This is a genomic window from Enterococcus sp. ZQ21 (assembly GCF_030053755.1).
Lineage (GTDB): Bacteria > Bacillota > Bacilli > Lactobacillales > Enterococcaceae > Enterococcus_B > Enterococcus_B lactis.
In genome coordinates, this window is sequence record NZ_CP125658.1 from 1,780,001 (window position 1) to 1,837,671 (window position 57,671).

Annotated in this window: 48 protein-coding genes, 1 tRNA gene, 2 rRNA genes and 1 pseudogene (2 of these 52 running past the window's edge); 6 read left to right on the top strand and 46 right to left on the bottom strand. The window is 39.5% G+C overall.

Features of this window, described 5'->3' with window-relative positions; translation table 11 throughout:
* The 8 genes from QK255_RS08655 to QK255_RS08690 form a co-directional block, all read right to left on the bottom strand.
* A 23S ribosomal RNA gene (locus tag QK255_RS08655) occupies window positions 1-1,173 on the bottom strand (it extends 1,742 nt beyond the left edge of the window).
* A 177-nt stretch (window positions 1,174-1,350) separates the two neighbouring features.
* A tRNA-Ala gene (locus tag QK255_RS08660) sits at window positions 1,351-1,423 on the bottom strand.
* Between the two features lie 76 nt (window positions 1,424-1,499).
* Window positions 1,500-3,060 (bottom strand): 16S ribosomal RNA (locus QK255_RS08665).
* The 16S and 23S rRNA genes sit together here with 1 tRNA gene alongside, the layout of an rRNA operon.
* A gap of 688 nt (window positions 3,061-3,748) precedes the next feature.
* Window positions 3,749-5,254, bottom strand: a complete 1,506-nt coding sequence (locus tag QK255_RS08670) for a HAMP domain-containing sensor histidine kinase (protein ID WP_002329065.1) — start codon at window positions 5,252-5,254, stop codon at window positions 3,749-3,751.
* The gene (locus tag QK255_RS08675; RefSeq protein ID WP_002290973.1) at window positions 5,251-5,937 is read right to left on the bottom strand and encodes a response regulator transcription factor; all 687 of its coding nucleotides are present in this window, start codon (window positions 5,935-5,937) and stop codon (window positions 5,251-5,253) included. The genes QK255_RS08670 and QK255_RS08675 overlap by 4 nt, the downstream gene beginning before the upstream one ends.
* Window positions 5,938-6,128: 191 nt before the next feature.
* Window positions 6,129-7,550, bottom strand: coding sequence for an NADP-dependent phosphogluconate dehydrogenase (gene gnd / locus QK255_RS08680; protein WP_002290971.1), 1,422 nt, complete (start codon window positions 7,548-7,550; stop codon window positions 6,129-6,131).
* 169 nt (window positions 7,551-7,719) lie between these two features.
* Window positions 7,720-7,899 (bottom strand): 50S ribosomal protein L32, encoded by a 180-nt coding sequence (gene rpmF / locus QK255_RS08685; protein WP_002290970.1) that lies wholly within the window; start codon window positions 7,897-7,899, stop codon window positions 7,720-7,722.
* A 57-nt stretch (window positions 7,900-7,956) separates the two neighbouring features.
* Window positions 7,957-8,526 (bottom strand): YceD family protein, encoded by a 570-nt coding sequence (locus QK255_RS08690; RefSeq protein ID WP_002290967.1) that lies wholly within the window; start codon window positions 8,524-8,526, stop codon window positions 7,957-7,959.
* 185 nt (window positions 8,527-8,711) lie between these two features.
* On the opposite strand from QK255_RS08690, the gene QK255_RS08695 reads away from it, so the two are divergent.
* Window positions 8,712-9,617, top strand: coding sequence for a LysR substrate-binding domain-containing protein (locus QK255_RS08695; RefSeq protein WP_283341528.1), 906 nt, complete (start codon window positions 8,712-8,714; stop codon window positions 9,615-9,617).
* A 30-nt stretch (window positions 9,618-9,647) separates the two neighbouring features.
* Here QK255_RS08695 and pyk read toward each other — a convergent pair whose 3' ends face one another.
* From pyk to dnaE, 3 genes are all read right to left on the bottom strand, one after another.
* Complete coding sequence (gene pyk / locus QK255_RS08700) at window positions 9,648-11,432, bottom strand: pyruvate kinase (protein WP_002290965.1); 1,785 nt, start codon at window positions 11,430-11,432, stop codon at window positions 9,648-9,650.
* A gap of 73 nt (window positions 11,433-11,505) precedes the next feature.
* On the bottom strand, window positions 11,506-12,468 hold the full coding sequence (pfkA, locus tag QK255_RS08705; RefSeq protein ID WP_002310395.1) for a 6-phosphofructokinase: 963 nt from the start codon (window positions 12,466-12,468) through the stop codon (window positions 11,506-11,508).
* A gap of 167 nt (window positions 12,469-12,635) precedes the next feature.
* Window positions 12,636-15,947, bottom strand: a complete 3,312-nt coding sequence (dnaE, locus tag QK255_RS08710) for a DNA polymerase III subunit alpha (RefSeq protein ID WP_002290961.1) — start codon at window positions 15,945-15,947, stop codon at window positions 12,636-12,638.
* Window positions 15,948-16,176: 229 nt separating this feature from the next.
* Here dnaE and QK255_RS08715 point away from each other — a divergent pair, with 229 nt between their 5' ends.
* Window positions 16,177-16,362: a YjzD family protein gene (locus QK255_RS08715; protein WP_002290959.1), complete on the top strand. Its 186-nt coding sequence runs from the start codon at window positions 16,177-16,179 to the stop codon at window positions 16,360-16,362.
* 60 nt (window positions 16,363-16,422) lie between these two features.
* Here the strand turns inward: QK255_RS08715 and QK255_RS08720 are convergent, their stop codons facing one another.
* Entirely contained in the window at window positions 16,423-17,619 is a 1,197-nt protein-coding gene (locus tag QK255_RS08720; RefSeq protein WP_002290958.1) for a multidrug efflux MFS transporter, read from the bottom strand.
* Between the two features lie 169 nt (window positions 17,620-17,788).
* Entirely contained in the window at window positions 17,789-19,225 is a 1,437-nt protein-coding gene (locus QK255_RS08725; protein ID WP_002290956.1) for an NCS2 family permease, read from the bottom strand.
* 292 nt (window positions 19,226-19,517) lie between these two features.
* On the opposite strand from QK255_RS08725, the gene QK255_RS08730 reads away from it, so the two are divergent.
* Window positions 19,518-20,330 carry a Cof-type HAD-IIB family hydrolase gene (locus QK255_RS08730; RefSeq protein ID WP_002290955.1) on the top strand — a complete coding sequence of 271 codons (813 nt, stop codon included), beginning with the start codon at window positions 19,518-19,520 and terminating at the stop codon, window positions 20,328-20,330.
* A 190-nt stretch (window positions 20,331-20,520) separates the two neighbouring features.
* Here the strand turns inward: QK255_RS08730 and QK255_RS08735 are convergent.
* From QK255_RS08735 to QK255_RS08760, 6 genes and pseudogenes are all read right to left on the bottom strand, one after another.
* Window positions 20,521-21,731 (bottom strand): annotated as a pseudogene (locus tag QK255_RS08735) (IS110 family RNA-guided transposase).
* Window positions 21,732-22,239: 508 nt separating this feature from the next.
* Window positions 22,240-24,393, bottom strand: coding sequence for a peptidoglycan D,D-transpeptidase FtsI family protein (locus QK255_RS08740; RefSeq protein WP_283341529.1), 2,154 nt, complete (start codon window positions 24,391-24,393; stop codon window positions 22,240-22,242).
* Between the two features lie 305 nt (window positions 24,394-24,698).
* On the bottom strand, window positions 24,699-25,547 hold the full coding sequence (locus QK255_RS08745) for a MurR/RpiR family transcriptional regulator (protein ID WP_002290869.1): 849 nt from the start codon (window positions 25,545-25,547) through the stop codon (window positions 24,699-24,701).
* A 223-nt stretch (window positions 25,548-25,770) separates the two neighbouring features.
* Window positions 25,771-27,714, bottom strand: coding sequence for a threonine--tRNA ligase (gene thrS, locus QK255_RS08750; protein WP_002290867.1), 1,944 nt, complete (start codon window positions 27,712-27,714; stop codon window positions 25,771-25,773).
* A 335-nt stretch (window positions 27,715-28,049) separates the two neighbouring features.
* Window positions 28,050-28,229, bottom strand: a complete 180-nt coding sequence (gene thmT, locus QK255_RS08755; RefSeq protein WP_002287649.1) for a 2-hydroxymuconate tautomerase — start codon at window positions 28,227-28,229, stop codon at window positions 28,050-28,052.
* 46 nt (window positions 28,230-28,275) lie between these two features.
* Window positions 28,276-30,099, bottom strand: a complete 1,824-nt coding sequence (locus tag QK255_RS08760; RefSeq protein WP_002290865.1) for a heavy metal translocating P-type ATPase — start codon at window positions 30,097-30,099, stop codon at window positions 28,276-28,278.
* A 277-nt stretch (window positions 30,100-30,376) separates the two neighbouring features.
* On the opposite strand from QK255_RS08760, the gene helD reads away from it, so the two are divergent.
* Window positions 30,377-32,656 carry an RNA polymerase recycling motor HelD gene (gene helD, locus QK255_RS08765; RefSeq protein WP_002342240.1) on the top strand — a complete coding sequence of 760 codons (2,280 nt, stop codon included), beginning with the start codon at window positions 30,377-30,379 and terminating at the stop codon, window positions 32,654-32,656.
* A gap of 82 nt (window positions 32,657-32,738) precedes the next feature.
* Here helD and QK255_RS08770 read toward each other — a convergent pair whose 3' ends face one another.
* The 21 genes from QK255_RS08770 to fabT form a co-directional block, all read right to left on the bottom strand.
* Complete coding sequence (locus QK255_RS08770) at window positions 32,739-33,386, bottom strand: hypothetical protein (protein WP_002290861.1); 648 nt, start codon at window positions 33,384-33,386, stop codon at window positions 32,739-32,741.
* A 178-nt stretch (window positions 33,387-33,564) separates the two neighbouring features.
* Window positions 33,565-34,284, bottom strand: coding sequence for a YebC/PmpR family DNA-binding transcriptional regulator (locus QK255_RS08775; protein WP_002290860.1), 720 nt, complete (start codon window positions 34,282-34,284; stop codon window positions 33,565-33,567).
* A 130-nt stretch (window positions 34,285-34,414) separates the two neighbouring features.
* Window positions 34,415-35,566, bottom strand: coding sequence for a nucleotidyltransferase (locus QK255_RS08780; RefSeq protein WP_002290858.1), 1,152 nt, complete (start codon window positions 35,564-35,566; stop codon window positions 34,415-34,417).
* A gap of 216 nt (window positions 35,567-35,782) precedes the next feature.
* The gene (locus tag QK255_RS08785) at window positions 35,783-36,523 is read right to left on the bottom strand and encodes a class I SAM-dependent DNA methyltransferase (RefSeq protein ID WP_002287639.1); all 741 of its coding nucleotides are present in this window, start codon (window positions 36,521-36,523) and stop codon (window positions 35,783-35,785) included.
* A gap of 3 nt (window positions 36,524-36,526) precedes the next feature.
* Window positions 36,527-36,886 carry a ribosome silencing factor gene (gene rsfS / locus QK255_RS08790; RefSeq protein WP_370531476.1) on the bottom strand — a complete coding sequence of 120 codons (360 nt, stop codon included), beginning with the start codon at window positions 36,884-36,886 and terminating at the stop codon, window positions 36,527-36,529.
* 20 nt (window positions 36,887-36,906) lie between these two features.
* Window positions 36,907-37,500 (bottom strand): bis(5'-nucleosyl)-tetraphosphatase (symmetrical) YqeK, encoded by a 594-nt coding sequence (gene yqeK, locus QK255_RS08795; RefSeq protein ID WP_002287635.1) that lies wholly within the window; start codon window positions 37,498-37,500, stop codon window positions 36,907-36,909.
* Complete coding sequence (locus QK255_RS08800; RefSeq protein ID WP_002287632.1) at window positions 37,484-38,134, bottom strand: nicotinate-nucleotide adenylyltransferase; 651 nt, start codon at window positions 38,132-38,134, stop codon at window positions 37,484-37,486. The genes yqeK and QK255_RS08800 overlap by 17 nt, the downstream gene beginning before the upstream one ends.
* 9 nt (window positions 38,135-38,143) lie before the next feature.
* Window positions 38,144-38,455 carry a ribosome assembly RNA-binding protein YhbY gene (yhbY, locus tag QK255_RS08805; protein ID WP_002290852.1) on the bottom strand — a complete coding sequence of 104 codons (312 nt, stop codon included), beginning with the start codon at window positions 38,453-38,455 and terminating at the stop codon, window positions 38,144-38,146.
* A 15-nt stretch (window positions 38,456-38,470) separates the two neighbouring features.
* Complete coding sequence (gene yqeH / locus QK255_RS08810) at window positions 38,471-39,580, bottom strand: ribosome biogenesis GTPase YqeH (protein WP_002290850.1); 1,110 nt, start codon at window positions 39,578-39,580, stop codon at window positions 38,471-38,473.
* Window positions 39,577-40,104, bottom strand: a complete 528-nt coding sequence (locus QK255_RS08815; RefSeq protein WP_002290848.1) for a YqeG family HAD IIIA-type phosphatase — start codon at window positions 40,102-40,104, stop codon at window positions 39,577-39,579. Before QK255_RS08815 ends, yqeH begins: the two co-directional genes overlap by 4 nt.
* 227 nt (window positions 40,105-40,331) lie before the next feature.
* A complete protein-coding gene (locus QK255_RS08820) occupies window positions 40,332-41,117 on the bottom strand; it encodes an acetyl-CoA carboxylase carboxyl transferase subunit alpha (RefSeq protein ID WP_002290847.1) in 786 nt (261 codons plus the stop codon).
* A complete protein-coding gene (gene accD / locus QK255_RS08825; protein WP_002290846.1) occupies window positions 41,110-41,979 on the bottom strand; it encodes an acetyl-CoA carboxylase, carboxyltransferase subunit beta in 870 nt (289 codons plus the stop codon). Before accD ends, QK255_RS08820 begins: the two co-directional genes overlap by 8 nt.
* Window positions 41,980-43,359, bottom strand: a complete 1,380-nt coding sequence (locus QK255_RS08830) for an acetyl-CoA carboxylase biotin carboxylase subunit (protein ID WP_002290845.1) — start codon at window positions 43,357-43,359, stop codon at window positions 41,980-41,982. It abuts the gene before it with no gap.
* A 7-nt stretch (window positions 43,360-43,366) separates the two neighbouring features.
* Window positions 43,367-43,786 (bottom strand): 3-hydroxyacyl-ACP dehydratase FabZ, encoded by a 420-nt coding sequence (fabZ, locus tag QK255_RS08835; RefSeq protein ID WP_002287621.1) that lies wholly within the window; start codon window positions 43,784-43,786, stop codon window positions 43,367-43,369.
* Window positions 43,787-43,810: 24 nt separating this feature from the next.
* Window positions 43,811-44,287 carry an acetyl-CoA carboxylase biotin carboxyl carrier protein gene (gene accB / locus QK255_RS08840; RefSeq protein WP_002290844.1) on the bottom strand — a complete coding sequence of 159 codons (477 nt, stop codon included), beginning with the start codon at window positions 44,285-44,287 and terminating at the stop codon, window positions 43,811-43,813.
* A gap of 2 nt (window positions 44,288-44,289) precedes the next feature.
* On the bottom strand, window positions 44,290-45,525 hold the full coding sequence (gene fabF, locus QK255_RS08845; RefSeq protein ID WP_002290843.1) for a beta-ketoacyl-ACP synthase II: 1,236 nt from the start codon (window positions 45,523-45,525) through the stop codon (window positions 44,290-44,292).
* 18 nt (window positions 45,526-45,543) lie between these two features.
* Window positions 45,544-46,281, bottom strand: a complete 738-nt coding sequence (gene fabG / locus QK255_RS08850) for a 3-oxoacyl-[acyl-carrier-protein] reductase (protein ID WP_002290842.1) — start codon at window positions 46,279-46,281, stop codon at window positions 45,544-45,546.
* Window positions 46,282-46,292: 11 nt separating this feature from the next.
* Window positions 46,293-47,210 carry an ACP S-malonyltransferase gene (gene fabD, locus QK255_RS08855; RefSeq protein WP_002290841.1) on the bottom strand — a complete coding sequence of 306 codons (918 nt, stop codon included), beginning with the start codon at window positions 47,208-47,210 and terminating at the stop codon, window positions 46,293-46,295.
* A 106-nt stretch (window positions 47,211-47,316) separates the two neighbouring features.
* On the bottom strand, window positions 47,317-47,541 hold the full coding sequence (locus QK255_RS08860) for an acyl carrier protein (protein WP_002287614.1): 225 nt from the start codon (window positions 47,539-47,541) through the stop codon (window positions 47,317-47,319).
* Window positions 47,542-47,594: 53 nt separating this feature from the next.
* Complete coding sequence (locus tag QK255_RS08865) at window positions 47,595-48,557, bottom strand: beta-ketoacyl-ACP synthase III (protein ID WP_002290840.1); 963 nt, start codon at window positions 48,555-48,557, stop codon at window positions 47,595-47,597.
* Between the two features lie 9 nt (window positions 48,558-48,566).
* Window positions 48,567-49,007, bottom strand: a complete 441-nt coding sequence (gene fabT / locus QK255_RS08870; RefSeq protein WP_002310362.1) for a fatty acid biosynthesis transcriptional regulator FabT — start codon at window positions 49,005-49,007, stop codon at window positions 48,567-48,569.
* A gap of 305 nt (window positions 49,008-49,312) precedes the next feature.
* On the opposite strand from fabT, the gene QK255_RS08875 reads away from it, so the two are divergent.
* Entirely contained in the window at window positions 49,313-50,278 is a 966-nt protein-coding gene (locus tag QK255_RS08875) for a GIY-YIG nuclease family protein (RefSeq protein ID WP_002290834.1), read from the top strand.
* Window positions 50,279-50,334: 56 nt separating this feature from the next.
* Here QK255_RS08875 and QK255_RS08880 read toward each other — a convergent pair whose 3' ends face one another.
* The 6 genes from QK255_RS08880 to QK255_RS08905 form a co-directional block, all read right to left on the bottom strand.
* A complete protein-coding gene (locus QK255_RS08880; protein ID WP_002287607.1) occupies window positions 50,335-50,565 on the bottom strand; it encodes a YkuJ family protein in 231 nt (76 codons plus the stop codon).
* An 85-nt stretch (window positions 50,566-50,650) separates the two neighbouring features.
* The gene (locus QK255_RS08885; RefSeq protein ID WP_002290832.1) at window positions 50,651-51,538 is read right to left on the bottom strand and encodes an NAD(P)-dependent oxidoreductase; all 888 of its coding nucleotides are present in this window, start codon (window positions 51,536-51,538) and stop codon (window positions 50,651-50,653) included.
* 88 nt (window positions 51,539-51,626) lie between these two features.
* Window positions 51,627-52,850, bottom strand: coding sequence for a glycosyltransferase family 4 protein (locus QK255_RS08890; RefSeq protein ID WP_002290830.1), 1,224 nt, complete (start codon window positions 52,848-52,850; stop codon window positions 51,627-51,629).
* A gap of 16 nt (window positions 52,851-52,866) precedes the next feature.
* Window positions 52,867-53,913 carry an LTA glycolipid anchor biosynthesis glycosyltransferase, IagA/BgsA family gene (locus QK255_RS08895; protein WP_002290828.1) on the bottom strand — a complete coding sequence of 349 codons (1,047 nt, stop codon included), beginning with the start codon at window positions 53,911-53,913 and terminating at the stop codon, window positions 52,867-52,869.
* Window positions 53,914-54,076: 163 nt separating this feature from the next.
* Window positions 54,077-55,804 (bottom strand): phosphoenolpyruvate--protein phosphotransferase, encoded by a 1,728-nt coding sequence (gene ptsP, locus QK255_RS08900; protein WP_002290826.1) that lies wholly within the window; start codon window positions 55,802-55,804, stop codon window positions 54,077-54,079.
* On the bottom strand, window positions 55,804-56,070 hold the full coding sequence (locus QK255_RS08905) for a phosphocarrier protein HPr (protein ID WP_002287602.1): 267 nt from the start codon (window positions 56,068-56,070) through the stop codon (window positions 55,804-55,806). The genes ptsP and QK255_RS08905 overlap by 1 nt, the downstream gene beginning before the upstream one ends.
* A gap of 478 nt (window positions 56,071-56,548) precedes the next feature.
* Here QK255_RS08905 and QK255_RS08910 point away from each other — a divergent pair, with 478 nt between their 5' ends.
* On the top strand, window positions 56,549-57,671 hold the 5' portion of the coding sequence (locus tag QK255_RS08910) for an ATP-dependent Clp protease ATP-binding subunit (protein ID WP_002287598.1). The gene runs 1,112 nt beyond the window's last position; 1,123 of the gene's 2,235 nt are visible here — the first part of the coding sequence; the start codon lies at window positions 56,549-56,551; the stop codon falls past the right edge of the window.

The window sequence follows — 57,671 nt, forward strand, 5'->3', positions numbered from 1 at the left end:
GTACATTTTCGGCGCAGGGTCACTCGACTAGTGAGCTATTACGCACTCTTTAAATGGTGGCTGCTTCTAAGCCAACATCCTAGTTGTCTGTGCAACCCCACATCCTTTTCCACTTAACATATATTTTGGGACCTTAGCTGGTGGTCTGGGCTGTTTCCCTTTCGACTATGGATCTTATCACTCACAGTCTGACTCCCGGATATGAATGAATGGCATTCGGAGTTTATCTGAATTCGGTAACCCGAGATGGGCCCCTAGTCCAAACAGTGCTCTACCTCCATCATTCTCAATTCCGAGGCTAGCCCTAAAGCTATTTCGGAGAGAACCAGCTATCTCCAAGTTCGTTTGGAATTTCTCCGCTACCCACACCTCATCCCCGCACTTTTCAACGTACGTGGGTTCGGTCCTCCAGTGCGTTTTACCGCACCTTCAACCTGGACATGGGTAGATCACATGGTTTCGGGTCTACGACTACATACTCAAACGCCCTATTCAGACTCGCTTTCGCTGCGGCTCCGTCTCTTCAACTTAACCTCGCATGCAATCGTAACTCGCCGGTTCATTCTACAAAAGGCACGCCATCACCCATTAACGGGCTTTGACTTGTTGTAGGCACACGGTTTCAGGTTCTATTTCACTCCCCTTCCGGGGTGCTTTTCACCTTTCCCTCACGGTACTGGTTCACTATCGGTCACTAGGGAGTATTTAGCCTTGGGAGATGGTCCTCCCGGATTCCGACGGAATTTCTCGTGTTCCGCCGTACTCAGGATCCTCCTAGGTGTCTTCCACATTTCGTCTACGGGGTTTTTACCCTCTTTGACTGACTTTTCCAAGTCATTCGACTATCTGAAAGAACGACCATATTGGAGTCCTACAACCCCAACAAGCAAGCTTGTTGGTTTGGGCTTTTCCCGTTTCGCTCGCCGCTACTCAGGGAATCGAATTTTCTTTCTCTTCCTGCAGGTACTTAGATGTTTCAGTTCTCTGCGTCTACCTCGAATGTGCTATGTATTCACACAATCGTAACATCCTATTAAAGATGCTGGGTTCCCCCATTCGGAAATCTCTGGATCATAGCTTACGTACAGCTCCCCAAAGCATATCGGTGTTAGTCCCGTCCTTCATCGGCTCCTAGTGCCAAGGCATCCACCGTGCGCCCTTATTCACTTAACCTTATCAACCTTACGGTTGGGTTTTGATCCTTCTTCTAGCGATAGAAGTTAGATCAAGAAAATAAGCAATTGAACTTATTAAAAAACTCATTCAACGCGGTGTTCTCGGTTTGTATTACTTACATTTACTTCAAATATCCAGTTTTCAATGAACAAATTTAACAACTAATGTTGTTAATGGAGCCTAGCGGGATCGAACCGCTGACCTCCTGCGTGCAAAGCAGGCGCTCTCCCAGCTGAGCTAAGGCCCCGTTTTAAATTGAGAGTAAACCTCTCAAAACTGAACAAAGTAAAAACAAATTGTGTAGTCTCCGTAATATTCCTTAGAAAGGAGGTGATCCAGCCGCACCTTCCGATACGGCTACCTTGTTACGACTTCACCCCAATCATCTATCCCACCTTAGGCGGCTGGCTCCAAAAAGGTTACCTCACCGACTTCGGGTGTTACAAACTCTCGTGGTGTGACGGGCGGTGTGTACAAGGCCCGGGAACGTATTCACCGCGGCGTGCTGATCCGCGATTACTAGCGATTCCGGCTTCATGCAGGCGAGTTGCAGCCTGCAATCCGAACTGAGAGAAGCTTTAAGAGATTAGCTTAGCCTCGCGACTTCGCAACTCGTTGTACTTCCCATTGTAGCACGTGTGTAGCCCAGGTCATAAGGGGCATGATGATTTGACGTCATCCCCACCTTCCTCCGGTTTGTCACCGGCAGTCTTGCTAGAGTGCCCAACTGAATGATGGCAACTAACAATAAGGGTTGCGCTCGTTGCGGGACTTAACCCAACATCTCACGACACGAGCTGACGACAACCATGCACCACCTGTCACTTTGCCCCCGAAGGGGAAGTTCTATCTCTAGAGTGGTCAAAGGATGTCAAGACCTGGTAAGGTTCTTCGCGTTGCTTCGAATTAAACCACATGCTCCACCGCTTGTGCGGGCCCCCGTCAATTCCTTTGAGTTTCAACCTTGCGGTCGTACTCCCCAGGCGGAGTGCTTAATGCGTTAGCTGCAGCACTGAAGGGCGGAAACCCTCCAACACTTAGCACTCATCGTTTACGGCGTGGACTACCAGGGTATCTAATCCTGTTTGCTCCCCACGCTTTCGAGCCTCAGCGTCAGTTGCAGACCAGAGAGCCGCCTTCGCCACTGGTGTTCCTCCATATATCTACGCATTTCACCGCTACACATGGAATTCCACTCTCCTCTTCTGCACTCAAGTCTCCCAGTTTCCAATGACCCTCCCCGGTTGAGCCGGGGGCTTTCACATCAGACTTAAGAAACCGCCTGCGCTCGCTTTACGCCCAATAAATCCGGACAACGCTTGCCACCTACGTATTACCGCGGCTGCTGGCACGTAGTTAGCCGTGGCTTTCTGGTTAGATACCGTCAAGGGATGAACAGTTACTCTCATCCTTATTCTTCTCTAACAACAGAGTTTTACGATCCGAAAACCTTCTTCACTCACGCGGCGTTGCTCGGTCAGACTTTCGTCCATTGCCGAAGATTCCCTACTGCTGCCTCCCGTAGGAGTTTGGGCCGTGTCTCAGTCCCAATGTGGCCGATCACCCTCTCAGGTCGGCTATGCATCGTGGCCTTGGTGAGCCGTTACCTCACCAACTAGCTAATGCACCGCGGGTCCATCCATCAGTGACACCCGAAAGCGCCTTTCAAATCAAAACCATGCGGTTTCGATTGTTATACGGTATTAGCACCTGTTTCCAAGTGTTATCCCCTTCTGATGGGCAGGTTACCCACGTGTTACTCACCCGTTCGCCACTCCTCTTTTTCCGGTGGAGCAAGCTCCGGTGGAAAAAGAAGCGTACGACTTGCATGTATTAGGCACGCCGCCAGCGTTCGTCCTGAGCCAGGATCAAACTCTCATAAAAAGTTCGAACAATCTTGCGATTGTTAAGCTCAATTTGTTTGCTAGCATATTGCTTGCTTGTTAAAAAATGTTTGTTGTCTTGAATTGAATCAAGACGCCCTACACATTTGTTTTGTCTTACTTTGTTCAGTTTTCAAAGGTCTAATCTTTTTGTTTCAACAACTCTTTAATCTTATCAGATTCAGAAGAGAATGTCAACAACTTTTTTGCTTATTTTTTCTAAATGTCTTTATCGCTCATTAGCAGCGACTTGATTATCATATCATTTCGATTGTTATTTGTCAATAACTTTTTTAAAGTTTTTTTCGATAAAATCAAGCTTTATAAGCTTCCTCATCTAAGCGACTTCGTTATTATAACATGATATCAAAAATGCGTCAACACTATTTTTTATAATTTTTAGTGACACCTTAAAGGAATCATTTAGAACAAATAATAATATAGCAATCTCTTTATAAAATTGCAATAGAAAATTTCCTATTTTTCTTTATTATTTTTAAAGACGAATATTAAAGTATTTTTATTGTTTTTTGTTCACCTAAAAGCTATTTACAATTTACCAACGAACGTTATTCTATTTTATTGTTCGCTAAATTTCTTTATAATGACCATCCCAAATTTCTTATCTGCTTGTATTTGGCTTCTTCTTTCTTAATGGATAATATAAAAAAACAAGCAAAGCACATGCTTTACTTGTCTTCTGTTTTTGCGATAGGAATAAAAATTCTAAAGATAGTCCCTTGCCCAACTACGCTTTCTGCTAAGATACGACCTTTGTAGTTTTCAACCAATTGTTTTGCGATAGACAATCCCAGACCATTTCCGCCCTTCGTTCTAGCCCTCGCTTTATCCACACGATAAAAACGATTGAAGATCTTATTAAGGTCTTCTTTGGGTATTCCTTCACCAAAGTCCTGTATAGCAATCTCAAATTCATTTAGAGTAGAAGAAATAGAGATATGGACTTCTTTTCGTGTAGTTGAATATTTTACTGCGTTATCCAATATGATAATGATTAATTGCTCAAAGTGATTACGATAAATTTGCAGGGTCACTTCTTTTGTCAAATCATCATCTAAAGTAATCACATAGTCTGGGTATAATATCTTGAAATTATTATAAACTTGATAGGTGACTTCTTTTCCTTTAGTTGTTTCATTTGCATAATGGACATCTACTTGTTCTGCTCTAGATAAGTCTAGCATCTCTTGAACTAAGCTTTTCATGCGGCTGATTTCTTGCATGCTGGCGCTTAATGATTCTTCCAATATTTCAGGATCATCTTTCCCCCAACGATTTAGCAGACTAAGATGCCCTTCAATGATTGCTACAGGAGTTCTTAACTCATGAGAGACGTCTTCCACGAACTGCTCTTGTTGTTCGATATACAAACGCATGCGGTCAAGCATCTCATTGAATATTTCAGCTAAATCTGCCAATTCATCATTCGTGTCGATTTCAGGCATGTGGATATCTGATTGCGGATCTTTACGTATAGTATCCATTGTATCTCTGAGTACCTTGAGTGGTTTCAAGAAGTAAGAAGATAAAAAGAAACCTAAAATACTACTTAAAATCAAAGAAACGACTTCTAAAACAATAAGAGTCAATAATAGCTTATTTCGGATATCATAGAAAGAAGATAATTCATAGAAGCTTTGCGCATAACCAATCTTTTCTCTTGTTCCTTTAGAATATATAGGCTGTATAGATAAAAAGCCAGTTTTCCCTTCTAGTGTAACAATCGTTGGCACTTTACGTGTTGTTTGGATCAAGTTTCGACTGTTTTCGTGAGTTTTGAAAATCAAGTTCTCATCTAAATCATACACATAAAGACCCATCGAAGGCTGCCCTAGCTCAGCTATAAAGGAATCAATCTTCATTAAGTTTCCTTCGACCAGTGAAGTATGATCTATGACCTCATCTCCGTCATTTGTCGCTTTTGTCAGATTACGATACGTATTCACTAATGTCAGTTCTTCATCCGAGTTAGCCAAACGAGAGGCTACTTCTGAAATCGTACGTTCTACATTGTTTCTTTCTTTTGCAACAATCAGATTGATAGATGATTTATAGGTAATGACCGCAAAAATTGTAAACACGACGAATATGAAGAAAGAACTCGCAAAGGCCCACTTGATTGTCAAGGAGGGCCCTTTCAGTTCTCTTTTTTCCGATTTTTTCGGCTTTATCACGAGCGCATCACATAACCTGTTCCGCGGACAGTTTGGATATAGCTTTCCTCCCCTGGAACGTCAATTTTATTGCGAAGATAACGAATATATACATCCACTACGTTTGTTTCAACTTCCGTTTCGTATCCCCACACTTTATTTAGTAAAACATCACGTGCTAATACCACGTTCACGTTTTCCATTAAAGTAAGTAGCAATTCGTATTCTCTTTTTGTTAGTTCAATTACTTCGTTTCCGCGACGTACGACACGGTTTTCTTTTTCGATAGTCAAATCACGATAAGTAATAGTGGTTTGTTTTGCCACATTTTTGTCACCTTCAATATCGATTCGACGCAACAATGCTCGAAGACGCGCTAATAGTTCTTCGATAGCAAATGGTTTGACGATGTAGTCATCTGCTCCATGGTCAAGTCCCGATACACGATCAATTACAGAATCTCTTGCAGTCATCATAATGATTGGTGTATTTTTGACTTGGCGTACGCGTCTGCAGACTTCTAAACCGTTCAATTCTGGAAGCATCAGGTCCAACAATATGGCATCCCACTCATTATTTAATGCCGCATCTAAACCAGTACGACCGTTGTAATGGACTTCTGCGTTATACCCTTCATGCTTCAACTCTAGCTCGACAAATCGAGCTAAGTTCTTTTCATCTTCAATGATTAGAATATTACTCATTTATTATTTTATCCTTTCTATCTACTGGCTTTTTAAAAACTCTATCATTATACCGATAATCTGCTTAAAAATCTATAGTCATTTTATCATGAATAGCAGTTTTAAAAAAGAGCTGAAGTCTACTCATAACAATCGACTTCAGCTCTTTCGTCCTCTTTTTATTTTCTCATTTCCTAACAGCCGAAAGACTATTATTCTTCATGGTACCATGAGTAATGGAAGATTCCTTCTTTGTCGACACGTTCATATGTGTGTGCGCCAAAGTAATCGCGTTGGGCTTGGATTATATTTGCAGGCAGACGTTCTGCTCTGTATGAATCGAAGTAAGCGATGGCTGATGAGAAAGTTGGTACAGGTACGCCAGCTTGGACAGCCAAGGCAACGACGTCTCGGACTGATTGCTGATATTTTTTCGTGATTTCAACGAAATAATCATCTAGCAATAAATTTTCGATCTCAGGATTTTTGTCATAAGCATCCGTGATTTTTTGCAAGAATCGAGCTCGGATGATACATCCAGCACGCCAGATTTTTGCGATTTCGCCAAATGGCAAATCCCAATCAAATTCTTTTGAAGCGACACGTAATTGAGCAAATCCTTGGGCATAACTCATGATTTTACTGAAATACAACGCTTCTCGGATTTTTTCGACCAATTCTTTTTTGTCTCCTGTGAACTCAAAATCGTTCGTACGAGACAAAATTTTACTTGCTTGTACGCGTTCTTCTTTATAAGCAGAAATGTAACGGGCAAATACAGATTCAGTAATCAATGGAAGTGGCACGCCTAAGTCAAGCGCACTTTGGCTTGTCCATTTACCTGTTCCTTTATTTCCAGCTGCATCAAGGATCACATCTACGACTGGTTTACCTGTACCTTCATCGTCTTTTCGAGTCAGGATGTCAGCTGTGATTTCGATAAGGTAGCTGTCTAATTCGCCTTGATTCCATTCTTTAAAGATATCAGCCATTTCTTCTACTGAAAGGTCTAAAATATTCTTCATCAAGTCATAAGATTCAGCAATCAGTTGCATATCTCCATACTCAATCCCGTTGTGTACCATTTTCACATAGTGTCCGGCTCCATTTGGGCCAATATAGGTAACACATGGTGCTCCGTCTTCTGCTTTTGCAGAAATTTGCTCTAAGATTGGTGCAACTAGCTCATACGCTTCTTTTTGTCCACCAGGCATGATTGAAGGTCCTTTTAAAGCTCCTTCTTCACCGCCGGAAACGCCTGTACCGATAAAGTTAATACCAGAGTTGGCTAATTCTTCATTACGACGCATCGTATCTTTAAAGAATGTATTTCCTCCGTCAATCAGAATATCGCCTTTATCAAGGTGAGGAAGCAACTCTTGGATTGTTGCATCTGTTGCCGGTCCTGCTTTGACCATCAGAAGAATCCGACGCGGTTTTTCGATTGATTCTACAAATTCTTCGATTGTGTACGTTGCTTTGAAATTTTTATCTGGGTGTTCTTCTACTACAGCGGTTGTTTTAGCCCCTGTACGGTTGAATAAAGCCACTGAATAGCCGCGGCTTTCTATATTCAAGGCTAGATTTTTACCCATAACGGCCATACCGACAACGCCGATTTGTTGTTTTGACATATGAACTCCTCCTACATACGGGATTTCTCCCTAATCTCTTACATTATAGCTTAACACGGCTACATTGCAAACTAAAGAACAACATATTTTTTATTTACCGCTTATAAAAAAATAAACCTCAAGGCTCCATGGTTAGCCTTGAGGTTTTACATTTTCTAATTAAAATGTATTAAGCTTCTTTTGACATTACGTCCTTACCATCATAGTAACCACAATTTGCACATACGTGATGGCTTTTTTTCATTTCACCACAGTTTGGACATTCGTTTAATCCTTTGATTGTCAACTTGTAGTGTGTACGACGTTTTGCTTTTTTAGCTTTTGATGTTCTTCTAGCTGGTACTGCCATTTTGCTACACCTCCTTGTAAAGTCTTGCACCTATAATAGATACAATATATTCCAATCTTACTTGTTATCGTCGTTTTTTGATTCAGAATCAAAAAGTTCAGATAGTTTTGCAAGACGAGGATCAATTTTATTCTCGGCTTCTTCCATTTTTCTGCGTTGGTATTCTTCTTCGGAAACAACTTCCCAATCATTGCCTTTTGGAAGTTCTGTCGCTGCTTCCTCTTCTTTTGTCAATACCCGCATCGGAATCGCCAATAAGATGTTGTCTTCAATTGACTCTGCTAAATTCAATAACGGACCTTCAATCAGCAAAATCTCATCTGCAGACATTTGCTCATCTCTGCTTTGGAATTGTTCTTCTGTCATGAATACTTCGTCTACAGAAAAATCCATCGGCAGTTCAACAGGTTCTAGCGAACGTGTTGAAGGAACTGTCAAAGTCGTCTGCACAGTGTAATGAACGATATAGCCTTTCTTATCAACTGAGACCAAACCTTCGACTTCCACTGGCGCAACATCAAGTATTAAATTGTCTCGCTTCATGAGAGCGGCTTTCAAGTCGAGCGTCTCATGAAAAGTTAACGGTGTCTCCTGGTATTTTCTCAATTCCAATAAAGACCATTTCATTTTTCATCACTCCTAAGCAACAAAAGCAATTATACAGGGCAAAAACCATGTTGTCAATGAAATTTTCTTGACACCTTGCAGTTCATAAAAAAACAGAAATATCTTTAACAGAAAGCCTCTGTTTGCTATCATCTTCAGAATCATTTACAATAATCATTATTCTATCAAAGGAGCGGATGATCTTTATGAACACGAAAGATATTGAATACTATGTCCAAATCGTCAAGCAAAAAAACTTTACGAAAGTGGCTAATTATTTCCGTGTGAGCCAACCTACTATTACATATGCATTACAACGTCTTGAAAAAGAGTTTGACGCCACACTTATTACAAGAGATCGTTCGCATCACGAATTAATCGTCACACCTTCTGGAAAGCAGCTGTTTCTCCATGCACAAGCTATTCTCCAAGAGATTTCTACTGCAAGGGCTGAAATCACTCAGTTACAAAAGAAAAAGCTGCGTTTTGGCATGCCGCCTATTATCGGCAATGAGTACTTTCCAAAACTGTCAGGTTACTTTATCAAGCATGAATTGATGAATCAGATTGAAATCACCGATGGAGGCTCTCGGGACTTATATGGAATGATTCGTCAAGGGAGGATCGATTTAGCCGTATTAGGCTCAACACAGCCAATCGTAGATCAATATTTAGAAACAGAATTACTTTTGGATAAACGTTTCATGATCATCGTTCCGCCTACTCACCCTCTGACCCAGCAGAAGGCAGTCTCTTTCAAAGATATATCAGATGAACAGTTTGTGTTATTGAACGAACATTATGTCCACCCAGCAGCATTCACTAAACTTTCTAAACAAACACATACTCAACCAAAAGTTGTTTATCAAAGCAATGATTTGACGATTTTAAAGAGTATGATCCGTGAAAATGTTGGTATCGGTTTTTTGGCAGAGATTGCTGTCCATCCTGAAGATCATTTAGTTTGCCTGCCACTTTCAGATGAAGTTCAGCCTCGCTTCTTGATTTCATTGGCAAAACGAACACAACAGCTTGTCACACCGCTTCAAGAACAAGTAGTCCAAGTCATCCATGAATTCGTTACAGCACAAAAAACAGCTCTTCGTAAATGAAGAGCTGTTTTTATTTTGTATTAAGCTAAATTAGATAGCTGTTGTTTCGCCACGGTAAACGATGCCGCGACGTGAATCAACAGTAATCAATTCGCCATCAGTAATTGTTGTTGTTGCGCCTTTAGCACCAACGATTACAGGAATATCTTGTGCAATTCCTACAACTGCAGCGTGAGAAGTCAATCCGCCTTCTTCAACGATAACAGCAGCTGCTTTTTCGATTGCAGGCATGTATTCTTTGTCAGTTGATGGTACAACTAGAACCATTCCGTCTTTTGCTTTTTTTACAGCTTCTTCAGCAGATGAAGCAATAACTGCATTTGCAACGACAGATTTTTGTCCAACGCCTTGAGCTTCTAATAATTTAGAACCAATCATTTGAATTTTCATCACGTTAGTTGTTCCGCGTTCGCCAACTGGTACACCAGCAGTGATCAAGATTAAATCGCCTTCTGATGCGAAACCTAATTCAACAGCTTTTTTAGCTGCTAGTTCAAACATTTCATCAGTTGTTGATGGTTTTTCAGCAACTGTTGGGTAAACACCCCAGTTTAACATCAAACCGCGTTTTGTGCGTTCGTCAAAAGTAACAGCCAAGATATCTGCATCTGGGCGATATTTTGAAATCATTTTTGCAGTGTAGCCTGATTCAGTTGCAGCAACGATTGTTTTGACGCCTAGATTTTTTGCAGCACGAGCTACAGATAAACCGATTGTTTCAGTTACATCTGTTTTATCGAATTCGTTCAATTGGAATGTACCTAATTCTGATAATGCATTTTCAGCTTCTTGGTCGATACGCGCCATTGTTGAAACAGCTTCAACTGGGTAGTCTCCGTTTGCAGATTCACCAGATAACATTGTTGCATCTGTTCCGTCAAATACAGCATTGGCAACGTCAGAAGCTTCCGCACGTGTTGGACGTGGGTTTTCTTGCATTGATTCTAACATTTGTGTAGCAGTGATAACTGGGATACCAGCAGCATTACATTTTTTGATGATACGTTTTTGAACCATTGGTACTAGTTCAGCTGGGATTTCCACACCCATATCTCCACGGGCAATCATAACACCGTCAGAAACTTTGATGATTTCGTCAATGTTGTCGATACCTTCTTGAGATTCGATTTTAGGGAAGATTTGAACATGAGTCATGTCTTTTTCTTCTAAAATTTCGCGAATATCTAGAACGTCTTGTGCTTTACGTACAAAACTTGCAGCGATAAAGTCGATATCGTTGTCTAAACCAAAACGAATATCGTCCGCATCTTTTGGAGTAATACCTGGCAAACTGATAGAAACGCCTGGTGCATTTACCCCTTTACGTGATCCTAGCATACCTGCATTTTTAACTTCTACGACTAATTCACGGTTTGCTTCGTCTTTTTCAATGATTTCCATGTCGATCAAGCCATCATCGAATAAAACGTGTCCGCCTACGTGAACATCGTCAAATAATCCTGGGTAAGTAACCGCGATTTTTTCTTTTGAACCTACATGTTCAGGATCCATAGAGATGCGTGTTTGATCTCCTACTTCAAATTTGATGTATCCTGCACGACCAAAATCAGCTTCTGTTGTGCCTTGAACAGTTGTACGGATTTCAGCTCCTTTTGTATCTAAAAGAATACCGACATCTTTTCCTGTCTTTTTAACTGCTTCACGGACCATAGTCATACGTGATAATTGTTCTTCATGGTCACCATGAGAAAAGTTAAAGCGGAAGACATTTGCCCCAGATTCAATCAATTGAGAAATAATTTCTACTGAGTTACTTGCTGGTCCTAATGTACTAACGATTTTGGTTTTTTTCATTTAAAAAACTCTCCCATTCAATTTTGTTTATTTAAAGCTGTACACAGCTTAAATAGCTTGGTTTCTTTCACTCTTAAAATGAAAGTGAATTATTTAGATCATATAATGATAAGTCTGGTTTATGCTTGTTGTTTTCTAGTGTATCAATGATGTCAGCTGCAACGATTTCGTTGTCATGAATACCGACACATAATCCACCTTTTCCTTCTTGAAGCAATTCGACAGCGTAAGCACCGAATTTACTTGCTAAGACGCGGTCGCGTGCGCTTGGTGCTCCACCACGGACAACGTGTCCCAAGATAGATACACGTGTATGATAGTCGCCAAATTCTGAAAGTTTTTCAGCGAATTCATTTCCGCCCATTACACCTTCAGCCAAGATGATCAAGCAATGTTTCTTCCCACGATCACGGCCTTCTTGGATTTTTTTAGCAACTGAAGCCATATCAAAATCATGTTCTGGGATGATGATTTCATCTGCTCCGCCAGCTACACCTGACCATAAAGCGATGTCACCTGCATTGCGTCCCATTACTTCGATAACGAATGTACGAACATGAGAAGTCGCTGTGTCACGAATACGGTCAATTGATTCTAGCACTGTATTGATTGCTGTATCAAAACCGATCGTGAAGTCAGTACCAGGAATATCATTATCGATTGTTCCAGGAATACCTACTGCTGGGAATCCACGTTTTGTCAAAGCCATTGCGCCATGATAAGAACCGTCTCCCCCGATAACCACTAGACCTTCGATTCCGAATTTTTTCAATTGTTCGATTCCTTTTAATTGACCTTCTTCAGTTGCAAATTCTGGATAACGTGCAGAATACAAGAATGTACCACCACGTTGGATCTTGTCACCTACATCTGCCACATCAAGACGACGAATATCTCCAGCAACTAAACCGGCAAACCCATAATTGATCCCGTATACTTCCAGTCCTTCGTAAATACCTTTACGAACAACGGCACGAACAGCTGCATTCATTCCAGGTGCGTCTCCGCCACTGGTCAAAATTCCGATGCGTTTCATAATAAACATTCACCTCATTAAAATACTTTATCCTAAGTATAACTTAGGTTTACAACCATTTTTGCGTTAACCACGACTAACATTCTAACATTATTTTTCTCGCTTGTCTTGATTTACGGATAAAAAAATGAAAAAAAATGAAAGCAAGTAGTATTTTTTACCGTAAGTTATTTGAAAACCACATTATCTTCGCCAAGTAGAGAAACAAGTTGCCCCTTTATACTCTTGCTGTCATCCACCCAATAAGCATCCGACAGAACAACTTTTCGTTGTGTTTTTTCGTGGTACATAATTACTGGAATATATCCTGGGTGTTTCTGAAAAATCCCTTGTAATTGTTTCATTATCTCAGGGTCTTCCCGTTCTTCTATAATACGCAAATAGCACGTTTGTGAAGGATACTGTGTTTCTAACTGACAAGGATCAGCAAAGCTTTCTCCAATCAATTGTAGTTCCTGGTTATATTTGCTGATTTCGCTACGCCCTTGAACAAAGATCACTTGATCAACTGCAAACAGGTTACGATATTTTCGATAAAGAGTTGGAAAAATCGTGACAGAAATTTCTCCGCTACTATCGGTTCCTTCCACGAAGGCCATCAGTTCGCCTTTTTTTGTCCGAATCTCTCTAACTTCCTTTATCATCAATAGTAAATTGACTGGTTGATTAGGAACGATATCTGTAATCAGCTGAACCTGTTTAGCTAAACGAAGCCGGTCAAACCCTTCTGCAGGATGCCCTGACAAATAAACACCTAAGTATTCCTCTTCCAGCTTCAGTCGTTCTTCTAGTGTATAGTCAGCGACTTCTTCTTCTTTTAATGCCATGATTCCTAGCAAATCTAGACTGCCACCACTGTAAACGATATTTTGGATTTTTCCTTCTAGATCAAGCATCAATTGTTTCCTGTTAGGAGATAATTCATCAAAAACGCCTACTGCTGTCAGTGATTGCAGCAACTCTAATTTCAGCCACCGCTTATCGATCCGTATGAGGAATTGATCAACTGACTTGAACGGGCCATTTTGTTTTCTTTCATTCAATACATCTTCTACAAAATCACGTCGGATGCCTTTTATCGCTGTCAGCCCGAATCTGATTTCTTCCTTATTGACCAACTCAAAACTATAATTGCTTTGATTGATGGATGGTGAAGAAAGTTTGAGTTTATTTTTACGTGCTTCAGCAATATATTCTTTCAATTTCGTTGTGTTATGCCGAACAGAATTCATTAGACTAGTGAAGAAAGCCCCTGGATGATGAGCCTTTAGATAGGCCATTTGGAATCCCACGAAGGAATAAGCAAATGCATGCGACCGATTGAATCCATAGTTTGCAAATTTTTCAATATATTCATATACAGTCACTGCTGTTTTTTCCAAATATCCTTGTTGTAATGCTCCTGATACAAAATGCGACTTTTCTTCATCTAATACGTCTTTTTTCTTTTTACTAACTGCCCGCCTCAAAATATCTGACTGCCCTAATGTAAATCCAGCCATAGTCGAGGCGATCTGCATGATTTGTTCCTGATAGACAATCACCCCGTATGTGTTTTTCAAAATCGGGATCAGTGAATCATCGGGGTAGTGAATGGCTTCTTTTCCTTTTTTTCTGGCAATGAAGGTATCGATATTTTGCATAGGACCTGGACGATACAACGCATTGACTGCGGCAATATCTTCGATGTTTTCTGGTCCTAATCTTCGTAAAACGTTTCGAATACCAGCAGATTCAAATTGAAATACTCCTGAGGTTTCGCCTCGTTGAAACAAGAGTAGCGTTTTTGCATCATTTAATGGAATCTCTTTTAATCGGATTTCCTGCCCTTCTACTCGCTTAACAGCCTTTAAAGTAAAATCAATAATCGATAAATTGCGTAGTCCTAGAAAGTCCATTTTCAAAAGACCGATGGCTTCTACCTCATTCATCGTATACTGGGTCAGAAAAGCTTCATCAGAACCGCGTTGGAGCGGTACTAATTCAAGTAGATTCCTATCGCTGATAACTACCCCTGCTGCGTGAGTCGAAACGTGTCTTGGCAATCCTTCTAAAATCACTGCGGTTTTGAATAAAAGCTGGTTTTTTTCGCTCGCCTGAACTAATTCTACTAGTTGACGCGATGTTTTGTAGGCTTGGGTCAATGTGATTTTCAGCTGGTTTGGTATTGCTTTTGACCAGCGGTTTGCTTCACTTTGTGACAGACCAAACACTCTAGCTGCATCTCTAAGAACCATTTTTGCAGCCATTGTACCAAATGTCGCGATTTGCGCCATGTGATATTGTCCATACTTTTCTCGAACATAATTCAATACTTCCTCACGTCGGTTGTCAGGAATATCCAAATCAATATCCGGCATCGTAAAACGTTCAGGATTTAAAAATCGTTCGAATAGCAAGTCATACTCTAATGGATCCACATCTGTGATTTCTAACACATAGGCTACTAATGAACCAGCAGCAGAACCACGGCCTGCACCGGTAACGATTTTATTTCTATGAGCAAAAGCCATTACATCCCATACGATCAGGAAATAATCATCGAATCCCATTTGATGGATGACAGATAACTCATAGTCCAAACGTTCTCGGTACTCCTTTGTATAATCAACGATCCGATGTTCTACTTGCGAGTAGCATAGCTCTCTTAAATATTCTCCAGCTTGTTTTCCTTGAGGGACAGGATAATGCGGGAGTAATTTCTGATGAAACTGAAATTCAAATGAAATCGATTCGGCTAAGCGCTGAGCACCTATTACAGCTTGTGAAAGACCTGCTTCTTCGAATCGTTTGATCATTTCTTGTTCTGAAAGCAGGTAACCATTTGCTGATGGTAAAGGTGCAGATAAACTTTCTAAAGGCATCTGACTTCCCTCTTTGATATGCTTCATCACTTCAAGCGCAAAAAGGTCTTCTTGCTGTAAACTAGCGATTGGATGCAATGCACAAAGCGGATAATTTTCTTTTGTCACATACTGATACCATTCAGGCAATTGATCAGGCGTATTTTCTGACAATCCGATATAAAAATCTTTAGTAAAAACATTTTCAAGCAAAAACTGCCAATGACTGAAAAAATGTTCCTCTTTATTGAAAGCCTCAGAAACAGAATGATTTGCCGGAACGACAAACACTAGATGGTCGGTTTCTATCATATCATCAAGTGCCATTTTTTCTTGGATCATTTTTCGACTGGAAAGTTTCATCAGCTGCTGATAACCTGTCTCATCTTTTGCGTACGCAAGCAAACCATAATTTTTTTCTTCATAAGTATAACTAAGATGTAATCCAATGATTGGCTGTATTCCTTCTTCTACACAAATACGATAGAATTCAGGTGCACCGTATAAGACATCTTTATCCGTTATGGCTAATGAAGTGTAGCCTTGTTTTTTTGCTTCTTGTACATATTCTCGAATACGGATCGTACTTTGTAAAAGAGAATAAGAAGTAATTGTATAAAGTTGTGGGAAAAACATCTTGCATTCCGCCTTTTTTTTCGTTAAAATTCACTAGCGTTAAAAGGTCTGATCCTTTTACTTTCATTAAATAACAAGTGCTGAAGTTGATTGTTCTACTTCATTTGCTTGCTTCTAGTCTGTAGGAATGAGTTCTTTCACAAGAACTCGAATTTTATTGAGATTTAGTCTCGTTTCTTTACATTCAAAGAAAATCTGGTAAAATTAAGATAGAAAAGAGGTGTTCTTTATGCGATATATCGTTACATTATTCTGGGCTGTCGTTCTAGGTCAAGTAGTCGGTTATATTGGTGCTGCATTAACAAGCGGAACATATGATTTTACTTTGACAACAATCATTTCATTAATTGCGGGTGTCATTATCCTTTTGATTGGTGCAGTTGCGCCAAGAAAAGAAACCTCTGCCCATTCGTAAAAAACCAGCCAAGAGCTTGAGATATCTCAAGCTCTTTTTTATTTCCAATTTTCACCACTATTATAATCTACTGCGAAGAACTTTACGAAAATTGAATAGAGAAAGAAGAATATTTGACAGGACGAATAAACTTGTCACAATAAAAACAGCACTGTAATTATAAGCATGCGCAACTGTCGACCCCAGCATTGGTCCTAGAACCTGTCCAAAGTTACTGAACATCTGATTATAGCTATAGATTCGGCTAACCCCTTCTTGTGGCGTGATCTTACTGATCAGTGTATTGACAGAAGGCATCAAAGCACCAGTTGAAAAGCCTAAAATAAAACGAAGTATACCTAATTGGAGTGGTGTCGTGACAAACGCCATGGGCAAATAACAGCAAAATGATAAGATGAGTCCGCCAATTAAAACTTTTTGATTCCCAATCTTATCCCCTAGTTTTCCTAGTTTTGGTGAAGAAAAGACTGCAGAAACACCAGCTATCGAAACAATCAAGCCGCTGACAAACAGGATATTTTCTGTACTTCCGCTTAATTCACGAATATATAAGGTCAAAATAGGGCTGATCGTAGTGATCCCTATCTGTAAAATCAAGGTCGTGATGAAGAGACCAATCAAAATAGAGAGATGATCCATTTTTGAAAAAATTTCTTTGGTGCTTATCAGATCTTTTTTCTCGATTGGATGGAAATCTTCTTTGACTAAGAAGATGGTCAGCACCGTTGTGATCATCAACAAAGCCCCTGTGATCAAGAATACATTTTCCATACCAAACCACTGAGCCAATGCACCGCCCATTGAAGGTCCGATCAGATTCCCAGCAATCGCTCCGGTGGATAATGTTCCTAACGCCCATCCGCTCTTTTCTCTAGGCGCTTGTGAAGCGATCATTGCTGTTGCATTTGGAATATACCCAGACAAAATCCCGTTCCAAAAACGCATAATTAAAAGCCAATACGCGTTCGGCACAAAAGCTAAAGAACCCATCGTCAACGTCATCCCAGCTGCTGCACGGATCATCATGAGTTTTCGACCTTTTCGATCAGCTAGATTTCCCCAGATTGGTGCAACCACGGCAGATGCAAAAGCAGTAACAGAGATTGCTAGTCCCGAAAACAATTCGATTTGATCTTTTGGTGTTCCTAGTTGCTCAACATAAACTGGTATGAATGGCATAACTAAACTAATACTTGCACCAGTGAAAAAACAGCCAATCCACGCAATCACTAAATTTTTTCTCCAATTAATCTCCATCTATCATCCCTCTTTCGTCTCTTTTATCATACCTATTTTCGAATAAACAAGCAACGATCTCGCTAGTAAAAAGAGAAAAATCCCGCAAAGATCATTTTATATGTAACGTTCTTTTTATGTAAAACAAAAAGAGACCAGAACAAATGCTGTTCCAATCCCTTCTCTTTATTTAAATCGTTGCTAGAATGATGAAGTTGATGATGAATAAAATATCAACAATCCACAAAGCAACAGAAACTTCATTGAATTTTCCTTTGATTACTTTGACAATTGTATAGAAAATAAATCCTGCTGCAATCCCATAAGAAATGCTATAGCACAATCCCATAAAGATCGATGCAAAGAAGGCTGGTAAAGCTTCTTCCATATCTAGCCATTTGATGTCTGCAAAAGAAGCCATCATCATTACCCCGACCAAAATCAGTGCTGGCGCAGTTGCTTGATTTGGTACGATAGCGATCAGCGGGGAGAACAAACTACTTAATGCGAATAGCACTGCCACTACTACTGAAGTCAAACCAGTACGTCCACCGGCCCCGATCCCAGCTGCAGATTCGACATAAGTTGTTGTATTCGATGTACCAAAGATAGCACCTACGGAAGTAGCGATTGCATCGGCAAATAGCGCTTTATCCATTTTTGTTTTGAACCCGCGACCATCTTCCAATGCGATCTCGTCCTCTTTTGAGAAAATACCTGTGCGGCGTCCTGTACCGATAAATGTTCCGATCGTATCGAATGTATCAGATAAACTGAATGCGATGATTGTCATCAATACTTGAGGGATCTTGGAAGAATCACTGAATAATGATTGCATTCCTTCAGAACCAAATGCTGCACCGAACGTTGTTCCTAATTCTTTAAATGAATTGCCTAACGAATTCGTTTGCCAATCAATGGAACTTAAATCAACAACACCCATAAAAATCCCAAGGACTGTGGTCGCTACGATACCGATAAGAATAGCACCACGGACGTTTTTTACAACTAAAATGGCTGTCAGTACCAAACCAATCACGGCTAACAAGATAGGTGCGTTGTCAAAATTGGCTAACGCGGGAACGATTCCGCCATTTATCGTAACATTTGTTGCTTTTCCACCTTCAACGACAGAATTCGAAATAGCAGATTGGTCTGCTGAAAAAGATAAGAATCCTGCATTTTTGATCCCGACATACGCAACGAAAATACCGATCCCGCCACCAATCGCATGTTGAAGACTTTCAGGAATCGCCCGAATGATCATCTTTCGGATATTTGTAACAGTAATAAAAATGTTGATTAATCCGCAAATAAAAACCATTGCCAGGGCTTGTTGCCAAGAATAGCCAAGCCCGAAAACGACCGTAAAAGTGAAAAATGCGTTCAATCCCATACCAGGTGCCTGAGCATATGGGACATTCGCGAACAATCCCATGACTAGCGTACCAATGATTGATGCAATGATTGTGGCTAGAAATACTGCTTGGAACGGCATACCTGATGCTGATAAAATCGTCGGATTTACGAATAAGATATAACTCATGGCAAAGAATGTCGTTACTCCCGCCATTATTTCAGTTGATACATTTGTATTGTTTTTCTTTAAACCGAAAAACTTTTCCATAAAAAGTTCCACTCCCTGAATTTTTTTCTGATGGAAAACTATAATAATAATAAATATGCAAAATATGGCAAATCCATCGAACAATTTCAAATTATATAGACGTTTCATTCGTTTTTCAACGTTTTTTTAACAAAAAAACCGAAAACAATACTTAATGTTCGTGTTTAGCTCGTATTCATTTATTTACATAGCCATAACTGTATTTTTTGTTAGGAATAACTGATTGCTCTTGTTAATTACCTAAAATATGCTAGACTAAAACAAATGCTAGTTGAGGAAGGAAGGACCTTTATTGAATAAAAAATTAATTGCCATCGATCTGGACGGAACCACCCTCAATCAAGATTCGATGATTACCTCTAAAACAAAAGAGACCCTGAAAAAAGCAATCAATGCTGGTCATCATGTCAGTATCGCTACTGGACGCCCATTTCGAATGAGCCATCAATTTTACCAACAATTAGAGTTAACAACACCGATGGTTAATTTTAACGGCGCACTGGTGCATATCCCTAATCAACATTGGGATGGCGAAAGAGAAACATTGATTAATCGTGAAATTGCTTTTGAAATCTTATCGCAAAAAAAACAATTGAATCTAGACTTTATCGCTGCTGAAAATCGGGATACTTTTTTTATCGACAGCTTTGACTTCTTTGATGAAAAAATTTTTGCTTCTTCACGTCCTGGAGAGAAAAACTTGCTTTCTCCTAAAAATCTGACGACAAATCCTACATCTTTGCTTGTCCGAACAGACAAGCGTTTTGCAGAAGCTGTATCTGCTGAATTAACACGTCAATTTGGCAGTTATGTGGATGTTCGTACATGGGGCGGTCCCACGGCGATCTTAGAGATTGTTTCAAAAGGAATCCAAAAAGCAAAAGGTGTGCAAGAGATTGCTAACTACCTATCGATTGATCAACAAGACGTGATTGCTTTTGGTGATGAGCATAACGATTTGGAACTGCTGGATTATGCAGGATGGGGAGTGGTTATGGCTAATGGTACTGATCAGCTCAAAGGCATCGCAAATGATGTCACTCCTTTGAGCAATCAAGAAGACGGTTTAGCTGTTTATCTGGAAAAATTACTTAAACTACAATAGAGAATTAGATTCCACTAAAAAAGGTTGTGACAATTTTTGTCACAACCTTTTTCCTACGATTAGTCAAGTAAAAGGTGTAAGAAAAATAGCTCGTAAACGAAAGCGACAAAATCAAGGCACACCAAATAAAGCCCCGTTCGTAAAAAATTTTCGATCTGGGCAAAGAAGTGGTATACTGTAAGTGGTTTAGTTAATGGTCCACTGAGACCGCGTACGCATAGTCGTACTCTGTATGTGCCCTAACCATAGCGTGCATACATTTCAGAAGCTTGTTCATACAAGCAACTGTGGCAACCTTATCTTTCTTAGGAATAGGTTGCTTTTTTAATTTGTAGTAATAATCGACAATATGATTAGGAGCTGCGCGTTGCTGGCGAATCATATTTCGAATGGTGAAGAAAATAATTTTCCGTGCTTTGGGATTACCACGCTTATTGATGCGGTCTTGGCCAGTATACTTACCTGATTGATACCGTCGGATGTCGATTCCGACAAAGGCATTCAATTGTTTATGGGTTTTAAATCGTGTGATATCTCCTAATTCACCGATCAATAAAGCGGCTGTGAGTGCGCCGATCCCAGGGAACGTTTGGTACAACGAAAAGCAAGGAGAGCCTTCGGCTTTTTTGATCATTTGTGTCGCCAGTGCTTCTTTTTGTTCGAGTAAATCTTGGAGAAGTTCGGCGTAATAGATCGTTTTTTGACAGTGGATACTGTCTTTTTCAACAGCTGGATAGGCACACTGTGCATAGTGGATGATTTGATCTGCCTTTTGCTCGGCACGATTCGCGGAGATTTTTTTCCGTGTTTCGTTGATCAGTTTATTTTTGTCCGAGTAGATGCCAATACAAAATCTGGATGGGGAAAAAGACGGATCAATGTCAATGCGTAAGGGGTCAGCCTGTTTGAAAAGAACTGTTCAAGCTCTGGAAAAGTCAACTGAAGGCAGTTGTGTAAATCCATGCGCAGACGAGTGATTTTCTTCTCAATTTCTTGATAAAAACGGGCTCAATCGCGCATCTCTAAGTAAAAATTGCTTTGTACTTCTTTTGGTTGACGTTGATTTTTAAGATGAGTCTGTGCGAGCCGATGGGCATCCGATTTATCTGTTTTCCAACTGCGTAAAGTGCTTTCTTCCATCTGTTTTTTCGCTTCTAACGGGTTTAACAAACAGTAAGAAAAGTGATGATCTTGAAAGAACTTTTCGACTGGTCTGGAATAAATCCCCGTTGCTTCAAAAACAATCAATGGACGTTCAGGCAAGTGCTGGATCTCTTCGAGTAATGCATGAAATCCTCTTTGAGTGTGTTCGATCTCGTCTTCAAATAAGCAGGTGTCGTCTTTGTATAGGACACTGTAGCTGTGTCCCATTGAAACATCTAATGCAAGAATGTAAGGCATTTGTTTTCCTCCTTTTTAAGTTTTGAAAGAACTTTACTGCTTCATTTCGATTCCAATTTCCTATACACGGGCTCATGGCCCCAACATACGTAAACCTGATTCTAAAATGACAGTAAAGAAGTTCGGTTTTTGATAGGGACTCGTAGTCCTCAAGGCTTTGTTCGAACTTTCTTTCATTCTTCACTATAATCTAAAAATAGAAAATAGAGGAGAACATCATTCGTCAATGATGTTCCCCTCTAATCTTAGTATGTTTTTGCCGAGTAAACGGTGCTCAATCAGCTGTCCTTCGGTATTAGCTCAAAAACGGCAAAATATGAGAAGCTATTTTGCCGTTTTGTTTCTCTAATACTCAGGTCAGGGCGCTAATTTCACAACCTCTTCCTTAAACGGTGTTCAAAAGCCAGTTTCTCGGTATGAAGTCAATTTTAAGCAAAAATGTGAGAAGCTATTTTCACAAAATTTTTCTTCATACTCGAAACTAAGCGGCTTTTTCACGACCTCTTTTTTATTTTACCATGAACATATCATAATACGCGTCCATTATTTCTTTAGCAATCGTCAAGTTCATGTGGTCTTGTTCATCTAATAAGTTCGGCAAGACAACACTGATTGCGATTTCCGGATTGTCTGTTGGTCCGTATGCCACAATATTACTATTGACTGTCGTAATATCTGGGTGACCTTCCGCAACCGTTTCTGCAGTCCCTGTTTTTGCAGAAAGGTCCATTTTCGCACTGGCTAATGGTTTAGCTGTTGTGTAAGGGTCGGTACCATGAACAACCTGATGGAATCCTTCACGGAGGATTGCCATATTTTCTGCAGATATATTGACCGTATTTTCTACTGTCGTGCCAATTTCTTTTTTCACTTCACCCAAATTCCCATTTTCGTCATTGCCATAGATTGCTTTGACTAGGTGAGGCTGTACTCGTTTCCCGCCATTAGCGACTGTTGAAGCATATTGAGCTAATTGGATCGGTGTATATGTGTCAAACTGTCCAAATGCCAAATCGGTAAAGTTACCTGGAGTATACCATTCTTTGCCATTATCCGCATTGAACTTCTTCATATACTCAACAGAGCGTGAAATCCCAGGAGATTCATTCGGCAAATCGATCCCAGTCGTTGTACCAAGACCAAACTCTTTGAAAGAGTCTCTCAATTGTTGATAAGCTTTAGCTTCTTCGTCTAAACTAGGTAGTCCCATTCCAGGAGTATAGTCTAGCCCTAGCATCTTTAATGCCACTTTGATCATATACGTATTAGAAGACAATTCCAATGCTTTGACTGCATCAAGAGCAACTTGTCCGTTTCGGTTAAAGACAGAGCTTTTTTCTGAAGCACCTTGTAGACGAATCGGTTCATCAATCAACACTTGATTTCCGCTGATCGCGTTACTTGCCCAACCTGCTGTCAAAGTACCGGCCTTGACTACAGACCCTGGAGCAAAAGCGCTAGTGATTGTGCCCAAAGCATTCTCGGTGATTTCCTTGGAACCTTGCTCATGACTGAAACCAGTCATGGCTAACACTTCTCCTGTCTGAGGATTCATGGCTACTGCATAAGCACCAGGCGAGTACTGTGCTTTACCGTTATTGATCAATGTTTGATAATTTCTTTTTAAGATTTCTTCTACTTTCGATTGGAATTCTGTATTCATCGATAACATTAAATTAGAACCTTTTTCCCCAGAGAAGATTTCTTTTTGATTCGAAACATTGCCTTCATTGTCAAGAGAAACTTCATATTGGGTTTTGGTTCCTTGTAGGACATCTTCATATTGTTTTTCCAAATAACTTTGTCCCACACGATCATTTCGAGAATACCCTTTTGCTAAATACTTCTCTGCTTCATCTGCCGGAAGACCTTGTTTTTCAGTCGTCACACTACCTAAAATACTTTTCAGTGAATCTGCTGCGTTATATTCGCGTGTCCAGTCTGTGCCTGTCGAAACTCCTGGAAGCTCAGAAGCACGTTCCGCCACAACAGCTAATTCTTGGTCAGTAACACCAGAGTTCTTGATATAGACCGTGTTTAATTCATATGCACTGTTCATCCGTTTAAAGATGGTAGCGATCTTTAATTGTTCCTCGTTCAAGTTGATCTCATCATCTGTTACTTTATTGACCATCGCGCTGTATTGTTCGCTGTTTCCTAATTGCTTTTCTTTTGCCGAAAGTCTTTTTGTGGCTTCCTTCAAATGTTCCGGATCAGCCAGCCAAAAATCTTTTTTATCTCTATCTGTCAGATTTTCATCTGCCGGCACATCAATCAGAGAGTTCAGCTTCGTTGCGATTTCAAGTAGGTCTTTAGCCGTCACTTGTGTGCCCCTCGTATAGGTGATTGCCTGATTCGCTTTATTTGTGACTAACGCTTTTCCTGTGGAATCGTAGATCATTCCGCGAGGGGTACTTTCTTGGACTGTAATCGTAGAAGTAGATTTCACTCGCGCTTCCATCTCTTCACCATTCACGATCTGCAAATAGCCCAATCGAGCAATCAACGCAACAAATAACGTAAATATAATGAAAAAAAGAAAATTTAAGCGAAAAGGAACATGCGACCGGCGAAACGTTTTGTTTTTAGGCTCTTGTGCCCCTTTTCTTATTTTTTCTATCCAAGAAGTATTTACTATTTTTTTCATAAAATCTTTCATCATTTCCTATCCTTCCGCCTATTTACATTCATGCTTCATTGTACCCAAAAACTTCTTAATAAAAAAGAAAAAATGAGCGGAGCAAGAAATTCTTTACCTAATTTCAAGATAAAATCAACTTTTTGTTTCACAGCAAACCTCTGAAGTTGCATATCCAACTATTTTTTTCATTAAAAAATAAACTTATTTTTGAAAATTATGCTTTCTAAAGTCGTGAAACACTTTAATAGAACATTTCTTTGTGGAAAACTATAAGTTGTTATTCTAAAAAAACTTATATCAAAAATAGTAAGGTAAATTTAGTTTTTTTATTTTGAATCCATAAAATAGTCTTGGATTGCTTCTCTTGTTTTTTTCACTTTTTCACTAAGTGATTCGTTTTTAGCCATATAAAAATAAAAAATGATATCAATCGTAGCGAATTGGGCCAAAAGTGAATTGGTTGCCGCACTTCGATTGGTGATTTCTTTCGGTCTTGATGTTTGTACGAGTACATCGGCTATCTTGCTAAGTGGGTTATTTCCAAATTGCGTCAACGCAATGATCTCGATATTCATATTTTTTGCTAGCTCAGCTAATGCAACTACATCTGCGCTTCTCCCTGAGTTCGAAACAAGCCAAAGTACTTTCTTCTTCTCATTGCTGACAAGTTGTGGGAGCAAGACATGGATATCTTTTTCAAAAATGATTGGCTTACCGACACGAGACCATTTTTGCAGAATGTCTTCTACCACTAAAGAAGAGGCACCAACACCATATAAAAAAACAGACTCAGCCGATTCCAAACATTCTACGACTTTTTGGATCGTTTCTTCTTCCAGAATATCTACTGTTTCTTTTATCGCTACTTGCGCATTGTTCCCAAGTTTGTTTTTGATAGAGTAAAAGGACTCATTTGCTTCGATATCGCTAAATCCTTCATCGATTCCAGTCTGTAGTTCTGTTGAAATCGTGATTTTGAAGTCCGTCAAACTTTGAAACCCGATTTTTTTTGAAAAACGTACAACTGTCGGCGCACTCAAACCTGAAGCTTCCGCTAATTCATTAGCTGTCATTGTGGGGACCTTCTCAATATTTCCAATAATGTAGTTGGCCAACTTTTTTTCTGCTGAAGAATAATCTTCCATCATACTTTCAATACGACTAATTACGCTCATAAGTTCCTCCATCCTTTTAATAATCGTCTATGTAAGTATACCATATCAGTTCCTTGTTAACGGTCGTGTACTGGATAAAAAAACAAAAAAAACAATCCGCACAATAGGATAGCTCATTCCATCAATCCCGCAAATTCTATTGACCATCTGTGGGATTGTGGAATATCTGTTCTCTATTGTTTGGATTGTTTTTTATTTAGTGCTTTTTTTATAGGCAACTTATCTATTTGTTTTCTCTGCTGTAATTTTTGACTTCTGCTTCCATAGCATCAATAAAGATATTCAAATCTTCTACAGCTGTTTCTTTGCTTCCGTAACGACGTACATTCACTGTTGCATCTTCCAATTCTTTATCACCGACAACTAATTGGTAAGGAATTTTTTGTGTTTGAGAGGCACGAATCTTATAGCCCATTTTTTCATTGCGGTCATCGACTTCTACACGTAAACCTTTCATTTGCAAGCGTTCTTTGATTTCATAAGCATAATCGCCATGTGCATCAACAGAAACAGGGATGATTGTCGCTTGTATTGGTGCTAGCCATGTTGGAAAAGCGCCTTTGTATACTTCTGTCAAATAGGCGACAAAACGTTCCATCGTAGAAACGATTCCGCGGTGGATAACCACTGGACGATGCGTATTTTCCCCATCTTCTCCAACATATGTCAAATCAAAACGTTCCGGCAATAAGAAGTCTAATTGTATAGTTGACAATGTTTCTTCTGTCCCAAGAGCTGTTTTGACTTGGACATCTAATTTTGGTCCGTAAAAGGCTGCTTCACCTTCTGCTTCAAAGTAATCTAGCTCTAATTCATCCATAGCAGCTTTCAGCATTGCTTGGGCTTTTTCCCACATTGCATCATCATCAAAATATTTATCTGTATTGTTTGGATCGCGGTAGCTTAAGCGGAAACGATAATCTGTAATATTGAAGTCAGCATATACTGCGACCATCAATTCAAGCGTACGCTTAAATTCATCTTTGATTTGGTCAGGACGAACAAATGTATGACCATCGTTCAACGTCATTTCTCGTACACGTTGTAAACCTGACAAAGCACCTGATTTTTCATAGCGGTGCATCATTCCTAATTCAGCGATACGAATTGGTAATTCACGGTAAGAATGGATGGCGTTTTTGTAGACCATCATGTGATGAGGGCAGTTCATTGGACGAAGAACAAGCATTTCGCCATCTCCCATATCCATTGGCGGGAACATGTCTTCTTGATAATGATCCCAGTGTCCAGATGTTTTGTACAACTCAACATCTCCCATGATCGGTGTATACACATGTTGGTAACCTAGACTAACTTCTTTGTCTACGATATAACGTTCGATCGTACGTCGGATTGTTGCCCCTTTTGGAAGCCAGAATGGCAAACCAGAACCAACTTCTGGAGAAACCATAAACAAGTCAAGTTCTTTCCCTAGTTTACGATGATCTCTTTCTTTTGCTTCTTCACGCAGACGGATATATTCTTTCAAAGCTTTTTTATCAAAAAAGGCTGTTCCGTAAACTCGTTGCATCATTTGATTGTTTGAGTTTCCACGCCAGTAAGCACCTGCCACTGATAATAATTTGAATACTTGTATACGACCAGTAGACGGAACATGTGGTCCACGGCACAAATCGATGAATTCACCTTGTTGATAGGCAGTAATCACTTCTTCTTCTGGCAATTCACTAATCAGTTCTACTTTGTACGGGTCACTTGCAAAAATTTCTAATGCTTCTTGTTTCGAAAGAACACGGCGTTCGATTGGCAGATTTTCTTTGACGATTTTCATCATCTCTGCTTCGATTGCGGGAAGATCTTCTGCAGTTACTTGATTTTGTCCATTGTCTGTATCATAGTAAAACCCTGAATCAATAGCTGGCCCAACACCAAAGTGGATATTTGGATAGAGGCGGCGCATTGCTTGAGCCATCAAATGAGCTGCTGAATGTCGGACTAATCCAAGTGCATCTTCATGGTCTGGTGTGACGATCTCAATACTTGCATCTTCCTCGATTGGACGAGTCAAATCAATAAGTTTGCCGTTCACTTTACCAGCTAAAGCTTTTTTTGCTAAGCTTTTTGAAATACTTTCAGCGATTGCCAATGTTGTTGTACCAGCCTCAAATTCTTTGACTGCACCATCTGGAAAAGTAATTTTTATCATAATAGTTTCCTCCTTGAAATGTTTTGATTGATCAGATCATCAAGCTGAAAAACAAAAAATCCTAGTATCTCTTGAAAAGAGATACTAGGACGAAAAGTTCGTGGTTCCACCTAATGTTCAAACGCACATGCGTTCCTCAAACGTTGTAACGGTCCGACCGCCCTTGCTTCAACAAGGGTTTCGAAAGTGGTCATCCTTTGGTTTTCTCCTGGAAAAGTTTCAGCCTAGCTTTTCCTCTCTTATCGAAGACTCTCAAATTCAGTTGGCTTTCTCATCAATCAATTATGTGTTTATTTAACCACTAATAAATAGAAAAATCAAGTGTGAAACCAAACTTATTTTTTCCATTCCCCATTTACACCGTATGTTCCTTTTTTCATCTCGTTGATGATAACATGGATGTGTTCTTTTGGTGCTTGCGTGTTTTTATGAACAGCTTCCGTGATATCTTTCATCATATTTTCTAATTGTTCCGGACTGCGACCTTCTACTAATTCGACATGTACGAATGGCATAATGTTCTCTCCTCTTTCTGATCGTTCTTTTTTCATCTCGATTCTATCATACTATGTTTGTCTTGGGTACTGAATCCGGAAAAATGGCTGGGTCTTTTTTTGCTCTCAGCGCACTTAGGATAGAGACCGTATCCACGACTTCTTGCAAAACAGCCCCGAATAACGCAGGAACCAGACCCGTACTTGCTATTAACATCAAAAAAATACAAATAAAGATGCCAATCAGTACAGATTGTTTCGCTATTCTCATCGTATCTTTTGAGATCACTACTGCTTTTGCTACACGCAAAAGATCATCTTTCAAGATGACCGCATCTGCACTTTCACTAGCAGCTGTAGAACCATGAGCGCCCATTGCAATGCCGATATCTGCAGCAGCAAGTGCTGGTGCGTCATTCACACCGTCTCCTATCATCGCCACAGGTCGTTGATCTTTAGGGATACGTTCTAAAATAGTCAATTTGTCTTGAGGCAAGCAATGAGCATGTACAGAATCTAATTTGACTTCCTCTGCAATCGCTTGAGCAATGGCTGATCCATCTCCGGTAATCATCATCAAATTTTTCACACCAAGATTTCTTAGCTCTTTGATTGTCCTTGCTGCTTCTGAGCGAATCTGATCCGAAAATAGGATGGTTCCTGCAAAGGATTGATCAATGGCTACATAGATTGCTGTTTCAGAAGTCTCGATTTCTTCCACTGAAACAAAAGAAGCGCGTCCAATCTTTACGTCATGATTATTGACTACTGCTTGGATTCCTTGACCTGTCACTTCTTTCAGTTGACTAACAGGATACAGTTGGCTGTTTTTCACGTTGTTCACTAACGAACGAGCTAAGATATGGCTAGATTCCTGTTCTGCACTTGCTGCATACATAAGTAGCTCTTCTTTTTTCATTCCATTGACTGGTTGAATCGCCTCTACTTCTAATATTCCTTTGGTAAGCGTTCCTGTTTTATCAAAAGCAATCGTTTTTGTACGTGCGAGCTTCTCAATTGTTGTTCCAGTTTTAACAACAATCCCGTTTTTACTTGAACGGCTCATCCCAGCAACTAAAGCGATCGGCGCAGCTAAAATCAATGGACAAGGCGATGCTACGACCAATACTTCTGCAAAACGCAAAGGATCTTTTGAGAACCACCAAGAAATACCGCCAATCAAATATGCGATCAATGTAAAGGGAACCGCATAACGATCAGCTAAACGGACGAATCGGGCAGGTTTTTCTTTTGATTCTTCGACTAATTTAATGATCATTTGATATTGGCTATCTGCAGCGCGTTTTTCAGCAATCATTTGGATTGATCCGTCTCCATTTAAAGACCCAGACATGATCTGATCTCCAGGTTTCTTTGTTTCTGGACGAGACTCTCCTGTCAAAGAAGATTCATCGACTGATGATTCTCCTTTGATCACTCGACCATCAACTGGTACAAGCTCGCCAGGCTTGACTAGCAGCTGATCATCCACATTTATTTCATCAATTACTATATCCTGCCATCTTCCTTCTTTGAATCGATGGGCGATTCTTGGGGTGTTGTCTAATAAAGATTGCAATTCTTTACCTGCTCGTTTATTCGCGTAATCTTCTAGACTATCTCCACCTGTAAGCATGATCAATATCATCAAACTAGCCCAATATTCTTTGACGGCTAATGTTGCAAGGATTGCGGTAATCGCTAATATATCTACACCATATCTTCCTGAACGCAATGTTTTGATCATTTCCAAAAACATCAAGAAGGCGAGAATCCCTCCAGTAAATGCAACAATCATAAAAGCAAGTCCCGGCTGATGGAAAACAAATTCACTTAACAAAGCTACTCCGCCAATAAATAAAGTAAGTAAAAATTTTTTAAAATGTGTCATAGTTTCTTCTCCTCTTTTTTGTGACTTAGAGGTTAGTCATCCATCTTCAGTTGCCTCTCTTTCTCTTAAGCATAGTCCTTGCTTAACACTTTTTAAAACAATAGGCCTTAATTGAAAACAACTATCACTATCAGCGTTTCCAATAGTCGCCAGTTCGACAAACGAATCTATCGAGCAAAGAGGACTTTTTTCGATTCATCCGTTAAAAAGTACCTTTTTTCGAAAAACTGTGCTATACTTTTAATTCGTTATTTACGGCGGAAGGAGCAAACATGTGATGAATGAGAAACAACTAGAACAAACGCACGTGGATGAAACGATCGAACTAATCCAGATCGAACAAAATATGCTGGATACAAAACAACGAGAATTGACTCAAGAAATGAATCATTCGACAAAAGACACAGCTAATCACAAGATTCGAGCTGGTTCCAATGAAGCTTTTTATGAATCTGCTGTTGAATATCGCCAACATGAGCAAGAATTGCTTTTAAAATATCATACTCTTGAGGCGCAGCAAAAACGCCTACAAACGTTGTCTGTTATGAAAGACAGTCCTTACTTTGCCCGTATCGATTTTAAAGAAGACCGTGAAACAGAAACATTGTATCTAGGTATCGCTTCTTTAAGAGATCTAGCAGAAGAAACAATTGTTATTGACTGGCGCGCACCAATTGCCAACCTTTATTATGAAGGTGAGATTGGTCCCGCATTTTATGAAACTGAAACAGATAGAATAGATGTCGATCTGCAGTTGAAACGACAATTTAAAATCCAAGAAGGACGTATTTTATCTATGGTAGATACGTCGGAAGTAATCAACGATGACTTTTTGCTAGAGATATTGGACGAAGCATCAAGCAACCATATGAAAAATATCGTCTCTACGATACAAAAAGCACAAAATGCAATCATTCGGGACACAACAAGTAAAGTGATGCTGATTGAAGGAATCGCCGGAAGCGGAAAAACGTCTGCTCTGCTTCAACGTATTGCTTTTCTGTTGTATCATAATCGCAAATGGCTAGAGGCAGAAAACGTGCTTCTATTTTCACCAAACCATTTGTTTTCTGATTATATCTCGACTGTATTGCCTTCATTAGGTGAAAGCGGTGTGCCTACACAAACATTCAAAAATTATATTTCACAGCTGTTGCCAGAGTTTTCTTTATTAGACGAACAGCAACAGGAAAGTGGTTTTTTGCTAGGCGAAAAAGATCCGATACAAGTGATGAAAAGCGGATTGACCTTAGTGGATCAGATTGATCGCTATATCCAAAGCATCACAAGCTACGGTCCCTTGTTCCGTGATATGAAAATAAATGGCCGTACGATCCTATCAAAGGAATCGATTCGCCAATGGTATAAAGAAACAAATGAACAACTTCCCTTACACCACAGACTCTCTCTATTACAAACGAAACTACTGAAAAAATTAGGCGGTCTGCAAAAAGATGAAACACGTCAGCAATGGGTCAAAGATCTCGCGGAAGAGCAGCTCCAAGAACTATACGCAACAGATCCTAATCTTGAATATACAGAACAAAAGGAGCGTTCCTTACGTAAAAAACTGGCTAACCAAATCGTACGTAAACGATTCCGTCGAATTCATCGAGGAATCATGAATTATCAATTTGTCAATATAACGAAACAATATCTCCACTTTTTACAAACTGTGCCACTTTCTCTTCTGACACGGCATAAAATCAGCGAGACCAGATGGCAAGAACATTTAGCAACTATTCGTACACATTTGCGTCAAAGAGAGTTGCCCCAAGAGGATGCTGTCCTATTCTTTTTACTGATGCGCCGAACGTATCCGGTGACGGTCACACACAAAGCTCGCTATATCTTTATTGATGAAATGCAGGATTTCGCACCATCACAAGTCGCATTGTTGCAAGCCTTGTTCCCAAAAGCAAATTTGACTTTCTGTGGAGATCTAAATCAAAATGTCTTTGGAAATGAAACGATCGTGGGATCATTGGAAGAACTTTTCGTGGACCGTGAAGTCACCCGTTTCCAATTAACGACAAGCTATCGTTCCACAAAAGAAATCACTGATTTTGCTAATCACTTTATTGCAAAAGAACATCAAGTAGAGACTACAGCAAGAAAAGGCGATTTGCCTTTGCTCATCCAAGGAACAACTGATGATGTCAAACTGAATTGGTTAGCAGATACCATTCGAACGACTCAGGGAAAAGCCCGGTATTGGCGTACAGCAATCATTGCTAAAACCCAAGAAGAATGCGAGACTCTTTATGCTCAACTGCCAGACGAGTTGAAACAACAAGTCCAGCTGATTTTAAATGAGAGTGATTTTATGAAGCGTTCCATTATTTTACTTCCGGCCTTTTTAGCAAAAGGTCTGGAGTTTGACCGAGTTTTCTTGTGGGATGTAGATGCAGATCATTTTTCTTCTCAACAAGACAAATTGATCCTTTACACCATGTGTACACGCGCGATGCATGAATTGACACTTTTTACATCCAATAATGAAAGTCCTTTGTTAAACAATATGGATATTTCATCTTATGAGAAAAAAGTATTGTAACTAAAAAGACAACTGCTATCGTTAATGTTAGTAGTTGTCTTTTTAGTTACAGTAATAATTGCAGAAAAAGTAATTCTATCATTTATTCTATATATAAATCCAAATCTGTTTCAGGATATTTTAATTTGACAAGCGAAATAATCATTTTCAGTTCTTCCATGTTTTCTGGATATTCTGGGTCAAATACCTTGCTATGACGTCCAATACCGCCATTGTCGATCAATCGGTAAATTCGGTTCCATTCAATGAACTGATCGATTGATTGGAAATTGCTGATTGGATACCCCCCACAATCCAAAATTTCTGATACACGAAATGCTAGGTATGCACTATCGACCACTTTATTTTTTTTCGTATCTATCTTCTCATTTCTTTCGATGAGAATTTTTTCAGGATGATGCTTTAAGCTCCACTCCAATAGTAGAAAGAAAGCCTCCATCCGATACTCTTCTTCAAATAACCGAAAGGCTGAATCAGAACGACGAAAAAGCAGCGGAATCAAATATTTTTGTCTATAAATCAGCATTGGTGCGCGGTCCACCATACACTCTAAATAACGGTTCAGATACCCTGTACCGACATAGTTTCCTAATCGATAGCCTTCAACGCCGAATCTTGCGTATTTTTGCGCTAATTTTGAACAATCAGTTACGTTCACTGCTAACTCTTCTACTTTGCGGTAACCGCTTAAGATACGTTCAAAAGGTTCTAAAGTGATTTTTGCTTCCATATTCTTCCCCGTCCATCTTCCACATACTTCATATCATTTCATATGATACTTATGCTCTCATCATACCACAGGTTGAATTAGAATAGAAAATAAATCACACAAAAAAACAAGACAATCTGTTAGTGAGATTGTCCTGCTTTTTGAAAAAGACTGAATGCTTTTCGTTAAAACTGATTGCTTAGTCTTCTAATGCCACATTATGGAACACATGCTGTACATCTTCTAGATCTTCTAGCGCATCAATCATTTTTTCAAATGTTTCTTGGTCTTCTGAAGATAATGTAACTTCGGTTTGAGGAATCATTTGGATCTCAGCAATTGAAAAATCAGTGATTCCTTTTTCTTTTAATGCTTCTTGGATACTATGGAAATCCGCTACTTCACCGTAAACGATGATTTGTCCATCTTCTTCCATCACATCACGAACGTCGATGTCTTTTTCCATTAGATATTCAAGGATCTCATCAGCGTCTTCTCCTGCAAATGCAAAGATCGCTGTATTGTCAAACATATAAGAAACCGCTCCAGAAACACCCATGTTCCCGCCATTTTTCCCAAAAGCTGCTCGTACGTCTGCTGCTGTTCGATTCACATTGTTTGTCAATGTATCAACGATCACCATTGAGCCGCTTGGTCCAAATCCTTCATAACGTAATTCAGAGTATGTTTCATCTCCTGCACCTTTTGCTTTTTCGATTGCTCGGTCAATAATATGTTTTGGTACATTATAAGTTTTAGCGCGATCAATGACGAAACGTAGTTTTTGGTTTGCATGCGGATCAGGATCACCTGATTTTGCTGCCGCGTAGATTTCAATCCCAAATTTTGCATAAATCCGGCTATTATTAGCATCTTTAGCAGTTTTCTTTGCTACGATATTTGCCCATTTACGTCCCATATTTTCACTTCGCTTTCTGATTTGATAGTTTCATAACGCAAAAACGTCCTGTTCCATTATACTTGTGAATCACGATTCTGTGAAGCTTTTTTTCTTTCTTCCTTCATTCTTCTCATTTTCAGTCAAAGGTCTATACTTGGATTGGGATTTGTCCGAAATTCTGTTCTGGAATATTGCCTCCCAATTGATAGATTTGATCACTTCTAACTAACAGTTCCGCTTCTTGTGCCTCTTTTTTTCCGATTCGGGAATAAATAGAAATCTCTTTTTTTTCTTTTAAGAATCTTCTTCCAGCATCGGTAAATCCAAGTAGTCGAAGATAATTTTTATTTTGTTGGATAGGAATCTCTTGCTTTTTGATATTCAGCAAGACATAACAAGATAATCGTTGGATCCGTGTCCATGTATATCTTTTTGTTTTTACCTTTGACACAAAATCCTCAAAACTATCAGCAGTTGCAGCTGCTGTTTTCATGCGCGATTCTATTCCTTCGGTCATCTGATAGATATCTGTCAGTTCCAGCAAAGTAGAAGATAACAACCGATAACGCAAATACGGCCAATAAGATTCCCAAGTCTGCAGCGAACAAGTGGAAAGATCTTCTTCTGTCTGAGGCGGCACAAGTCCAGCTATCCTTTTTCCTTCTTCTAACGCATGGCGAATGGCTGTTGCACTGGCTATCGTCTGATCTGTGATGATTTTTTCATGATAGGCTGCACTTTTACGTCGGATCGGATGTAATTCCATAGGGTGGACATACTTGGCATTTTCCTTTGCATAACTTAATCCCAAGATATGATTTGGCGAAGAAAAATCAAGCACAATATCGGGATACAGACTGCGAAAAACCTCAGTCATTTTTTGCGGATAACTATACGTTTGATCAGACAGTTCTTGAAATGCCTCTTCTATCCTATCTTGATTCTCTTGGACAAAGCGTCCGAAACTGCTGTAATCAAACGAAGTCTCTTCTTCTGTTCCAAAACACAAACTGTCACAGTCCAGTGTTTGCAAGATTTTTACTGCACCTTTAGCAAAATAGTCAGCTGACTGAACCGCCCATTCGACGGGAAGCTCCACTACTAAATCCACACCATTTTGTAAAGCTTCATTCGCGCGATGCCATTTATCGATGATAGCCGGTTCGCCTCGTTGCAAAAAATTCCCGCTCATTACAGCAATGACGACCTCTGCTCCTGTTGTTTTTCGTGCCATTTCCACATGATAGCGATGTCCATTGTGAAAAGGATTGTACTCTACGATAATCCCGCAGCTTTTCATGCGCATCCTCCTTCATAGTTATCGATAAAAAAGAAATAGAGACAAGTAAAAAAAGGCAAAAATCGGAAAAAATACCCGAACTATATAAACTATTCTCGCAAACACAATACTTCTGCGACGAAAAGCTGCACTGCAAGAGCAATGCCTATATCGTTCGGATATATAATTTATGTTGAAGATTTATTCTTTTCTTGTTAACTCGAGCAGGCAAAACCGCTAGTCTTTGTATGCTACAAAGAACCAGCGCTTTGATTTCTCTGATGCTGCTTCGTCTGTAAAATCAGAAAATGCTTCGACTTTCGAAAAGCCGCTGTTTTCCAGCATTCTTAAATAACTTTCCAATGGATAGGTACGCTCTTGATGTAGTTCATCTTCACGAATAAATCGACCAGACCCTTCTTGTTCTTCAACGAAAAAGGTAAGAAAATGTTCGATGCTGTGTTTCTCGCTTCCTGGATAACTATCCCACAAAAAAGCAAAATTATCCCCTTGATAATGATAGCTATATTCTGGAAAAACCTCATCTACTTGATAGGTGGAGTGTACGTCAAATAAAAATCGGCCATTTTCTTCTAACGCTTGATAGACTTCATCAAACACTTGCTGTACCTCTTGTCTATTTTTCATATAGCACAGCGAATCAGAAAAACAGGTAATTGCCTGATATTGTCCGATTTCTGATAAATCGAGCATATTGCCTTCCACAAATTGGATCGATGCGTCTTCTTCATATGCTCGCTGGCTGGCAATCATCAACATCTCTTCTGAAAGGTCTAACCCTGTCACTTTATATCCATCTTTTGCAAAGGCAACCGCTAATGCTCCAGTACCGCATGCCAGTTCCAAAATATTTTTTGTGTCTTCTTGTAAATGACGTTTCGAAAAAGCTAGCCATTGCTGATAAAGTGTTTCGTCCATCACTTCATCGTAAATGAAAGCAAATGTTTCATAAGCCATATGTTAATCCAACCATTCACTAAGATCGACTAGCGGAGCATCTGACCATAGTTTTTCCAGATTATAGAAACTTCGTTCTGGCGCATGGAAAACATGTACGATCAAATCTCCAAGATCGATCAATACCCATTTTCCGCCTTCTTTTCCTTCAATACGTTTTACTTCATATTTGTTTTCTTCTTCTTTATCAATGATTTCTTCTGTAATTGCGTTGATTTGACGTTCGCTATTTGCTGAACAGATCATGAAATAATCTGCCAACAAGGAAACATTTCGAACGTCTAAAGCGATAATGTCTTCTGCCCGTTTTGAATCTGCTGCTTCAACCGCAATTTTTAATTGTTCTTTACTATCTATGATGATTTCCTCCTAATATGAGCAGCTTATTTTTTTGCTACCCAGTAATTATATGTTTCGATTGTTTTTGGATAAATCTGTTGTTCTTGCGCAAGCAAATGGGCCAATGTATGTTTTGTTTCAAATGCTACAGCTTCGTCTAGATCAGCCCATGCAATGGCTCGTGCATCTTGTACCCCAGGAAAATCTCGACCTGGTTCAATATAGTCTGCTACATAAATGATTTTGTCAAGGAGACTCATCTTAGCAGCCCCAGTCGTATGCACCCGGATTGCATGAAGAATCTCTGCATCGGTGATTCCTAATTCCCGCTCTACAAACGAAGCGCCAACAAGACCATGCCAGATTGCATTATTATAATTCAATAACTCTGGATCAAAACCGTCTCTTACGATTACCATTTTGAACTCCTCATCTGGTCGTTCTTTTGCATAATCATGTGTCAATGCAGCAATACTAGCTTTTTCAGGAGAAGCACCGTATTTTTTGGCAAGAGCCACGGCTGTTTCTTCTACTCCAAGCACATGCTTGAAGCGTTGTTCGCTCATTCTCATCTGTATTTTTTGCATCAGGTTTTCTCTAGAATAAGCAGTATATTCATTACTATAGTCCATATTCATACAACCCTTCATTTTGAATATAATCAATTACTTTATCTGGAACAAGGTAGCGGATAGAACAGCCTTCTTTGATCTTTTGACGTATTTTCGTGGAACTGATGTCGATCTCAGGTACATCTACCCAAATTACAGGATATGGAGTATCCGTTGTGTATCCTGGTCGACGTATACCCACAAAGTTGACCATAGAAGTCAGCTCATCGATTTTATACCATTTTGGCAAATATTCTACCATATCCCCACCGATAATAAAGTAATAATCTGTATCCGGATTGTTTTGCGTCAATTCCTTCATAGTATCATAGGTGTAACTTTTCCCACCACGAGCTAATTCAATCGTTTCAATCTGCAAAAAAGGATTGTCTTCCACAGCTAATTCCAACATGTTGAGTCGATGTTTTGCATCAATCGTCTGTTTCTCATCAACATGAGGTGGCTGATAAGAAGGCATCAAAAATACGCGGTCAAGACCTAAATTCCGGCCAGCTTGTTCAGCCATCACTAAATGTGCAAGGTGAACGGGATTAAATGTTCCGCCCAAGATCCCTACTTGCTTTTTCTTCTCTAGGAATTGAGGCATTTCTTCAGGAAATAATTGTGAACGAACAAATGTCTTAGCTTGCGTATTCATCATGGTCACTCCTTATATTGCTTTTACTTCTTTTGATAGCCTTTGATACTTTTCTTTTGTGGAAGGTTTGTATAATACGATAACACGTCCAATGATTTGGACGATTTCGCAATCTATTTCTTTTTCTAATACTTGAGCTGCTTCTTCTGCAATCTCATCTGTATTTTGAAGTAACGATACTTTGATCAGTTCTCTTTTTTCTAAAGCTTCTTCAATTTGAACGATCATTGCTGAATTGATCCCACCTTTTCCGATTTGAAAAATCGGCTGAAGATGATGCGCTTGGCTACGTAAAAAACGCTTTTGTTTTCCTCTTAAACTCATAATTTTCCTTCTTCCTTAAATCAATGCTTTTCGCTTCAAGACATCTACACCCTTTGGCGCCCAGCCAGCAATTACTGCTGGTGCTGTTACGGTGATCCAGCCTAGACCGGCAAAAACGATGTCTGTTTTTTCTTTCACGGAAAATTCAAAACGAACAAGCTCGGGAAATTCCTCGACTTCATTAGGACGAGGCGGCTGCAATAACCCACCTACGTGTTTTTGATAAAATTCGTCTGCTTTTTCCAGTTTTGTTCGATGAATATTAACATCATTCGACACATAAGCAATAAATGAAGCACGATTGCCGCTGATAAAATCAAATCTTGCAAGCCCGCCCAAGAAAAGTGTTTGCCCTTCATTCAGCTGATAAACTTTAGGTTTGATTTCTTTTAACGGTGCAATGATCCGCAAATCTTTTTTACCTAAGTAGTGCGCCATTTGATGGCGATGGATAATTCCCGGTGTATCAATCAAAAAATGCCCGTCATCTAAAGGAATCTCGATTTTATCCAAGGTCGTTCCTGGAAACTGCGAAGTTGTGATTACATCTTGTACTCCCGCTGTATTTTTGATGATTTGATTGATAAGCGTCGATTTTCCGACATTTGTTACCCCGACGATATAGACATCCCGTCCATCGCGGTATTCTTCGATTTTTTCTAATAGTTCCGTCATCTCATGAGATTTCTTAGCACTAGTTAATAATACATCTACTGGACGAATTCCTGCTTCGTAAGCACGTTCCTTCATCCATTGTGTTAATTTAGTTTTTTTCAATGATTTAGGTAATATATCCACTTTGTTCCCAACTAAAAGTACTGGATTGTCACCGACAAAACGGTGTAGTCCTGGGATTAGTGAACCATTGAAGTCAAAAATATCCACCACATTGACGATCAATGCATCTTTTTGCCCTAATTCATTCAGTAAGCGCAAAAAGTCGTCATCCGTCAATGAGACATCTTGGATCTCATTATAATGGCGTAATCTGAAACAACGCTGACAATAGACTTCCCCGGAAGCTAAACCTTTTTCCAAAGCCGTTTGCGGCGTGTATCCTAATTCACCGGGTTTGTTTGTTTGTATAACGGCACCACAGCCGATACATTGTAATTCTTCTGTCATTCGATTCCACCTCGCCAGCCCATATCAGGGTGTTTTGCTAATAGATAGGCCATAATTCTTTTTTCCAAAAAACGATTAAATTGTGTCTTCCAACTATCTGTTGCGATAATGGGTTTTACAAGGATGCTACGTATCCCTGCACGATTGGCTCCACGTATATCAGTCATAATCTGATCGCCTACCATTACTATCTCATCATCTGCTAAATCCAATTGTTTCTTTGCTATGTTGATCCCTCTTGCTAAAGGTTTCATTGCTCGTGCAACATACAAAAGATCAAATTTTTCAATCGCTCGCGCGACACGTTTTGAATTATTGTTTGAAACAACAACAACAGGGATTCCTGCATTTTTCATTTCTAAAATCCAAGTAAGCAACTCTTCTGTTCCATCTGGATTATTCCATGCAATCAACGTATTGTCTAAATCGGTCAATACTGCTTTGATGCCTAGATTCTTTAATTGGGCAGGTGTAATCTGATAGATGGCTTCTACCATCCATGTTGGTTTGTAATTTGAAAACATGCTGTCTCCTCATCTGCAAAAAATGAAGGAGCACATAAAGTACTCCTCAACCCCGTATTATACTGCATATCAGCAAAAAAAACTACCTCTATACTCGTTCGTCTTTCAGAAAAAGCATTTCTTTACAAAATGACCAAAAATAAAGATTGATCACAGAAAAATTTAGAAACAAAAAACAACTAAGCGAGCAAGAACCATTCTTTACTCTTTGCTTAGTTGTTAAACACCTAATATTGGCGGAACCTCTTGTACCGTTTTTCCAGTAATTCATGCTGGTCGAATCGAACAAGTTCCGTCAATCTTTCAATCAACGCTTTTTTCATAATGTGTGCGACTTTATATCGTGGCAACTGCTCGCCGTTGAACGTTTCAGGAATAACTCGATCAACGATTCCTAACTCGCGTAGTTCTGGCGCAGTAATTTTCATCAACTCAGCTGCTTCTGCGGCGCGACTACCGTCTTTCCACAAAATCGACGCAAATCCTTCTGGAGAAAGCACAGCATAAATCGTTTCTTCCAGCATCCAGACTTCATCCGCTAAACCTAGAGCAAGGGCACCGCCACTTCCACCTTCACCAATGATGATGGCGATGATCGGTACCTTTAAATCAGACATTTCGAGCAGATTTCTGGCAATAGCTTCTCCTTCGCCGCGCTCTTCTGCTCCTACACCGCAATATGCACCTGCTGTATTGATCAATGTAATCACCGGTCTATTGAACTTTTCCGCTTGTTTCATCAGTCGTAAAGCTTTTCGATAGCCTTCAGGATGGGGAGAACCAAAATTTCTGCGGATATTTTCCTGCAGATCCCGTCCTTTTTGAATACCGATCACTGTTACCGGTTTGCCATCTAATCGAGCGATTCCACCAACAATCGCTTCGTCATCTGCAAATAAACGATCACCATGGCATTCCTCGAAAGAATCGAAGATCTCTTCAAAAAAATCCAAGCTTGTCCATCGTTCTTTAGCTCTTGCTAACTGAACGACATCATGTGCTGTCTTATCCACGATCTATCCATCCTTTCTGTGTATGCAATTCAAGAAGCGTATGGATTTTCTGCTTTAATTCCATGCGGGGAACAATCTGATCGACAAAACCATGAGACAATAAGAATTCAGCCTTTTGGAAATCTTCTGGAAGTTCCTGCTTGATCGTCTGTTCGATGACACGTCTTCCAGCAAAACCAATCAAGCTTTGGGGTTCTGCTAAAATGATATCACCTTCCATTGCAAAACTGGCAGTTACTCCTCCGGTCGTCGGGTCTGTCAAAACAGTTAGATAAAAAAGACCTTCATTACTATGCCGTTTGACAGCAGCAGAAATTTTTGCCATCTGCATCAGAGAAAAGATTCCTTCTTGCATCCGTGCACCACCTGAAGCTGTGAACAAGACGACTGGAAGTCTTTCCTTTGTTGCTCGTTCGAATAATCTGGTGATCTTTTCTCCGACAATCGTTCCCATACTTCCCATGATAAAATTAGGATCCATCACTCCAATAATGAAGGGAATCCCCTGAATGGTTGCTTTACCAGTGAGGACTGCTTCATGAAGTCCTGTTTTATCTTGCATCTTTTTAATTTTTTCCGTATATTCGGGAAATGCTAGCGGATCTTTGGTTACAAGATCCGTATCCCATTCTTCAAAACTTTTTTCATCAATAATCAAAGCTAGACGCTGCCATGCACCGATTCGAAAAGCGTATCCGCAATGAGGGCATACTTTTTCTTCACCGATGTCTTTCGTATAAAGGATATGTTTGCAATTTGGACACTTTGCCCACATGTTATCAGGAACAGATGGCGAGTTAGCAGGTTTGCTCTCTCTATTAGGATTGATCCGAATATATTTCTTTTTCTTAAACAGAGCCATCTATGCGCCTCCTATCTCCGTTTCTGGTGTCCAATTCGGTAAAAATTCTTCTTGTAAAAATGCTGTGCTGTAATCACCTGCTATGACTGCAGGATGACTAATCAAATCCATCTGAAATTCTGCGTTCGTGATGATTCCTTCTGTGATAAATTCACTTAAGGCTCGCTGCATCTTCATTAATGCTTCAAAACGCGTATTTCCATGGACGATTATTTTTGCAATCATTGAATCATAATATGGCGGGATCGTATATCCCGGGTAAACTGCACTGTCTACTCGCAGACCCATCCCACCTGCTGGAAGCAGTAAGTTTTGGATCTTCCCTGGAGAAGGAGCAAAATGGAAAGCAGGATTTTCTGCATTAATCCGGCATTCGATTGCGTGTCCTTGGAATACTACTTCTTCTTGACACACATTCAAAGGCTCGCCGGCTGCTATCTCCACCTGTTTTTTTACTAAATCGATTCCTGTGACCATTTCTGTTACTGGATGTTCCACTTGGATTCGAGTATTCATTTCCATGAAATAAAAATCGCCTTCTTCATCCATCAGAAACTCGATCGTTCCGGCATTTTCATAATTGACTGCTTTAGCTGCTCGAACAGCAGCGTCTCCTAGTGCTTCTCTTTTTGATTGTGAAATCACTACAGAAGGAGATTCTTCCAGTACTTTTTGATTATTACGTTGCAAAGAACAATCTCGTTCACCTAAATGAATAACATTGCCAAAATGATCACCTAAAATCTGAACTTCTATATGGCGAGCAGGATAAATGATTTTTTCCAAATACATATCATCATTTCCAAATGCCGCTGCTGCTTCTTGCTGAGCTGAAGAAAAATGCTGTGGGAGCTCTTCTTTTGATTGAACTTTCCGAATGCCTTTCCCGCCACCACCTGCAGCTGCTTTCAGCATCACTGGATAACCAATTCTGTCTGCTATTTCCAATGCTTCTTCTACTGTAGATAATACACCAGTACTTCCTGGAATGACTGGGACATTTGCTTCTTGCATCAATTGACGCGCATTGATCTTATTTCCCATTGCATCGATCGTTGCACTTTTAGGACCAATAAATGTGATATTGCACTCTTCACACATGGAGGCAAATCGGCTATTTTCAGATAAAAAACCAAATCCTGGATGAATTGCTTCGGCTTTTGTCACGATTGCAGCGCTCAGTACTTCCTGAACATTCAGATATGAATCAACGGCTTTTGCCGGGCCAATGCAGATTGCTTCATCTGCTAACTGTGTATGAAGTGCTTCGGCATCTGCTTCTGAATATATCGCTACGGTTTGGATCCCTAGTTCGCGGCATGCACGAATGATACGTACAGCGATTTCACCGCGGTTAGCTATCAATACTTTAGAAAACATATTTCACCTATCCAATCATAAAGGTTAATTCCGCTTCGGCTACTTTTTTACCGTCTACTTTAGCGATTCCTTTGCCTATTCCGGCTGAAGCTTTCACTTTCAATATCTCAACTTCAAGGTATAAGGTATCTCCCGGTGTAACTTTCTTACGGAATTTTGCTTTGTCCAATCCGCCGAAATAAGCCGTCTTTCCCTTGAATTGTTCAAGAGAAAGTAATGCAACTGCTCCTGCTTGAGCCATTGCTTCAACAATCAATACTCCTGGCATAACAGGTTCTTCTGGAAAATGTCCTTGAAAAAAGGGCTCATTGATCGTTACATTTTTCTTAGCAACGATCCGTTCTCCTTCAACCATTTCTTCCACTCGATCAATCAAAAGCATTGGATAACGATGTGGAATGATTTCTTTTATTTCTTGTATGTTCATTGATTTCCCTCTTTCCTGCTTTGCTTATTTTTGCTGGATCCTAAAGAGTGGCTGTCCATATTCAACAACTGACTCGTTTTCTACAAGGATTTCTGTGATTACTCCGTCGGCCTCACTAGTTATCTCATTCATTAGTTTCATCGCTTCAATAATGCAGATAACTTCTCCTTTGGCAACTTGATCACCTACTTTTTTGAAAGCTGGTTTGTCGGGCGCCGGTTGCAGATAAACGATTCCCACGATTGGCGAAACAACCTCGATTCCATCAAATACTGCCGATTCTTTTTCTTTCATTGTTTCTGGAGCAGTTGTTGCTTGTTCAGGTATGACATTGACTGGCTCCGAAACTGGCAACGTTTCGTTTGTTTGAACCATATTCATGCCTCGACTTGTTTTATTTTTATTCATATACAATTCAAATTGACCTTCACGCAAATCGAATTCCGTTAGCGAGGATTGATCAAATTGACTAACTAATTCTCTAATTTCATTGATATCCAAAATTATTCCTCCCAGCGTTTCATACAAAGAACCGCATTATGTCCGCCAAACCCTAATGAATTGCTCATTGCATAAGTAAAGCTTGCAGGTTTGCTTTCGTTTTTGACAACTGTCAAATCAATCTCAGGATCTTGTTTTTCTACATTGATTGTAGGTGGGATAAATTGATGTTCCAATGCCATCAGAGTGGCTAATGCTTCGATCCCGCCGGCTGCTCCCAATAAATGTCCAGTCATTGATTTCGTACTGCTGACATAAGTATCTCTGAAATTTTCACCTAGTGCGAGTTGGATTGCTTTTGCTTCTGCCTGGTCATTAGCTGGCGTACTCGTTCCGTGCGCATTGATATATCCAACTTGCTCCGGCTGTATACCAGCTTCTTCCATCGCAAGCTTCATTGCTTTAGACGCACCAGAACCATCTGGAGTAGGGGCTGTCATATGGTAAGCATCACAATTTGCACCGTATCCAACGATTTCTCCATAGATTTTGGCACCGCGAGCCTGTGCATGCTCTAAAGATTCAAGAACTAGAACACCTGCTCCTTCACCCATCACAAAACCATTTCGATTTTCATCAAACGGGATCGAACCACGATTAGGATCAGTTGATTCCGAAAGTGCAGTTAAAGCTGCAAATCCAGCAATCCCCATCTCACAAATCGTTGCTTCTGTTCCTCCAGCAAGAATGACATCTGAATAGCCATGTTTGATGTTACGGAATGCTTCACCGATTGAATTCGTTCCGCTAGCACAAGCTGTTACGATAGCTGTACAGATGCCTTTTGCGCCTACTCGTAAAGCAATATTTCCAGCTGCCATGTTGGCAATCGCCATTGGCACGAACATTGGAGAAACTCGTTTTGCGCCTTTTTCATGCAGACGGATAACTTGATTTTCGATTGTCGGAAGACCACCGATTCCTGATCCGATGATGACACCAAACCGGTCTTGATTCATTTTTTCTTTATCTAAACCGCTTATCTCCATTGCTTCTAAAGCAGCGTAGATCCCATAGATCGAAAACATATCCATTCGTTTGCTATCTTTTTTAATAAAATATTTATCGTAAGGGAAATCTTTGACTTCACCCGCTAAGGTGATCCCTGTTTCTGAAGCATCAAATTTAGTGATCGGTGCGATGCCATTCGTACCTTCTTTCAAGCTATTCAAAAAGCTGTCTGCGTCATTTCCAATAGGTGAAGTGACTCCATAGCCAGTAATTACCACTCGATTCATTTATTTGCTCTCCTTTTCTTATCCGTGCATGACCAATCCGCCATCGACATTGATGACTTGGCCGGTGATATATGGATTTTGTGCTAAGAAAACTGCTGTTTGTGCAACATCTTCTACTTGTCCGAAACGTTGCATTGGAATTTGCTTTTCCGCTTGCTCTTTGACTTTATCTGCTAAAACTTCCGTCATATCAGTTGTGATGAATCCTGGTGCAATGGCGTTGCATGTGATACCTCTAGTCGCAGCTTCTCGTGCAACCGATTTTGTCAATCCTACGACACCAGCTTTGCTAGCTGCATAATTTGCTTGTCCGATATTTCCAATCAATCCAGATACGCTAGAGAGATTGATGATGGCCCCTTCTCGCTGCTTCATCATTTTTTTCAAAACGTGCTGCGTCATATTGAAGGTACCGATCAAATTGATATCAAGACATTTTTTGAAATCTTCTGCATCCATCCGCATCACAAGTTTGTCATTTGTGATTCCGGCATTGTTTACTAAGATATGGATCGATCCAAGCTTTTCTTCTGCTTCTTTGATCATTTGTCCTACTTTCTCATAATTAGAGATATCGCCGGAAACTCCTACGCATTTTACACCGAATGCTTCAATTTCTTCTATCTTTTCTTTTGGAATCTCTCCGCGCCCATTCAAAATAATATTTGCTCCAGCGTTTGCAAAAGCTAAGGCCATCGCTTTGCCAATTCCTCTTGTGCTACCTGTGATAAATACATTTTTCCCTTTTACATCCATAACCTTCCTCCTTATAATTTTGCTATTGTTTCATCAAATGTCTGCTTATTTTCAACACGCAGAACTGGTATCGTTTTATCAATTTTTTTCATAAATCCGCTTAATACTTTTCCAGGACCGACTTCAATGACTTGCTCGATACCGATTGTTTTTAATTTATGGATACTCTCGTAGAAACGAACGGGTTGCATGACTTGCTGTTCGAGTAGTCCCGCAATCGTCTCTTTCTTCATTATTTCCGTTGTTGTGTTGCTGATGACTGGAAAAGAAGGGTCAGAAAATTGAATATGACTTAGATCCTTCGCCAGTTTTTTTGATGCTGGTGCTAAAATAGCTGTATGGAAAGGTCCACTGACATTTAGTGGGATCATCCTTTTGATTCCTTTTTCTTTTAAGAGCAAAACAGCTTCATCTACGGCTTTTTCTTCGCCACCAATCACGATCTGCTGAGGTGTATTGTAATTAGCAGGAGACACGATGCCGTACTTGCTTGCTTCATGACAGCTTTCCTCAATCGTCTCAATCGGCGCATTCATTACTGCGACCATTTTTCCGCTTCCAGCTGGGGCAGCTTCCGTCATATAAACGCCTCTCTTCGCTACTAGTGCAACGGCTTCAGTGAAGGATAACGCATCACTGGCTACTAATGCCGAATATTCTCCTAAACTCAGTCCTAAAGCTGCATCTGGGATGATTCCATGCTCCTTCAATAAGCGATAATACGCAATGCTGACTGTTAGAATAGCTGGCTGTGTGTATTGTGTCTGATCCAAACGTTCATTTTCTGAAAAGCAGAGTTCGGCCATATCGTAGCCGAGAATCTCACTTGCTTCATCAAATGTCTGCTTTACAACGGCTTCTTCATATAAATCTTTTCCCATACCTTGATATTGTGCACCTTGGCCACTAAATAAGAATGCTGTTTTCATGTTTTTCTCCAATATATCCAGAATATATGTTTGATTCTTCTTATTCAAAAAGGCCGAGACATCCCTATTTCAGGAAATGTCCCAGCCCCCAACCTAATTTTAATGATTATGCAGTTTGTTTTTCTACGTAAGTCACTAAATCTTGAACCGTTTTGATTCCGTCTTCTGTTTCGATTTTTACATCAAATTCATCTTCAATTTCATTGATGATTTGGAATAAATCCAAGCTGTCAGCTTCTAAGTCTTCTTGGATGTCAGTAGTCAATTTGATTTCTTCAGTTTCTTTTCCTAATTCTTCTGCAATGATTTCTTGAATTTTTTCGAATACCATAATAATATATTCCTCCGATATTGTTTGCTTTTTTATTTTTATAATTTAACAGTTTACAGCCCCATGAGAATACTTCCCCACGTTAAACCTCCGCCATAGCCTGTAAATATTACTTTCTGTTGTTTTCCCAAGGTGATCTTTCCGCTAGAAACTGCTTCATCCAATAAAATAGGGATACTTGCAGCAGAGGTATTCCCGTACTTATCCATATTGGTCAGGAATTTTTCTTGCGGCATCTTTACTTTTCGGGCGATTTTCTCAATGATCCTGAGATTTGCCTGATGCAAAAGCAGATAATCAACTGGCGTGTCTTTCATGACTTCTTGGATATTGTTTGCAACATCTCGAACAGCGAAATCAAAAATATCTCTGCCGGTCATTCGCAAATAATACGAACCTTCTGAATCTTCTGAATAGAACGGGTTTTTATTTTGCTGGTAGCCAGCAGTCAGTGAGGTACTTCTGGTACCATCAGTTGCTAATTTTTCTTTCAGCAATTTTTTTTGTGGGTTTGCTTCTAAGAGAACCCCGCCTGCTCCATCACCAAATAATACAGCAGTCGTGCGATCAGACCAATCGATTAGCTTAGACAGTGTTTCACCACCAATTACCAATCCTTTAGTTGAGCCGCAGCGGATCATTTTTTCAGCCATGCTTAACGCATAAACAAATCCTGAGCATGCCGCGCTGATATCGAAAGCAATAGCATTAGCTGCTCCCAATTTTCCTTGCACTTGTGCTGCTACAGATGGTGTCGAGTAATCGGGCGACATTGTTGCTACTAAGATAAAATCCAAATCTTTAGGGTTCAGATTTTTTTGTTGCATCATTTTTTCCGCCACTAAGAGGCATAAATCAGATGTCTCCTGATTTGTTACACATCTTCGTTCACGAATACCCGTCCTTGATGAAATCCATTCATCCGAGGTATCCATCATCTTGGAAAGATCATTATTCGTAATGATCTTTTCAGGAAGGACGCTGGCTGTTGCAGTAATCATTCCAAATTGTTCCATTAAATATCCTCACTTATAGTCTTGCAAGAAGTCATGCAAGTTTTTCAGTGCATCCAGCAAGGCATGCTGTTCTTCCGTAGCCATTCCTTCTAAGATGTTCTTGACCATTTCACGATGAAAATGCTGATGGACCCGAAACAGTAACTTTCCTTTTTTCGTTAGTCCCAACTTTACAACACGACGGTCATCTTCACTGCGGATACGTTCGACATAGCCTTTTTTTACTAACTTGTTAATAGCAGTGGTCAAGGTCCCAACAGTAATTGATAGTTCTTTGGCTACTTCTGAAGTTGTTTTTTTCTTGTACATCCCGATTGCCTCGATCGTGTGCATCTCTGTGATTGACAGATCTTTGAATTGAGATTTTTTCAACTCAGATTCTTCGATTGTCAAAATATCATTGAAGACACTAACAAGATAATCATTTACTGTTTTTAAATCTGGTTCCATGTTCCACCGTCCACTAATTAGTTTGATTATCAAATCTTTTGATGTTCAAACTATATCTTAACTTTTTTCAAAATGCAACCGTAAAAGTTCATTTTTTTGTTATATGAGTTTATTTTAAGATTTTACTCATTTGAAAAAACTGATAAATCAGCATTTTTTATTTATTTTATTAGAAAAACTATTGCACCGACATATTTTGATTATCAAAGTATTTCTTGTTGATAGAATGTTCCAATTACCTAAAACTTGTCCATTATTTTAAAATTTGTTATAGTCTTTTTATTCAAAGCGTGAAAGGAGACCCTATGTTAAAAGAAAAAATAAAAAATCTCCCCATGCTGCCGGGTGTCTATCTTATGAAAAACCAAGAAGGGATGGTCATCTATGTTGGTAAAGCAAAACGGCTCAAAAATAGAGTAAGCAGCTATTTTCATCAGAATAAGCAGCATTCAAAAAAAGTATTACGTATGATTCATCATATAACAGATTTTGATTTTGTCGTAGTAGATACAGAATTAGATGCTTTGTTGCTTGAGTGTCAACTGATCCAACATTACCGTCCTTTTTATAACCGACAAATGAATTATTTCAGTAACTACAATTATGTACATATTTCCAATAAGGGATTTGTATTAACAGATACTCCTACGGCTCGAACATACGGGCCTTTTCGTCTCTATAAAAAAATGCCGTCTATTTTGCGTATAATGGAAGAAACGTATCAAATGCCTTGGTTGTCTGAAATCAGCTTATTAGCTTTGCGAGTCCAGCTTCCTGACTTACAGGAAATGACTTTTGAACAGAAAAAGAAGGAGATCCAAGGATTGTTTCAGGGTCGCAATAAAAAGCTACTGACTTACTTGAAAAAGAGACAACAACATTTCATCTATCAGCTGAATTTCGAAAAAGCTGGCATGCTTCAAAAAGATATCGAATTAGTTACTTATTTCATCAGACGGATCCAAGAACAAAAGCAGTTTTTAAGAACACCATCCCTCACATTCAGCATGCCACTGGCAGCGGACGATAGTCAGAAAAAGCACTACCTTATTTGTTACGGACAGCTTGCAGAAACAATGATTACTTCTGGGAACAATCCACCTGACTTTTATTATGAAAAAAAAGAAGCTCATTTATCTTTGAAACGCCAATTATCAAAAGAAGAAATCGATCCTGTACAAATTTTGATTAGTTACCGCAAAAAATTAGAAAAGGAACAGATTGAAATGGAGCAATTAAATAAAAAAGAAGCTGAAAAGCAACTAAATTAGCTGCTTCTCGGCTTCTTTTAGCCATCTTCAACTTCAAATGTCAATTATCCTAAAATTTATTGGATTAAATCATAGATTTCCATCGCTACGATATCGATATTATCGAATTCGTATTGCTGATGAGTATCTGTTTCAGTTAATTCAAATGTATCGGTCGCTTTATCATAAGTTACTGTACACTTTTCTACGCCTTCTTTTTCAAAACGGCGAACTTGCAGTTCATTATCTGCTGACTCGACCATAGCCTCCAGTCGTTTTATGATTGCGACTAATTGTGAATGTGTCATCGGAGGTCCTCCTTTTCTTATTTCTGTTATATTGTATCAAAAACATAGCCTACTTGCATTGATTTTCTCTAAAAAAACTCGTTTTTTATGATTTTTTTTCTGGTATTTTCCCTTCAGGCCACCAAAGTTTGATCAACGCTTGAGTTCCGTCATTCTCAAAACCTTTATCTGCCAACTCTTCGTATAGTTTCAACGCTTGGATGGTTGCTGGCAAGACAAGGTTCATTTTTTCTGCTTCTTCTAATGCAATCTTTAAATCTTTGATAAAATGTTTGACAAAAAAACCAGGCGTGTAATCTTCTTTCAAGATACGTGGGGAATAATTACTTAAAGACCAGTTAGCTGCACTTCCGCCTGAAAGTGTCTCAATCACTTTCTCTAAAGCGAGACCGTTTTTTTGTGCATAGACAAGCATTTCCGTCATTCCTGTCATCGTGCCTGCAATCATGATTTGATTGGCCATTTTCGTATGCTGACCTTTCCCAGCAGAGCCATACAATGTAAATGTCGTACCAAATTCCTTGAATAAAGGAAGTACTTGATCATAGACCGATTCTTCTCCGCCCACCATGATCGTCAGTGTGCCATTCTTTGCTCCTAAGTCACCGCCTGACACCGGTGCATCTAATGCATCTGCACCTTTTTCTTTTGCTGTTTTTGCAATTTTTTCTGCCAGAGTTGGTGTACTTGTAGTCAAATCAACTAAAATACGTCCTGAGACATCTGCAGAAAAAATCCCCGATTCTCCATAGTAGATTTCTTCTACATCTTTAGGATAACCTACCATTGTAAACAGAATATTACTTTGTTCTGCTACAGCCTTTGGTGTATCCGCCCAGACAGCTCCTTCTGTTACTAAAGGATCAGCTTTTGCTTTTGTCCGATTATAAACAGCGACTTCGTGACCTGCTTCTAGTAGATGGCGTACAACAGCACTTCCCATAACGCCTGTTCCGATAAAACCTAGTTTCATTCTTTCGACCTCCTAAAAATCAAAAATCCTTGCTTCTATGCTAGTATACGCTAGAAACAAGGATTTTTTTATAAAAAATGTTTGAATTTTATCTTTTAAATGAATTTAATTTGATTTTGATTCGTTCAATCGAAGCTTCTTCTTCTTTTCTTCGCATCTCTTCTTCATGGTAAACAACCATATCTTGATAAAATTCGATCATTGCTTCGCCGAAATGAGTAGACGAAATGTCATAAAGTTTGGCTTCTAAAACCTTTGGATTTCTAGGGACTTCACTGGAAATATAATCAATAAGTGCGGGTGCAAAGTCTTCGTCGGTTTCAAAAGTTTTCCCTAATGAAGGATGATCGAACAATCGGTTCAAATAAGCATTTCCTTCTACGACACAAGGCGTGCCGGCTGCCATCGCTTCGGTATAAGTAAGCCCCTGTGTCTCTGAAGTAGAAGCACTGACAAAATAATCTGCCGCTTTATAATAAAGGGCTACATCATTGTTATCCACTTCTCCTGTAAACTGCACAAATTCTTCTAACTGCAGTTCGGAAATCAATTCCTCTAACTCTTCTACATAAGGACCTTTTCCTACAATAACTAATCTGGCATTAGGGTAAGCCGAGATAACCTGAGGAAATCCATTAACCAATGCTTGGATATTTTTCTCATAAGAAATCCTGCTTAAAGAAAGAATCATCAGATGATTTTCCTGAAGTCCTAATGACTCCCTTAACTTGTTGATATCCTCCTGAGTGATATCAGAACGTTTGAACTTCTCAATGTCGATACCAGTAGGAATCACACGAAGTGGTGCTACTACACCATAGCTACGTAATGTATCAATAACACGTTCACTTGGACAGACTACACCTGTCGTATGATTAGCAAATAATCTGGATAAGTATTTTACATGGGATTGCCTGATCACTTTTCCTTTACCGATATAATGAAGGTAATCTTCATACATCGTATGGTAAGTATGGATCAGGGGTATTTTCAACTTCTTAGCTACCATCTTCCCGAGTATTCCTGCTCCGAATTCTGTATGGGTATGGATCAGATCTAATTCTAGTTCTTTGGCAACCAAATAAGCATACCACATGCCTCTAACAACAACTCTTCGATCCTTGAAAGAAATAAACGGTACACTTGGCATTCGAATCACATCTTTTTCCAACTTGTCCGCATTAGGATCGGTTGTCGTAAAGATATAGACTTCATGCCCATGTTTTTCTAATTCTTGTTTTAATGTTTTGATCGATGTAGCCACTCCGCTGACTTGCGGAAAGTAGGTATCGGTAAAAAAGCCGATTTTCATGTTTTTCGCCTCCAAACTAGTCCTTTGTCTGATGTACTTTTTTTAATTTGCTAGAGACTTTTTCATTCAGCACACTTTCATATACGTTTTTAAGTTCTTCACCGATTTTATTGATACTTCGTTCTTTTGCTGTTTGATAACCGGCTTGTGTCAAACTCGGTAGCTCTTCATTGGTAATCTGTTGAATCAGTTGGATAAACGCTTCGTTTGTCTTCCCCATATAGCAGTTCTTGCTATCTTCTAACCAGCCATTATACACTGGAATATCTCGAACAAGTACGTTTTGTTTGCTTGCTAAAGCTTCTAAAACAACGATCCCTTCTGTCTCTTCATAAGAAGGGAAAAAGAATAGGTCTGCACCTGAATACGCACCTTCTATGATCTCTCCACGAATGTATCCAGGAAACAGGACATTTTCAGGATGATCTTCTTTTACAATTTTCCGGATGTTCCGAGGAATCGAGTACATGGGAACATGGCCAAACCAAATAAATGTGTATTCGGGCATCTTCTTAGCAATTTCTACGAAATCAATGATTCCTTTACGTTCGAAAAACAAACCGACACAAATGATTACTTTTTGATCCGGAGACAGTTTGAAATATTCTCTGAACTTTTGTTCTTTCATTGGATCAGGGCGATATTTCTCTAAGTCGATCCCATTGGAAATAGCTTGAATCGGCACACGGATACCATAGCTTTCCAACAACTGTTTTGAATAAGGTGTTGGCGTGATCAGATAGTCCGCTTTTTGGTACAATCCTACCAGATATTTTTTTACGATAGGAGAAAGCTGGTTCGATCCGATAAAGGAATTTCGGAAATCTTCCTCTGTAGAATGCGCATGATAGACAACTTTTTTTCCTTCTCTTCTGGCTTTATTGACCATGTTATGACTATTGATTCCGTATGTATTGATGTGCAGGATGTCATAATCTTCTTTTTCATCTAGTGTATAAGAGATACCGACTTCCGTCAGAGCACGTTTTTGATGATCAAGCGCACGCCCGATTCCAGATTTTGCAAGCATCTTTTCACTTTCAAAATATAATAATACCTTCACCTTACGTCCCCCTTCACTTATATAGTATAACATAGCCTACAAACTGTCACTCAAACTTAAGCCCTATTTTTGTCTATTCTTACTGACGAAAACGTTTTCTTAAAAAAGAACAAAAAAACTGGCGTAGCTCTTTTACAAGCCACACCAGCTTTTGATACGTTGTTTATTTTACATATTCATGAACAAGTTCAACGACTTCTTCCATCGTATCGCATTCTTTCAATGCACGATCAGCAAGTTCAGCCATTTTCGCTGTGTCCAAGCGTTTCATTAAACTACGCGTTTTAAGAATAGATGTCGCACTCATTGAGAACTCATCTAGACCCATACCTACTAGCAATGGAACAGCTGTTTGATCTCCAGCCATTTCTCCACACATACCTGCCCATTTTCCTTCAGCGTGTGCTGCATCAATTACATTTTTGATCAAACGTAAAATTGATGGGTTATATGGTTGGTACAAGTAAGAAACGCGTTCGTTCATACGGTCTGCTGCCATTGTGTATTGAATCAAATCGTTTGTACCTACAGAGAAGAAATCTACTTCTTTTGCAAACTTGTCTGCTAAGACTGCTGCTGCTGGAATCTCGATCATGATGCCGACTTGGATCGTATCAGATACTTCCTTGCCTTCACTGATCAATTTTTGTTTTTCTTCTTCAAAGATCGCTTTTGCTGCGCGGAATTCTTTGAGTGTAGCTACCATAGGGAACATGATACGTAAGTTACCATGAACAGATGCACGAAGCAATGCACGCATTTGTGTACGGAACATTTCATCGCCTTGTTCAGATAAACTGATACGCAATGCACGATATCCTAAGAATGGATTCATTTCATGAGGTAATTGCAGATATGGTAGTTCTTTATCTCCACCGATGTCCATTGTACGAACAACTACAGGTTTTCCTTCCATACCTTCTAATACAGCTTTATAAGCTTCATATTGGTCATCTTCTGTTGGGAAGTCTGGAGAATCCATATACAGGAATTCAGTACGGTACAGACCAACTGCTTCTCCACCATTATTATGGACACCAACTAGATCTTTTGGTGTTCCGATGTTTGCAGCTAATTCAAAATGCTTGCCGTCAGCTGTGACAGTTTCTGCATTTTTTAATTTTTCCCATTCTGCTTTTTGTGCTGCGTAATCTGCACCTGCTTTTTCAAATTCAGCTTTTTGTTCATCTGTAGGATCGATGATTACATCGCCTTCGATCCCGTTGACAGCCAAAATATCGCCTTCTTTGACTTTAGCAGTAATTTCTTTTGTCCCAACGATTGCTGGAATTTCTAAAGAACGTGCCATGATAGCAGAATGTGAAGTACGTCCACCAATGTCTGTTACAAACGCTTTTACAAAATTGCGATCTAATTGTGCTGTATCACTTGGAGTCAAGTCATGTGCAACAACGACCACTTCTTCGTCGATCATTGATGGATTTGGTAAAGTAACGCCTAATAAGTGCGCTAAAATACGTTTAGCAACGTCACGAATGTCTGCAGCACGCTCTTGCATATAAGCATTATCTTCCATTGCTTCGAACATACCGATATACATATCCGTTACTTCTTTTAGCGCTGATTCAGCATTTACGCTGTTGTCTTTAATATTTTGCTTGATTTGACCTACCATTTCTGGATCTGAAAGAACCATCAAATGGGCATCAAATACTTGCGCTTCTGCTTCACCTAAGCTTTGCGCTGCTTTTTCACGAATTTGCTGCAATTCTTCAGTAGATTTAGCTAATGCAGCATCCAAACGAGCTTCTTCAGCCGCAGTATCTTCTACTGTTGCCTTACTGAATGTTAAATCCGGTTGAACTAGCAGGTAAGCTTTTGCAACGGCTACACCGTCACTAGCGGCAATCCCTTTTAGCATTTCAACCATTATTCAGATAAGCCTTCTTTCTTCATTGTTTCAACGATTGCTGCCATTGCATCAGCTTCGTCAGCACCTTCTGCAGTAATAGTAACATCAGAACCTTGACCTACACCTAAAGACATAACGCCCATGATTGATTTCAAGTTTACTGATTTACCTTTATACTCTAAGTTTACATCAGAGTTAAATTTGCTTGCTGTTTGTACTAATAGTGTAGCTGGACGAGCGTGGATCCCAGTTTCTGCTACTACGTGAAATTCTTTCTTTTCCATATTAATCGGTCTCCTTTAAGTGAGTGTTGTTTTTATGTGAGGGTTTTCTTTTTTAGTAATTCAGAGAATCCTAACAAATGCCACCCTTTCATCTGTAAAGATTAACATTTTTTTTCGTTAGATACAACAGTTTTCATTCAATTTCAGATAAAAGTATTCAAATTATTCCGGATTCTTTTTCATCCTTTTCTTCACATTTTATAACAAACATGTTTATTTTCTTTTTCTTGTCGCTTTTTCTTCTCCTGACGTTTATCATTCTTTCCTTTGACCCTCTTTGTTTTCATATGAAACGAATTACTTGCTTCCTTTTTTATTTTTAGTATAATAAGAGTCAAAGGTCAGGAATGGTCAATATAAATTTCACCTTTTCTACCTCATAAATCTCTTAAAAAACTAGGGGTTATTCTTTTACCTCATGAAAAACGAGATGTAAAATATGGATGTACCCATTTTTGTGAAAGGACGTGAATGATTCATGCTTTGTCAAAACTGCGGCAAGAATGAGGCAACGATTCACTTGTATGCCACTGTCAATGGTCAGCGGACACAACTTGATTATTGTCAGAGCTGTTATCAAAAAATCAAAAATCAACAAAATGGAGGTCTGACTAATATGGCCCAAAACGATCCATTTGGATTTGGCAGTTTGGACGATCTTTTCCGTTCCATGTCTCGCCAAATGCAACAGCAAGGAAATTATGAGCAAACACCACCAACACAATTTGGCGGAAACAACAACTTCAATGGTGGTCAGCCACCTCAAGGCAATACAGAAGGTTTATTGGGAGAATATGGAATCAATATCACAGAACAAGCACGACAAGGTGATATCGATCCTGTGATCGGACGCGATGACGAAATCAAACGAGTCATTGAAATTTTAAATCGCCGAACCAAGAACAATCCTGTCTTGATTGGAGAACCAGGTGTTGGTAAAACAGCAGTTGTTGAAGGTTTAGCACAAAAAATCGTAGATGGTGATGTACCGCAAAAATTAATGGACAAAGAAGTCATTCGTTTAGATGTCGTATCTTTAGTCCAAGGTACTGGTATACGAGGACAATTTGAAGAACGTATGCAAAAATTGATTGAAGAGATCCGTCAAGCAGAAAATGTGATCCTATTCATAGATGAAGTTCACGAAATCGTCGGTGCTGGTTCTGCTGGTGATGGAAATATGGATGCTGGTAATATTTTAAAACCAGCTTTAGCTCGAGGAGAATTGCAAATGGTTGGTGCTACTACCTTAAACGAGTACCGCATCATCGAAAAAGACGCTGCTTTAGAACGTCGTATGCAACCTGTACGGGTAGATGAACCAACTGTCGAAGAAACGATTAGTATTTTGAAAGGTTTGCAAAAACGTTATGAAGACTATCATCATGTAAAATATACTGATGAGGCCATCGAAGCAGCCGCAACTTTATCCAATCGTTATGTCCAAGATCGCTTCTTGCCGGATAAAGCCATCGATTTGCTAGATGAAACAGGTTCTAAGAAAAACTTGACGATCCAAATCGTTGATCCTAAAACAATCGAGAAAAAACTGCAAGAAGCAGAAGAACAAAAAGTTTTAGCTTCTCGAGAAGAAGATTTCG

Excerpts from the sequence above, each read along its gene's own strand:
- QK255_RS08675 (WP_002290973.1), bottom strand. The coding sequence starts at position 5,937 with ATGAGTAATATTCTAATCATTGAAGATGAAAAGAACTTAGCTCGATTT.
- gnd (WP_002290971.1), bottom strand. The coding sequence starts at position 7,550 with ATGTCAAAACAACAAATCGGCGTTGTCGGTATGGCCGTTATGGGTAAA.
- rpmF (WP_002290970.1), bottom strand. The coding sequence starts at position 7,899 with ATGGCAGTACCAGCTAGAAGAACATCAAAAGCTAAAAAAGCAAAACGT.
- QK255_RS08690 (WP_002290967.1), bottom strand. The coding sequence starts at position 8,526 with ATGAAATGGTCTTTATTGGAATTGAGAAAATACCAGGAGACACCGTTA.
- QK255_RS08695 (WP_283341528.1), top strand. The coding sequence starts at position 8,712 with ATGAACACGAAAGATATTGAATACTATGTCCAAATCGTCAAGCAAAAA.
- pyk (WP_002290965.1), bottom strand. The coding sequence starts at position 11,432 with ATGAAAAAAACCAAAATCGTTAGTACATTAGGACCAGCAAGTAACTCA.
- pfkA (WP_002310395.1), bottom strand. The coding sequence starts at position 12,468 with ATGAAACGCATCGGAATTTTGACCAGTGGCGGAGACGCACCTGGAATG.
- dnaE (WP_002290961.1), bottom strand. The coding sequence starts at position 15,947 with ATGTTTTTCCCACAACTTTATACAATTACTTCTTATTCTCTTTTACAA.
- QK255_RS08715 (WP_002290959.1), top strand. The coding sequence starts at position 16,177 with ATGCGATATATCGTTACATTATTCTGGGCTGTCGTTCTAGGTCAAGTA.
- QK255_RS08720 (WP_002290958.1), bottom strand. The coding sequence starts at position 17,619 with ATGGAGATTAATTGGAGAAAAAATTTAGTGATTGCGTGGATTGGCTGT.
- QK255_RS08725 (WP_002290956.1), bottom strand. The coding sequence starts at position 19,225 with ATGGAAAAGTTTTTCGGTTTAAAGAAAAACAATACAAATGTATCAACT.
- QK255_RS08740 (WP_283341529.1), bottom strand. The coding sequence starts at position 24,393 with ATGATGAAAGATTTTATGAAAAAAATAGTAAATACTTCTTGGATAGAA.
- QK255_RS08745 (WP_002290869.1), bottom strand. The coding sequence starts at position 25,547 with ATGAGCGTAATTAGTCGTATTGAAAGTATGATGGAAGATTATTCTTCA.
- thrS (WP_002290867.1), bottom strand. The coding sequence starts at position 27,714 with ATGATAAAAATTACTTTTCCAGATGGTGCAGTCAAAGAATTTGAGGCT.
- thmT (WP_002287649.1), bottom strand. The coding sequence starts at position 28,229 with ATGCCATTCGTACATGTCGAATTAGTAGAAGGTCGCAGTCCGGAACAA.
- QK255_RS08760 (WP_002290865.1), bottom strand. The coding sequence starts at position 30,099 with ATGACACATTTTAAAAAATTTTTACTTACTTTATTTATTGGCGGAGTA.
- helD (WP_002342240.1), top strand. The coding sequence starts at position 30,377 with ATGAATGAGAAACAACTAGAACAAACGCACGTGGATGAAACGATCGAA.
- QK255_RS08770 (WP_002290861.1), bottom strand. The coding sequence starts at position 33,386 with ATGGAAGCAAAAATCACTTTAGAACCTTTTGAACGTATCTTAAGCGGT.
- QK255_RS08775 (WP_002290860.1), bottom strand. The coding sequence starts at position 34,284 with ATGGGACGTAAATGGGCAAATATCGTAGCAAAGAAAACTGCTAAAGAT.
- QK255_RS08780 (WP_002290858.1), bottom strand. The coding sequence starts at position 35,566 with ATGAAAAGCTGCGGGATTATCGTAGAGTACAATCCTTTTCACAATGGA.
- QK255_RS08785 (WP_002287639.1), bottom strand. The coding sequence starts at position 36,523 with ATGGCTTATGAAACATTTGCTTTCATTTACGATGAAGTGATGGACGAA.
- yqeK (WP_002287635.1), bottom strand. The coding sequence starts at position 37,500 with ATGAATATGGACTATAGTAATGAATATACTGCTTATTCTAGAGAAAAC.
- QK255_RS08800 (WP_002287632.1), bottom strand. The coding sequence starts at position 38,134 with ATGATGAATACGCAAGCTAAGACATTTGTTCGTTCACAATTATTTCCT.
- yhbY (WP_002290852.1), bottom strand. The coding sequence starts at position 38,455 with ATGAGTTTAAGAGGAAAACAAAAGCGTTTTTTACGTAGCCAAGCGCAT.
- yqeH (WP_002290850.1), bottom strand. The coding sequence starts at position 39,580 with ATGACAGAAGAATTACAATGTATCGGCTGTGGTGCCGTTATACAAACA.
- QK255_RS08815 (WP_002290848.1), bottom strand. The coding sequence starts at position 40,104 with ATGTTTTCAAATTACAAACCAACATGGATGGTAGAAGCCATCTATCAG.
- accD (WP_002290846.1), bottom strand. The coding sequence starts at position 41,979 with ATGGCTCTGTTTAAGAAAAAGAAATATATTCGGATCAATCCTAATAGA.
- QK255_RS08830 (WP_002290845.1), bottom strand. The coding sequence starts at position 43,359 with ATGTTTTCTAAAGTATTGATAGCTAACCGCGGTGAAATCGCTGTACGT.
- fabZ (WP_002287621.1), bottom strand. The coding sequence starts at position 43,786 with ATGAACATACAAGAAATAAAAGAAATCATTCCACATCGTTATCCAATG.
- fabF (WP_002290843.1), bottom strand. The coding sequence starts at position 45,525 with ATGAATCGAGTGGTAATTACTGGCTATGGAGTCACTTCACCTATTGGA.
- fabG (WP_002290842.1), bottom strand. The coding sequence starts at position 46,281 with ATGGATGTAAAAGGGAAAAATGTATTTATCACAGGTAGCACAAGAGGA.
- fabD (WP_002290841.1), bottom strand. The coding sequence starts at position 47,210 with ATGAAAACAGCATTCTTATTTAGTGGCCAAGGTGCACAATATCAAGGT.
- QK255_RS08860 (WP_002287614.1), bottom strand. The coding sequence starts at position 47,541 with ATGGTATTCGAAAAAATTCAAGAAATCATTGCAGAAGAATTAGGAAAA.
- QK255_RS08865 (WP_002290840.1), bottom strand. The coding sequence starts at position 48,557 with ATGGAACAATTTGGAATGATTACTGCAACAGCCAGCGTCCTTCCTGAA.
- fabT (WP_002310362.1), bottom strand. The coding sequence starts at position 49,007 with ATGGAACCAGATTTAAAAACAGTAAATGATTATCTTGTTAGTGTCTTC.
- QK255_RS08875 (WP_002290834.1), top strand. The coding sequence starts at position 49,313 with ATGTTAAAAGAAAAAATAAAAAATCTCCCCATGCTGCCGGGTGTCTAT.
- QK255_RS08880 (WP_002287607.1), bottom strand. The coding sequence starts at position 50,565 with ATGACACATTCACAATTAGTCGCAATCATAAAACGACTGGAGGCTATG.
- QK255_RS08885 (WP_002290832.1), bottom strand. The coding sequence starts at position 51,538 with ATGAAACTAGGTTTTATCGGAACAGGCGTTATGGGAAGTGCTGTTGTA.
- QK255_RS08890 (WP_002290830.1), bottom strand. The coding sequence starts at position 52,850 with ATGAAAATCGGCTTTTTTACCGATACCTACTTTCCGCAAGTCAGCGGA.
- ptsP (WP_002290826.1), bottom strand. The coding sequence starts at position 55,804 with ATGGTTGAAATGCTAAAAGGGATTGCCGCTAGTGACGGTGTAGCCGTT.
- QK255_RS08905 (WP_002287602.1), bottom strand. The coding sequence starts at position 56,070 with ATGGAAAAGAAAGAATTTCACGTAGTAGCAGAAACTGGGATCCACGCT.